The organism is Ruegeria sp. CE12, assembly GCF_056537525.1.
Map to the genome: position 1 here is coordinate 113,927 of NZ_JBQFRS010000010.1, position 40,492 is coordinate 154,418.

Here is a 40,492-nt window from a genome sequence, read left to right on the forward strand (position 1 = left end):
GGCTAGCGCGCCATCCTGGCGACGGGCCCAGAGACGGAAGTTCTTCCCACCCTCATCAGCCGTGCCGTGGACCGAGAAGGTTTCATTATCGAAGATTGTCGACACCGCGCGGAACTCGAAGCTCTTTACAGTCGCTTCCGGCTTTTCGCGGCGCAGCAGATCAAGCAGTAGAGTTGCCAACAGCGGTCCGTGAACGACAAGCCCAGCGTAGCCTTCTGAGTTCACACAGAATGGCTGATCGTAGTGAATCCGGTGGCCATTGAAAGTCAGCGCGGAGTAACGGAACAAGAGAACCGGATCAGGATTGATGTCGCGGGAGAGTTCGGAAGCGCTCGGAGCTTGCGGCGGTGTCAGGACCTGGGCACCCGCCTTCGGTTCCTCGCGATAGACAATGTCATGCTCTTCATCGATACCAAGCGTGCCGCCGTCAAAAACCTGGTGGCCAACGGTTACGAAGACCAATTGACCGGACCGCCCGGTTTTTGCCTTCACCGATTTGATTGTCGAAACTTTCTTTAGTTCTTGTCCAATTTGCATTGGAGCGTGGAAATTCAGCCTACTACCTGCCCACATCCGACGTGGCAAAGGCACCGGGGGAAGGAAACCACCAAGGGCAGCATGACCATCATACCCAGCATCACACAGTTTGAAGACCGGCAGGAAATGCAACCAGTGCCAAAGTGGTGGCAGTGCGGTCTCGTTGCTGTAGACCGGGTCGTCACGATCGAGTGTCGCGGCCAACGCGTTCGCCGGGAATGGCGCGATACGCTCAATCCTTTGTTCCGTTTTCCCCACCCATTCCTGGAGTTGTTCCTGTTCCATGGCACCCTCGACAGTCAGTTTCAAAGACAGGGTTACACAGTTCTTGCCTTCAGAAAATTCGCATATAAATAAGCCCGCGTTCGTGGTAGATGAACGCCATGAACCTTGAACTCATCGATCTGAAGCTCTTTGTATGCATTGCCGAATGTGGAAATCTTACACATGGAGCCGAAAAAGCATTTCTGTCGCCACCGGCAGCCAGTGCCCGTATAAAATCGCTCGAACAGGAAACCGGGCAGCAATTGTTCTTACGAAGCAACAAAGGCGTCACGCTGACCGATGCAGGCAAAGTGTTCTTACGTCAGGCGCGTTTGGTTCTCCGTCAAGTCGACTTTCTGATCGAGGAAATGATCAACCCGGATTCCGGCCACATTCGAATCTCGGCAAACACCACTGCATTGACTGAGTTCTTGCCAGAAACGCTGGCGCATTTTTTGTCAAAATGGCCGGGAGTTACGGTAGACTTACAGGAACGTCTGACACGTGACATTGTTCGCTCAGTTGCAGATGGCACATCCGATCTCGGAATAATTTCCGGTGACCCCAAGACAGATGACCTCGACATCATTCCATTCTCAACTGATAGATTGATGCTCGCAACGTCAGCTCATCATCCATTGACCAAATCCGACGGCGTAATGTTCAAAGATACCTTGAATTTTGAGCATATTTCGCTGCACGAGGGCAGTACACTCCTTGACTTTTTAAGGCGGCAATTTCGGCGTAGTGGATATGAAAAGCACCTTCGCTTACAAGTCCGGAGCTTTGAAGCGATGTGTCGGCTTATCGAAGCCGGAGTTGGGATAGGTATCGTTCCGGAATCCGCAGCCAATCGCCACAGAAAAACGATGAACATCGCCTTGTTGAATCTGCAAGATGACTGGTCAATCCGTACCCGATCTGTCCTCGTTAGAGATCGGACCAACTTACCGCCCGCAGCACGCGCGCTCGTTGATATGTTAGTTGAGTCGAGTCCAGGTGGTGAGAGATTGATGATGGAAAATTCTGCTTCAAGCGCGATCCCTTAGTATTTCTGAGAACATTGAAGAGCTAACTCTTGATCAGGTGGAAGCCCCTCACCGGGAAGATCAGGAAACCTGTGTGCCCCAAATTGGAACCTCTACATTCCAGTATGGTGGCTCGGGTCCATTATGGGGAGCATCAAGAACTGGTAGTGAATCCCCCAACAAGCTTCCGCAAACAATCCGGTCGCGGCTCTCTCCCGTAAAAGCCAGACTAGATATGTTCTTAAGCCTTTCGGCAGGCGAACTATCAAAGTGCGTTCGATCCATTGTGTGATCATCGAGTGCTGCTTCAACACTTTCTACCCAAGCGTTGTCGCGTTCCCCGACAACCAGGGTAGGTGCTGCTTCGGGATCAATGTGATAAAGCTCGCTCGATACAATACAGGCTGCGTAAAGACCGCCAGCGCCGTCCAGTTCGATACCATCCACGAACGTGCCAGGCCCGAACTGGAGGAAGAGTTCCGGCTCACCATGCACGCCGTGTTCATCAAGGCGCACGCGCGTGATCTTCTGCCCAAAGGTTTCCGCGATGTAGAGCCACCCGTTTCCATAGTCGGGACGCAGTTCATTGGTGTAGTGCAGCCCTTGCAAGACAATCGAAAAGGAATTGTCGGAATTGATCAGCCCGACATAGCCGTTCTTCACATTACGCCGATAGGCCCTTGAGCGCGGCCGCAGCTTCGATGAGACCGTCACCCAGGTTTTGCCAAGTTCATCGACATAGACAAAGTTCGCCGGTGGAAGCGCGTCTTCCTTGGCAGCGATGGCATGTGGTCTCACACCATCCGCATCCAGCTCCAAGATCCCCCCTGCATCAGAGATGTTGGCAATGAGGAACGAGCCGTCTTGCCGCAGCGCAATCCCGTTTGGCACTACCGGCATTCCGCCAAACTCAGTGTCGTCTTGCAACAGGAACTGGCGACCATCCGGAAGAATCCGCATGACGCCAGCGCCTTTATGCGAGCAAAAAATATCGCCAGAACGGGTCGCAAGCACACATTCCGGACGGCTTAAACCTTTTCCGACATAGGATATGCTTGGTTCGTTGGTCATGCCTCGAGGTTCTTCGAAATTCTCGCTTCGACTTCACGCCGCAAACGATAGGCGTCCGTGTTCGTATCTGCTTGCACGTCACTCCATTTGACCGGCTGACCTTCAGGAACATCTCTGATCAACGTGACATTGTGGGCAAGGCCGAGTGGGACGTAGCCCTCAGCAACAGAAATCGATGCTGGCCTCAAACCGCCCGCCACCGTGTATCCACCCTCGCCATCAAGGATTTCGCCCTTCTTCAGCTCTCGCTTTGAGACGGCGGCAACATCGGCGCGGAATTCATGCGCCGCCCCTGTTGGCTCCTTGCGAATACCCACTGATGCGACCGAGATCCCGAGCTCGAGCCCGATCAGGTGCCAGCGCTTGTAGTTGCACATGTAGCGTCCGCTGTCGTCGGTCACGACTTTGTACTCTTCAAAGCAGTTGCGCAGGTACTCGGTGTCCCCCTCAAAGCAGACCCAAACGCCTTTTCGAATGTCATGCGGGATCTGCTCGCCTTCTGGTGTGAGGCAAGAGATAACATCCACCATGCCCTTGTGATCCAGCACCCCGCCCTCTGAGCGCGGCCGCGCCAGATTTGGAACGTCATCGATCCCACCCGAAGGGAAGACCAGGCCATTTTCAGGGGCGTCCAACCCGCACACATTGGCGATGGCCGCACTTTCAATGGCTGGCTTCGAGCCATCCAAAAACGCGTTGAACATTTTGGGGTTCAGCCGCCCGCGTTTCGCTTGTTCTTTCGTTAGACCCCAATGATCCCACACGGTGTCAGGCGTCGACCTCCGATAATGCGGCATCCATTTGTGGCCGCGACCAGCCGCAACGACGCTGAAACCACAGCCCCGTGCCCAATCAACCAAGTCACTGGCAAGCGCAGGTTGATCTCCATATGCCATGCTGTAGATCACGTCCGCTTCCCGAGCCTTGTTAGCCAGACCGGGCCCGACAAATGCGTCTGCTTCAACTGTTACATTGATGATGTGCTTGCCGTTCTCGAACGCCTTTAGGCAGTGTGTGACGGCTGCGATCGGGCTCCCTGTGCATTCAATGATGATTTCAATTTCAGGATGCGCTGTCAGCGCTTCCCAATCATCGCCGACGAAGGTTGCGCCTGATGTTGCCGCATCATCCAAGCTGGATGCTGAGTAAGCCGCAGCATCCCAGCCAACAAGCTTCATATTGGATTTGGCAGCATCAGGACGCAGATCAACGACACCAACGATATGAATCCCCTTCAATCGAAGTGCCTGTGCAAGAAACATCGTGCCAAACTTGCCCGCCCCGATCATACCAACACGAACCGGTTGCCCGCCCGCTGCGCGCTCTTGAAGTTTTTTAAAGAGGTTCATTCGGCGTTCTCCTTGGACCAGCCTTCTTGAGTGAGGAAATCGAAATCGCAGCCTTCGTCGGCTTGCAGAACCGTCCGGCTGTAGAGCCCGCGATACCCGCGACTTTGCAGCTCCGGGAGTTTGTGCTGTTCGAGACGGCGGGCGATCTCGGCGTCATCGACCAGCAGATCGATACGCTTGTCAGCGACCGAGAGACGTACACGATCTCCATTCTCGACAGCAGCCAATGGCCCGCCAACCGCAGACTCGGGTGACATATGGAGAACGATGGTTCCGAAAGCCGTGCCAGACATCCGCGCGTCTGAAATTCGCACGATATCCTTGATACCTTTCCGCGCCAGTTTCTTTGGGATCGGCAGATACCCGGCCTCCGGCATTCCCGCAGCCACTGGTCCCGCGTTCTTCAGAACCATGATATCATCGGCCTCAATGTCGAGGTCCGGGTCATCAACGCGCCTGGCGAGATCTTCGAGACTGTCGAAGACCACGGCACGGCCTTCGACCTCAAAAAGCTCTGGTGTCGCCGCAGCGCGTTTGAAAATGGCTCCCTGCGGGGCGATGTTCCCATAAAGGCTGATCAACCCGCCCTCATTTGAAACAGGATCGTCAAACGACCGGATCACGCGGCGATCAACCCAATCAGGTTCGCCGTCCAGACGCTCCGCCAGAGTTTGACCTGTTACATCCACCGTATCGAGGTGCAGTAGGTGGCGGATCTCGCGCAAGACTGCTCCGACACCGCCAGCGGCATAGAAGTCTTCCATGTACCCTTCACCGACTGGCTTCAGATCAACCAGAACCGGCGTTTCGTCCGAGATTTCATTGAGGCGTTCGGGTGATATCTGGATGCCGAGACGACCCGCAACGGCTGTAAGGTGAACGATGGCATTGGTGGATCCGCTGACGGCCATCAGCACCCGGAAAGCGTTCTCTACCGACTTCTCGGTGATGACCTCGCTTGGTTTGCGAGGGTTCTGTATCAGATCAACCGCCAGTTTGCCGCATTCCTCAGCTGCGACCAGCCTGTCAGCGTGAACAGATGGAATGGCCGCCGTGCCAGGCAAGGACATCCCTAGCGTTTCGGCGATGCACGCCATGGTGCTCGCTGTTCCCATAACAGCGCAGGTGCCGGCAGTTGTCGCCAATCGGCCCTCGATCTCCGCTATCTCTTCCCCTTCGACCTCACCAGCGCGGAACTTGCCCCAAAAGCGGCGGCAATCAGTGCAGGCGCCCAGGCGTTCACCCTTGTGGCGACCGGTCATCATCGGGCCAGTCACAAGTTGCACGGCGGGAATGTCAGCGGACGCTGCGCCCATCAGTTGGGCTGGAACTGTCTTGTCGCAACCACCGATCAAAACCACTGCGTCCATTGGCTGCGCACGAACCATCTCCTCAGTGTCCATGGACATGAGGTTGCGGTAGACCATGCTGGTCGGGTTCAGAAAGACCTCGCCAAGTGATACCGTTGGAAACGGTCGCGGTAGAGCTCCTGCAGCCAGCACACCGCGCGAAACAGCTTCGACGAGCTCAGGCATCGCTCTGTGGCAGTTGTTGAAACCCGAAGGGGTCATGGCGATCCCGACAATCGGTTTATCGAGCATTTCCCGCGACAAACCCATCGAGCGAACAAAAGACCGACGCAGATACGCCGCAAAATCTTTATCTCCGTAGTTTGTCAGCCCACCCTGAATACCTTTTCCGTCAGCCATCGTTACCCCTCCTTCCGGCAATTGATGCCAAGCAACCGTTCATAGACGAGCACCATCGCGCCCTTGTCTTTGTCCCCATGGCCCTCAAGCAGCGCCTGCTGATAGGTGGTTGTAGCAGCGGCCAACACAGGTGCCGGGATCTGATAACGGGCTGAGACTTCAGCACCGCTGATCAGATCCTTGTAGGCCGCTTGTAGCGGGTAGCCGGTGTCAAACTTGCCTTCGAGGATCTGGGGAATGAAGTATTCCGACGCATAGCTGCGGCCGGTCCCTGAGTTCACCACCTCGGCGGTGTTTTCCGGATCAAGGCCCAGCTTCTTTGCCATCGGCAGGATTTCGGCCAGAGCCGCCACGTTGATATCGAAGAGAAGCTGATTGATCAGCTTGGTGAGCTGGCCTGAACCAACAGCGCCAGTGTGCAGGATGCGGTTCGACATTGTTGCCAGGGCTGGCCGCAGCGCCTCGACAATCTCACCATCGCCCCCGATCATCATCGTCAACGTGCCCTCCTGGGCTCGCTTCCACATGCCAGAGACGGGCGCATCGAGAAAACGCAGCCCGAGGGCTGAAAGCCGCTCGCCAATCCTGAGTGTCAGTCCGTATTCTATGGTTGAGGTATCGATGACAACCGTGTCGGCTGATAGATGCTTTGCAATCCCATGTTTAGGGTTGAACAGCGACTTTTCCACGATCCCACCACTTGGCAAGCAGGTGATCAGCACGTCCACGTTTGAGAAATCTGCAGCACTACCGGCCTTCTTAGCGCCGGCTTCAGCGGCGGCATTCATTGCGTCTTCGCTGAGATCAAAGACCATTACATTGTTTGAGCTGGCAAGGTTCGCCACCATTGGCGCGCCCATCTGACCCAATCCGACAAATCCAAATCGCATGTCGATCTCCTTCCCTTTGATTAAAGAAGAAGTATCACTGCACAGGTTTCATTCTGGCATTCTCAATCGAGAACACCCCGGTCGGGATTCGCGTGGTTGTCATAGGTTGAGAGGGCCATGTGCCCCACGGACCTTTACTGCTGTCTATCCAACGCACCAGAGCAGCGCTGCAGCTTTCTCAAGCTGGACATCATATTTTGCTCAATAAAAGGACCAAAAGCAGCTGATCCAAGCAGGCTGCCGCCACCCACCTTTGACATTGCGTTTGCCACAAACCAAACAGCGCATCGCGCCCTGTCAGGTCGTATTGGCTTCGCAACACGTGCACCTTCCATCCTGCAAAATCAACCGAAAGTAGATTATAATGCTTGCTGATTTCTTTTATCCGTATGAGCTGCTAGTCATTGGTGTAGCCTTCAACATTCAACAAATCCTTGAAGGTGCTGTCGTATCTTCTGAGACGTGCCAACCGAGCAGTATACCGGATGCCATTCTTGCCACTTGCTTTTCTCCGGCCGTATCGTCGGATCTGATTGCGGACGCACTTCGCTTGTGCGCAGTTGTCCTGATTGCAATGGTTCTGATCGCGACCTACGTGTTGAATAAGAAAAAGACGGTCGGTGCTGCGATCTTTCTGATTTCACTACCTGGTTTGCTGAGTGTTGCAGGGCTATTGCCCGCGATAAGCTTCGCACCCGAGACGATTTATTTGGGGGGTGCAGGAAACCTTGGCCGTGCCAGCGGATTTGCAGTGTTGATGCTAATCGCACTGCTTGCTGGTTGGTCGCTTGTGATTATCAGCTACGACTTGTTCAGCTTGAAGGGGAACTTCAGAAACTACTACGACCACATCTGGTATTGTACGATCGTGCTTACCGGCACTTTCTTTGTATTTGATGCCGGTCTCAACAAGACCCAAGAACAACTGAAACAGGAAAACGCAACAAGTCAAAAAGCAAGCATGTATCTAAGGCGACAGGTTGAGGATTATTTTCAGCATTGCCAACGGGCAGGAGTACAAGAGACTGCCTCATGCCAATGGGCTTCAGAGGTTCAGCAAACGCTCAGTGAATATGCCAATTACAATCCGGCGTTGTTTGTGTCTGTCGGTCCTGAAGATGATCTTGATATCTACTTTCCGTACAGCAGTACTAGTAGCCAAGAGCAGTCTCTGAACATACGGGAGCAAATCAAAGACTACAATCATGTAGCATGCCCCGTGACGAATATCGCGAACGGTGTGACTCAACTGGCTCCGGTTTCTTCAATATGTCAAACGCCGCCAGCTGCATTTTGTCCGACTTTTCCATCCCCACCAGAGGGTTTTGTAGATAAGTACATGGCTGGAAATACAGTTGCTCTTGCCAGTGAGTGTATTGTGCCTATGCTCGTTCGATCGCGATTAATACAAGAGAAGTTAAGCCAAAAAGTGAAGGATTCAGCGGATGATCTGCGATTGCGCTGGCTGACATTTCTGGCTTTGTCATTTGTGGCAGGTGGCAAAATAGCGAATGCAACAAGCAAGATTGCTTCACTTGATGATAGAGACCGCGAGCAACGTCACGTGCTTTTTAAACTGATGCTCAATGCACTGAGACTAATAAGAAGAATCTTGCGGTGGCTGATCGCAGTGTTTCTTCGCATGGTGAAGAGTTTAGTCTCAATGGTACGGGCAAACTAAATAGTCAGTTGGTGCCAAGTACAAGTGGACCCGTCGCGGGATAGAGCTGCGCCGGGTTTTCATTTGTGTTGTGCGAGCTTCGAAAGCCAATGGGTTTTTCTGGCCGAAGGCTGAATGACTGCAGAGTGAATTGCGGAAGACATTGCCGTATTCGAAGATAGTTGGTTGAGAGCGCACGGTCGCTGAACTGTCGAGCCAATGTGGTGTTCACCCGACCGGGCAGTATTGATACCTAGCTGCGGAAAGAGCAACGTCTGGGGCCCGAAATGTTACCACCGCAGGCAGAACGGTTTGTGAAATTCTTGCAACGGTCGTTTGACTGGACAGAGTATTTTGCGCCACCTCAAAACAGTTGTACAGCAGAAGCAGCTGTAAAGAATAGCCGATAAACTGGCGGATTTTCGCCAGTGTGAACTCCATAAAAAACGGCGATCTTTGGTTCGGAGCAGGTGTCAATAACGAATGCTGTCACTTCGAAGTTCTGTCATGCGAAATCCGAAAACCGTAGAGGTTCGCAGGCATGAGATTTTGGCTAAAAATAGCACCTTTCTGGCTAGCGCTTGATTTGCATTGGTTTTTCAGAATATCGCTCAACTTATTGAAAGTTAATAATTAAAATGACTTTTGACGCTACTCGATAGGCGGTTTTATGCCTGGAGAAAGTGAAGTGAGACAACGCCATCCAGTAGTTCGGTGGCGATCTGGATAACGGTGCCTTCTGACACAAAAACTTAAGCTGTTGACCTGTGAGAATCGCGTCTGTTAGGCCGATTCTAGCAATCAATTAAATGTTGCTGTTCGAGAGGAAAGAAATCCGATGCGTTCCGATCATGTCCTCATGTTCAAGGCGATTTTGACCCTTTCGGGGTCGTCTATATGCGGCTTTGCCGATCAGATTGGAAGGCATCAGAGTTCGGTACAAAACGTGCTGTCGGGGGCTCGGCGGAGCCGTTTCATCGAGGAGAAGATATGCGAACGCCTTGGCAAGCCTTTTGCAGAGGTGTTCGGCAGTGAAGAAGTGAGCGCAAAGAGTGAAGGAGATCGGAAATGACATGATCTAGAAACGAAAACCCCCCACGAAAGCTCTCGCTTGCGAAGGGGGATAACAACACTGGGTGCCGTTGATTAGACACCTCTTCATCCCGTGTTTCATAGCAAAAGTCAAGAATGGCGCGCCGCAATATGATATTGCGTCCGCTGCCGTTCGCTTTTGCAAAATCTAATTGCCCTTGATGGCAAACGGGGACGGAGCAGCACATGCTACATCTCGTGCGAAAGGCGCGACCACACACTGCGATGCCCTCAAAGGAACGAGGAGCACGCGAGTGTATGATCCTATTTTTCTACCATCTCAAAGTCGCGCGAAGCGACAGTATTCGAATAAGTCAAAAGGCAGATTGAGCGGTGTAGGTCCGGTCAGCACTTCACGGCATCCGCATCCATTCTCATTGGGTTTCGAAAGCGGTGTAGAACGTAAAGTGCGTGCATTGCTATTGGCGCGCCCCGACGTCGTCGACATCGTCGACCAACCATTTGAGATCCATGCAATCGATGAAAATGGTAAACCCTGCAAAAGCGTGCCGGACTATTTCGTCGAGTTTGACGATGGTTCTTCGGCAGCAATCGAAGTCAAACCGACAGAGCGAGTGGTGTCGCTCGACTTCGAACAGCGGTTGGAGTTTTTCAGCCAGTTCTTACGACCAGATCAAGCTGACGAAATCATCCTGATCTCAGATGACTCCTATGAGGAATGGGAGGCAATCAACGCTGAACGTCTTCTGGAGATGCGCAGGGATCTGGACGAGGAAGCGGACGCAGCGATCCGAGAGTTGGGCTTGCGTCTGACATCGCCAACGACGGTGGGCGATCTTGTCGAAAAGGCAGAGATGGGCGGCCGCGCATTTCCGGCCATCTTTCGCGCAATCTATTCCGGCGTTCTTCGTCAGGTCGAGGCAGGAACAATCAATCTTTCAACAATCGTGGAAAATGGAGCAGAAAAATGAGCAGTAAGGTAGTTTTCGCTGAGCAAACACAGCCCAAAGTGGACGGGATTTCGAAGCATATCGTGCGCTATGAAAGCAACGCGATGGTGACGTGCTGTTCCGAGACTGGCGGGTTTGAAGAACATACCTACAACGACATCATAGAAGGCCTCAATTCGGGGCGCGTGGAAGCTGATCACGCCCATTTTGGGCTGCCTTGCGCGGAATTGCGGGCGAATTTTGAAGTGGAAATGGTTTCAAACCTACCGATCCATGCGCAAAAGAAATTGTTGTTCAAGCAGGCCTATTGCGACGCACTTCTTGAACTGCTCTCGAGGGGAGAAATCAAGCGCACTGAACAAGGTCTCAAAGACAACAGGGTTCTGATCGAAGAACTGGTCAACAAGTTGTTCACAACTTCCAGTACCCGGGAACGAAAGAAATACGCTTGTAAGACCAGCTTCTGCGAACGATTTGATTTCCCGAGTGCGAGCCGGGGCCTGAAATGGCTGCGGAGATACGAAAAGATGGGGCGGTCGCCGCTTGCCTTGATCGATAAACGTTATCTCTCTGGGCGATCGGGGCTTCGGATGTGCCATGAGGCGCAAGTTTTGATGAATGACTGCGTGCTTGGATATGCATCTTACAGACGGCCGTCCAAAGTCATGGTTGCAAAGGACACACAGCGTGCTTTCCGCAAAGCAAATGTTCAGCGTATTGCAGATGGTCGCGAGCCTTTGGACATACCATCGCAGTCGACAATTATTCGGGCAATCAATGCGTTGGAGCCATATCACGTGAAGTGCGAACGAGAGGGAGTTGATGCCGCGAACCGGCACTTTGCAATTGTAGAGGAGGGTGTAGACGTCCTGCGACCGATGGAGCGCCTGGAAATTGATGAATGGAAGGTCGATCTCATAACCTTGCTAGCCAAAGCAGGTATCTTCGGGCGGCTGAGCGATGAACAGATAAATGCGCTGCCGCAAGGCCGTCGCTGGGTCTATATAGTCATCGACGTCCGGACCCGCTGTGTTTTGGGATTGAAGGTCGCATCAGATTACAGCCCGGTAGATGCGATTGCTGCCTTGGAAATGGCTACACGTGACAAAACCGAACTTGCAAAAGCCTTTGGTTGTCAAAAGCCTTGGGATCAGTTCGGCGGAATTTACAGCGTTTCGGCCGATCAAGGCTCGGCCTTCATCAGTTTCGAATTCAAGCGTGCAGTCGTAGATTTAATGGGAACGGTGTCTTTCCCGCCTGCTGGTGTTCCGAAGCTCCGTGGACATGTCGAACGGTTTTTCAACACTTTCGCGATCGAACTAATGCCACTGCTGTCCGCAAGAACATTTTCAAACGTGGTGCAGAAGGGAGATTTCGAGCCAGAAGCGATTGCCGCGTTGACCGATGACCAACTTGCTGAGGTGCTCATACGGTTCGTGGTCGATGTGTATCACCAAAAACCACATGCTGGTCTGGATGGTCAAACACCGGCAAATTGCTGGGCGGAACAGGTGGAAAAGGTGGGGCGACTTGCCCCACCGGATCGCCGCCACCGCCTTGCTGCCCTGGGACAAAACTACACCCGCACGGTGTCAGGCAGAGGTGTCAGGTTTTGCGGTATTCACTATTCCAGCCCGGAGTTGCGCGATCACTTTCTGACTTCGACCAAACGTAAGGTTCAGATCCGAGTTGACCGCAGTGACCTGGGTTGCATCGAGGTTAATCTGGATGGTGGTTGGGTTCCTGCAAAGCCTTTGGCGCAGGGATTTGACGGATTGTCACTGGAAGCCTGGACACATGCCTGCCAGATATTACGCCGCAAATACAAGGCTGAGGCAGACATTAATCAGTCATGCGTCGATCAGGCGATCGAAGATATCTCCGAATTGGATCGCCAAGCGTGTTTGCGCGTAGGTGTCACGCCTCAGGCGATGACGCCGGAACAAGTCAACCAGAACCGAAAAAAGCTGTTTTTGGGTTTGAATGTGATAGCTGGCCAGAAAACAGCCTCCAACGCGAAGAAGCGTGAGTTGTTGGGGTTTCGCTTTCCGAGAGGCGGGCGACCGGTCAAAACTGCGGAAATCGAAGTTTCATTGGCTGAAGAGGACGAAATGCCTGATTTCAATCGGGAACTTACCTGCAAGTTGGAGGATGAGTGATGGAATTGGATCGTCCAGAAGAGATCAGCCAGATAGTGGCTGATCTATCCGCCCGTTTCGTCAGTCACGCTGGCTACAGAGAGTTAGAGCGAGAATTCAATCGCCTCCTTTGGAAGCGTCGCGCAAACATCGCCTCCGGGCGTAGTCCTGAAGCACGAGGACTGATTGTCATTGGGAATTCGGGCAGCGGTAAGACTACGGCCGTGGATCGCTTGATCGCGCGCCATCCTCAGTTGGACCTTGGTAGGGATGGATCAGAGACCCTTGAAGCATTGTCGGTTCGTGTGCCCAGCCCAGCCAGTCTGAAGTTTGTCGGTGAGAAAACTCTACACGGCTTTGGGATCACGACCGAACGAAGCAGGACCAGCAATTGGTTTTGGGACAAGGTGCAATTTCATGCGAAAAGTCGGGGCACGCTCTTTGTGCACTATGACGAAGCACAGGATTTCATCTCGAACTCCAAAGGCACCGAAATCAAACCAGTCATGCAGACGCTCAAATCGTTCATGCAAAACAAACAATGGCCGGTTGGGTTGGTGCTCTCAGGATTGCCTTGGTTGAAGGAATTGATGAACCTGGATGCCCAACTGTGGAGGCGCTTCAAACCCATTCATTTCCCGCAAATCAGCTATACAACCCATGGCCCGGATATCTTGGCGATATTGGAATCATATGTGGGTGTCGTGGGCCTGAAGCTGGGTGAAGGCATCAACAACAAATCGTTCTTGCGCCGCCTGATACATGCCGGATCCAATGAATTCGGCATTACGGTCGAAATGATCGTGAATGCGATTGAGGAGGCCTTGCTGGATGACAGCAGAACCATCAGCATTCACCACTTCGCAGAGATGTATCAGTCGAGGGTTGGGTGTGTCCAAGCGCTTAACCCCTTTGTGGCTGATGATTTCAAAGTGATCGATGCTGGGAAGCTACTGGGCGGGATCGATGACCTCCAATCTGAGAGGATGAGTCAGGCGATCGAAAGCTATCGGAGGGCAAGCTGATGTCAGGAAAGCTTCCTCTTAGCGTTAACCTTGTCGACGGAGAAACGCCCGCGTCACTCGCAGTTCGGCTGGGCCGTAAGAATGGCAGTGAGTATGCTGCAGATTTTTGTCTGGATCGGGGTTTTCGATTGCAGGATGTAGCGGATGGCAGAGCTCAGGCTTTGTCGTCACTCGCTGTGCTCGGCGGAGTGAGCTTGGCCGACTTGAAGCGATTTTTGGTCGAGAGAATAGGCGACACGCAGTATTCGGTTGCTGGTCAAAGACTGGAAAAAAGATGGATACAACGTTCCAGGCTTCGTTTCTGCCCCCGTTGTGTCGCCGAGGATTTTAGTAACCCAACGCTTCATGGCTCGGCCCTCCGCGCTTACTGGCATGTTCCATTCATACGGACCTGTCAAAAGCATCAGGTGCCAATTATGGAAATCGACCACGTCTGCCATACAAGAGGTCCCCACGATTTCACGGGTCGATTGAAGGATCTTGGGTTCAGGCAGGAAAAGCTCGTCCGAAATTACGGACAGCGCACCCCATCGACCCTTGAAGCCTATCTGACCGGGCGGATCGATGGGTTTTCGCAAGATCCGTGGTTGGACAGGTTACCTTTCAATGCTGTCGCAATGGCCAGCGAAGCTCTTGGATTGATGTTGGCCTTCGGTCGTGACAGGAAAATAGGCGCCTTGTCACCCGGAGAGCGGATTGAAGCTGGGGCTGCAGGGTTCGGAGTGGTTCGTGATGGAGAAGAAGCCATTCGAGCTTGTCTGGTAAACCTCCACCAACGCGGCGGCGCTCCAACCTGGTTTCAACGGCAATTCTATGGCTACTTCTTCCTATGGTTAGAGGCTTCGCATTCTGAACTTTACGAATCCATCAGAAAGATCATGCGAGATCACATTGTGCAGACTTATCCGATTGAAGACGGTGAAGTCATATTGGGGGAAGCATGCAAGCGCCGGCGGGTCTATAGCATCAGGACTTTGAAAGAAGCGACTGGAATTGAGCCTAAGAAGCTCAAACACATTTTACATCAACACGGTTTTCTGGGCAGAGATGAAAAGACTGGCAAGTTCGAAAGGGGTATTGTCTTCAGCGCGGAAGATGTTGACCCAATAGTCGCACGTTTCAAAGGGTCAGTTTGCCAATTGGCTGCACGCAGACGTGTCAACGCCCCGCGCGCGCAGTTCGATGTACTCTTGAAGGCTGGATTCATAGAGCCAATTGGCGGGGTGGGTGATGCCCGACCAAGTTATGATCCTAAAGGACTTGATGATTTCCTTACATCTCTGCAGGAAAATTCGACGCCAGTGGAGGCGGACAACGAGCATTGCGTTGATATCCAGACTGCGTGCCGTAAGACGGTGACGGGGGCGGCGGAGATTGTTGATCTCATATTGTCCAGGCGATTGAAGTTCGTCGGCCGGCGATTAGGGCAGAAAGGATACTTGTCGTTGCGAGTTGATCCTCGCGAGATAGCTGAGCAGATGAGGTTGGCTGCTCCCAAGGGGTATATGAAACCAGAACTCAGAACTCTTCTGGGTGTGAATGATCCGGCGATCAGATACCTGGCTGATACTGGTTTGCTTCCGACCAGCAAATCTCGCCACCCAGTATCACGAAAAGCTATATCTATCGTCACTTACGATGCGATGGACGCGTTCCTGTCGAAGTATGTGCCGGTAAAGCTTATGTCCGAGGTCTGGGGAATCCACATCCGCACTGTGGGGTACGGGCTGTTGAAGCGTGGTGCGACGTTGCTACCGATGCCCAAAGAATGCAGCGGTAGGATATTTTTGCGTCATGATTTGCAACGTGTCACCGATCGCCAAATACCTGATGCAAAATCTGCGATGGAGATGTTCAGCAACTGGGCGAAGATCGAAGGGGTCGGAGATTTCAGACCCCAATGAAACGTTGCTTCCGTAGGTGCGTGCAAAACTGAAAACTTGTGTCTCCGGGCCGCGCCGCAGAAATCAGTGGCCCGGCTAATCAATATCTCTGATCATATCCAAGATACCTTTGCGCAAACTGTCTCTCGCGTATTGAACAGTGAGAAGTGCCTGTTCGATCTCGTGATCATCGCCGCTGTCATAAGCCTCCTTAATCAGTTCGAACTGTGCGGTTTGGCTCTTAGCGAGTGCGTATTCCTCTTGTATATTATTGACTGGTTCTTTCCTTTTTTTGCTCGTTGTTGGTTGTGGAGTTTACTGCCTTGTTTGCATGCTATGCTGTCAAAAGGACACCTTTTCTGAAAATAGTGGCTACTTTAGCATGCGGCTATGTTTGATGCTCGCAACAAAACAAGGGCCTTCTGCCATGAAAAAGGTCATTCCGGATGGTTCGCATCATGTTGTGTGGCGTTTCATGCGACATGACCTAAACGTTTCAATAGGTCATTTTGGCTGTTGATATGAGTAAACGGCCTCGGGTTTCTTCCGGGGCCGTTTGCAAATCTAACAAGGAAAGACGAATGAGATGGCGCGGCGCTGAAAAAATTATCAGGCTTTGAGACGAGGGGTGGGAACCGGTCATTCGCGGCAAAGGGATCAAGGTCCGCTTTTTTTGTGCTAAATTACACGATTGGTTTACCTACAATCCTAGTCTACCTGCCGTCGAATAGGCTTCTATTCTTTGCATGCGCGGTGCGTTGTAGACCGCACAAACCGGACATTGGATGTACTGATAACTAAAGGCGAGCGCGCGCAACAAAACTGCCATTTGGAAAATCAGGTCGCTTCCCTATCTACTGATATCCGTCTGGGTCGTTAGGGGTGTGTAGCAATGTGCCTTCAAACGCATCGAGATCATCAGTCATTTGCAGCCAAGGCAACTGGCTTTGCTTGTTAACGTGAAAAGTCGGTTTGAAGTCTTCCGGGTTTTCGAGTGACGCAGCGTAGAGGTGCATACCGCCCGGATAGTGATCGGCTTCAAATCCAATGGGTGATCCGCACGTTCCGCAAAAGTGCCTGAAAACGCCTTTGGAACTTTCATAAGTACGAGGTTTATCGCCGGTCCATTCAAAGGCCTCTATTGGAACACCGAACCACGCAACCACTGGCGCGGCACAATTCCGGCGGCAGTCATCGCAGTGGCAATAGCATGCCCATGTTTGATCACCCCGGTAGATCCAGCTTGTTTTTTTACACAGACAATACCCACGCGTCGCCATTCGATTTTCCTCCAAACCTCCGGAAATATAGGACGCAGGCGGTTTTTGAGATGGATATTTTGGGACGTTTCATCAGCGGAAAACGTCGGAATTTAAGGTCGATTTGGGCTCGACGCCGCTGCTATCTGCAATGCGCCCTGACTGGCCGAAAGAGCCCAAAGTCGCCTTTGATCAAGCTTCGGTCTTTCGCGCGTGCAGCAAGTCGCGAACCGCAGATTCCGGACTTTCAGATCCGCCAGGTAAAGGTCGACTTTGCGGGATGTCGTCGTCGTTGAAGCTTTGTTCACAATGTTAGCTTTGCACGCTTCGCCGCACCAGCTAACAACAGAAAGGATGAAAATCCGAATTTTTGCTTGAACAGGTGCGCGTATGATTGCCAAATTCCCAACGGTCGTGATTGACGGAGTGTTTTTAGGCAAGGTTCAAGAACGTTGGCAGGGTCGGCCGCCTTCCGCCATTGGCAAATCTACTGTCCATGGGCGGCAGAAGATTGATGAATTAGGTTTCACGGGCGATGCGCAAGCAGATCTAAAACACCATGGCGGCCGCGATAAAGCTATTCATCACTATGCAACAGATCATTATCCACTCTGGATTGCGGAAGGAGAGATTCCCGATGGCACAATTCCAGCAGCGTTCGGCGAGAACATTGCGACCCATGGCCTGACGGAAGACATCCTCTGCATAGGCGATATATTGAAGCTGGGAAGCGCAACCGTTCAGATCAGCCAGGGCCGTCAACCTTGTTGGAAAGTGTCCGAATATACCAATAACAAGCGCATGGCCTATCGGTTTCAAAAGACTGGCCGCACGGGTTGGTACTACCGGGTTTTGGATCACGGTGCGGCGGGTGCTGGCGACGAGGTGACAGTTTTGGAGCGCCCTCAACCTGATTGGACCGTAAAGCGAGTTACTTTGGCACGATTATCCAGACAGACCTCACAAGGCGAAGCGGAAACCCTGGCTTTGATGCCAGAACTGGCGGATGGATGGCGCCAAGCATTTGCGAAAATGGCATCGGGAAACCTGCTGGAAGATCAGAGCAAACGGCTGGAAGGATGAAAGACGGAGTAGAAGGAGTTGAACTATACACGCCAGCTGGCGGTCGCTCTCTCTCGTTGCGACGTGAAGCGAGGATGATCAGGATATTTGAGCGATAAGCCTCACATTCAATATCCGATTTCTATGCTTCCCCGCTATTTGCTCCACTTGCTGCATTGGGTGCGTTGGGACACAGAGCGGACGTTTTGTGCAGCAGGTATAGACGGGTAATCTAAGCCTTTTGCTAACCTCCTTTAACCTTTGAGAATTCGCGAATGCAGCAAGTTGTGAACTGCGTATTCCGGGCGTTAGGACCGCGGCCCGCCAATTCTATTCAAGCGCCATATGGATTAAGCCGCTACCAAACACTAGCAGCGGCTCAGTCCAACCATTCTTGGGGTGACCCCGGAAAGGCCGTTTGAGCCCTTACATGACTTTCGTCTATCAAGCCGCTTGGCTAGTGCGGCAATTGACGACCAGCCCAAAGTAGACCTTCGACTGGCGCTCCTGATGCCGCGGCCGCAACCCACATCGCTGCCGTTCGTGGACACTAGTATGAGGCTGGAAATCGCCCCACAAACAGAAGAAGGCATTTTGTGGAGTTCAGATTTCAATCTGGCTAATGATCTGAGCAAATGATGCCCCGTGCATATCCCGGTCATATACGGTCCCCTGAATTGCGGGGCGGGGTATGCTGATCTTCACTACATTCAGATCAGCTATGTCGAAACGCTTCAGGGTATCGGCGTCAGATTGTAGACGGGATGCCAGTACATCGGTGTCGAGACCGTTGCTGACACGCTGGAACACCTCAGGCGAACCACAGAAAACATCTATGGTCAGCCAGAACGGACCCGCGTTTTTGGACCTTACCTTGTAAACGATGTCTCCAAGCTTGCTCATCCGCCGATCTCCTCGACTTGAAGGCTGAATGCCTGCATCGGGTCGTCCAGATTCAGAACGTGATTGATGCAGAATTCGTAGATTTTGCCTCGTGACATTTCGGCTGGTGAAAAGGGAAATGCGAAGGTTGGCATTTCTTCCTGTTCAGTCAGCGGGTGATGCAAAAGATATGGGTTTAGCATCTTGGCAACTTCGCTGCTCAGGGTCTCTGACTCTGCGGTTACAATGCCCAGAACACCCACTTCAGTTCCTGTTACACCATCGGGCTCCAACGCGCCCAGTGTTGCGTTTTCCCCGATACGCCGAAGTTCGATAGTGAAATCTCCATCCAGACGCTCTTTGGCCTTTGAAGTGCAGCGCGATTGAATATCGTTACACCACTCTTGGACATGGGCAACGTATCGCGGGTCACGCACTAGCGCGAGAGAAACGGTCTGATAACCGGCCAGTTTCGCTCCCTCCAGCTTGACCGTGTAGTTGGGATTTTCGACCCAGATGCTGCCTTCGACCCTTACCTGACGGTCATCGAGTGCGTCGTATTTTGCTTTCGTCACATCGAGATAGCCGCCGGGTTCATGAAGGATGTAGGGGTCAGAGTTTTCATAGAGCATATGGGCGGAAACCGTGTGCGGCGTAGCACGTGCCTCGGCACCCATTGGTGTTACCGTAAATCCGGTCGCGTCGAACTCGATCAGGATGGTGCCTGAATTCGGGCTGGTTGTGGCCAGCGCACCGCATTCGCCGATCTTGGCGCCGTGCCATGCGCCTCCGGCATGGCAACCACGTGCCAATGGTAGCGCCGAGATTATCGCGGTGTCTGTCGTGCGACCGGCGATAACAATATCGGCCCCTGTGTCCAGAGCGGCCTGAACCTGCTCGGCCCCTGCAAGTGCCACAATGTTACTGCACGCGGCAAAGGTTTCCTCGTCAATTTCCGGCGCGGCGGGAAGGGCGCTGATCCGACTTTCGCGGAAGGCCTGTGCCATCTCTTGCGGGTTTTGCCCACTCTTGAGGATGGCCAGTTTCAGATGTTCGCCGGTCTCCGCTGCGATCTCGCGCGTGATATCGACCAGCCAATCTACTGCGTCATCTGCACCGCATGTCCCGGCAGTGCCAATGACCAGCGGTACGCCGGCCGTGGCCCGAGCCGCCATGAGCTCTCGCCATTCAGCCTTGGTGGACCCGCGCGAGTATTTCGACGTCCCCGTTCCAAGGTAGTGGGGTCCACTGTCAGTGGACCCCCCATCGATTGCAATGATATCAGGTTTCTGAGTGATGCCCCGAGCAAGTGCAGCCGGATCATAACCAAGCCCAAGCGCACCGCAGGGGATGAGAACCTTAACCATCAGTCGGTGATCCTTTGTGGTTTCTTCAGAACATTGCGCAGGAACATCGGAGCAACGAAACCAAGCACGGCAACAACCCATAGCGTGATCGCGATGCCTGAACTGAACAGATAGGTCCAGTCACCATCCGACAGCACCATTGCGCGGCGCAGGCTATCCTCCATATGACCACCCAGCAGGATGCCCAGAATGATCGGCACCGTAGGCACATCCAGCTTTCGCAGGATCCAGCCCAGCACACCAAAACCCACCATCAGCAACAGATCGAAATAGCTGCCGGACAGCGAGTAGATGCCTACAAAGCTGACCATGGTGACACCCGGCAGCAGAATCCAGGGCGGAACGCTCAGGATCTTTACGAAGATCTTCACCATAGGAACGTTCATCAACAACAGCACAAAGTTGGCAATCAACAGTGAGGCGATCAGCCCCCAGACCACTTCGGGCCGTTCTGTGAACAAGGTCGGACCTGGAGTGATGTTGAGTGTCATCAAAAGCGCCAGCAGAACAGCGGTGGTTCCGGACCCGGGAACGCCCAGGGTCAGCATCGGAACCAGAGCGCCACCCGCAGCGGCGTTGTTGCCCGCCTCAGGTGCCGCAACACCTCTGGCAACGCCTGTTCCGAACTTGCCCTCTTCCCCGGCAACCGACTTTTCGGTCATGTAGGCAAGGAATGAGCCAAGCGAGGCACCTGCACCGGGCAAGATGCCAGCAATAAACCCGATCACTGATCCGCGAAGCTGGGTCATCTTGGTGGACCAGATTTCCTTCCACGGAACCGTAACCTTGTCGAGCTTCACGCCGATCGAGGTGTTCTTGCCATGGCTTTCGATAAAAAAGAACACCTCGGCAATGGCGAACAGACCAACGATGGCGACCAGAAAGTCGATGCCATCAAACAGGTGCATATTGCCAAAAGACAGGCGCGGCAGGCCCGAGTTGTTGTCCACTCCGATCATGGCGATGCCCAAACCAATGCACGACGCAATCGCCGCCTTGGCCTGATTGTTCGAGGCGATGCCGCCAAGGGTTGCGAAGGCCAGAAGGTATAGCGCAAAGTACTCTGCCGGTCCGAATTTGAAGGCGACCTGCGCCAGCATTGGGGCCAACAGCATCAGGCCGATGGTCGACAGAAAAGCGCCGGTGAACGAAGCCACACCGGATATGACCAGCGCGTCGCCCGCCCGTCCGGCCTTGGCCATCGGATAACCATCCAGCGTCGTCATGAGCGCCGGTTCGTCGCCAGGAATGTTCAGCAAGATCGAACTGATCCGGCCACCATACATGGCGCCATAATAAACTGCGGTCATCAGCACCAACGCACTGGTGGCATCCAGCCCCATCGAGAACGTAAGCGGGATCAGGATCGCGACGCCATTTGACGGACCAAGGCCCGGAAGCGCTCCGATAATGGTTCCGATGAAACAGCCGAAAACGGCCAGCATCAGGGTGAATGGGCTTAGGGCTATGCCAAAGCCCGTTGCGAGATTTGCAAAGAGATCCATGGGGTAACCTCAGCCGTGCATCACGGCAGGCAGGGCGACAAGGCCAAGGCCAAGCGCGAACTTGAATATTGCGAACAGTCCGACTGACAGACCGACACCGGCTATCGCTGCAGGGCCAATACGCGGGCTGATCTGATAGCTTAGGATCGCAGCCGTGATTGCTGTTGGCAGCAGAAAGCCCAGCGGTTTCAGTGCGTAGGCATAGCCGACCAGAACCGCGACGGCGATGGCCAGAGCCCCAAGGGTTTGCAACGCGGGCCACTCGGGGTCTTCATCCGGGCGTAGCGCCACCAGAATTCCACAAAAGGCGGCGATCGAGCCGACGAGGATCGGGAAAGTGCGGGGGCCGACAGGATCGGCCAGGAAGCTGGTCTGGATCTGAGTGGCGCTGGCAACATATGCCAGCGACACCAGGGTCACGACCGCTCCGAAGATGCGGTCAGATACCATTATTGAATTACCCCGATTTCCTTGGACAGGGTGTTGATCTCCGCAACCACGTCATTCACGTAGTTCTGGAAGTCGGCGCCGACCAGAGTAAACGGTGCAAGGCCATTTGCAGCCATTGCTTCGCTCCATTCGGGGCTGTCAGCAACCTGCTGCAGGCGTTCGGCCCACATGTTAAAGGTCTCGTCGCTGACACCTTTGGGTACATACATGCCGCGCCAGTTTACGGCGACCACATCGATCCCCTGTTCCTTGGCTGTCGGAATGTCGTCAAAGCCGGGCACGCGTTCTTCGGTCAGAACCGCTAAGGCGCGCACGTCGCCGGATTTCAGGAAGCCAACAATCTCGGACATATCGCCGGACATTGCCGCGGTAAATCCACCAACCGTCTGGGTGATCGCGTCTGCGCCCCCGTCCACACCGATGTATTTGATAGCCTGAACATCATCGACCCCAGAACGCTGCAGGATCATCAACGGCTTCAGATGGTCAAAGCCGCCGACGGCCGAACCACCTGCAAAGGCCAGCTCGCCTGGGTTGGCCTTGATCGCGTCAACCAGATCGTTCAGCGACTGATAGGGGCTGTCGTTGGCAACAACGATCACGCCCGGATCGGCGCCGATAGCTCCGACAAACCGAACCTGATCCGCTGTCATCCCGGCATAGGCATTCTGAGCCAGACGGGTGGTTGTGGCCGAAGAGGCCGCGACGATGAGGTCATCGTCATCGTTCCGCTCAGATACGACATGGTTATAGGCCAGTCCACCACCAGCACCGGCCATGTTGGTCACCTGGATTGGTTTATCGACTGCACCGATATCGTGCATGATCTTACCAATCTGACGGCAGGTGAAGTCCCAGCCACCACCAGGGTTGGCCGGTGCGATGCATTCAGCGGCGTGTCCAGCCGTGGCGCTCACACCCAAAAAGACGCTGGCAGCCAGCGCCTTGAACATACGATTTGTCATGTTTTCCTCCCGTTTGACACATCGATTTGTCTCGTTCATGCTCAATCGAAACGCTCAAACCTGACACCAACCTGTCATGCTTTAAAAAAGGTCGCCGATGCGGCTCCTTCTGATCGAGGACAATCTGAAACTGGCTCATGCCATCGCAGAGCGGCTGCATCTGGATGGTCATGCCGTCGATCATGCCGAGTCGCTGGATGATGCTTCAACATGTATTGCGGTTGCAGATTACGATTTGATTTTATTGGATATTATGCTGCCAGATGGTGACGGTCGCGATTTTCTTGCCCAGCATCGCAAGGCCGCAAATCGAACCCCGGTCATCGTGATTACCGCGCGTTCGGCTGTGTCCGACCGGGTCGGATTGCTGGACCTCGGTGCCGACGACTACATCACAAAACCCTTCGATTTTTCCGAGCTTCAGGCCCGCTGCCGCGCCGTACTTCGACGGCAGGGTGGCGTAGCGGTCAACCAACGAAGCTTTGAAAGCACCGTGCTTGATTCTACCGCCGGCGAGTTGCGGTTCGCGGGTAAATCTGTGGCTTTACGAAATCGAGAGCTTCGCCTGTTGGAGGTGTTCTTCAATGCCCCGGGTCAGGTGTTTTCCAAGTCCTATCTGCTGGACCGGCTGTTTTCATTGTCTGACGAAGCCAGCGAGAATGCGATCGAAGTCTATGTGGGCCGATTGCGCAAGCGGTTGGAAGGTTCGGGTGCAACAATTGAAACGGTGCGGGGTCTTGGCTACCGGATTGTAGCTGCGTGAAGTTTCATGCCTCGATACGCCGCCGCCTGTTCTTTCAACTTGCAGGTGTTGCTGCGCTGCTGTCTCTGACGTTCTTTTTTGTTGTCCGTGGCGTTGCCGAACGCGCGGCGGAGGGAACTCAGGATCAGGTTCTCGCAGCTTCGGCGATCGCGATGGCCGACAGCCTGAGGAATGAGGGTGGGGGCGTCACGCTGGATTTGCCCTACTCGTCACTCTCGATGCTGGGAACCGTGGGGCAGGATCGCGTGTTTTATCGCGTTGCCGTCTCGGGGCAAACGCTGACAGGATATGATGATCTTCCGGTTCCGGCAGCCCAGCCACAACCGGGTGAGCCGGTGTTCGAAACTCTTATGTTTCGAGGAGATGAAATTCGTTCTGTGACCTTGTTGCGCCCCATGGGCAGTGAGGCGAACCGGGCGCAAGCGTTTGTAACCGTTGCGCAAACCCGGGAAGGTCTGGAGACGATTTCCCGGCGGATCACCACACTCGCGACTGGTATTGGTGCCGGTTTCTTTGTGTTGGCGACTGCACTCAGTTTATGGGCGGCGGGATCGGCTCTCGCACCGATCAATCGTTTGACCGGGGCCGTTACCCGCAGGGGTCCCAAGGATTTGCGCCCGGTGACAGCCGAGACTCCGCGTGAACTGTTGCCGCTGGTTGAGGCGCTCAACAGCTTTATGGGGCGCCTGCGGGCGTCTCTTTTGCGTACCGAGGATTTTATCGCCGAGGCGGCACACCGGGTTCGTACGCCTCTTGCTACGGTGCGGGCGCAGGCAGAAGTCACTCATTTGAAGTTACGCAAACCGGAACACAAGCAAGCGATCCGCGAGATGATCCGGGCCATCGACGAAAGCGCGCGATCTGCCGGGCAGATGCTGGATCACGCCATGGTCACTTTTCGCGCTGACAGCCTTTTGCGAGAGGAACTGGACCTGAATGCAGTGGTCGAGGAGACCTGTGACAGGCTGGATCCGACCGCTGACCTGAAAGACATCGTCATCCATCGCAATTTGCCCGATCATGCGGTTTCGTTTCAGGGCGACCGTATTCTTTTGCAGGCGGCGGTGATGAATATTCTGGACAACGCTATCAAGTATTCTCCGGCAGACAGCGACATTACAGTTTCGGTGGTTGAGGGTGCAGAAACAAGTATTGCTGTGACCGACGAAGGGCGCGGGTTTGCAGATACCGATCTGTCGCGTCTGGTCAGTCGATATAAAAGAGGTGCCAATGTCGGGGATGTCGTCGGTTCGGGACTTGGTCTGACCATTGCCGCCGATGTCGCACAGGTACATGGTGGCAGACTTTCCATCAGTTCAAACAAGGAGGGTCCAGGCGCATGCGTATCGCTGCTGTTACCGCGCTGATCCTGTTGTGGGTGTCACGTGCAGTCCTTGCGTTTGAAGTTGAGGATCACATCACCTATCCCGCAGCCAATGAAGGGTCTGTTCTGCGGATCATCTCTACTGCGGATCGCGAAGCCTTCGAGCCCATCATAGCGGCCTTTCAGGCACAGCACCCGGGGGTGAAGGTCGAATATACGATCACCGGCACGACCAGCTTGATGCAGGCAATCGCCGAGGAAGAGGCAGTGTTTGACCTCGCTATCTCTTCGGCGATGGACCTTCAGACCAAACTCGCCAATGACGGTTTCGCTCAGAATTACGACGATGCCGAAACCGACCACCTGCCTGAATGGGCAAGCTGGAGAAACCAGATCTTTGCATTTACGCAAGAACCCGCCGTTTTGGTCGTGTCAGACGCCTTTTTCCCGGATGGAGATGCCCCACGCAGTCGCGACCAGCTGATCGCGCTGTTGCGAGAGAACCCCGAGCTTTTTCAGGGGCGCATTGGTACATACGACGTGCGGCAATCGGGTTTCGGTTATCTGATGGCCACGCAAGACAGTCGTAACAGCGAGTCGTTCTGGCGGCTTATGGAGGTGATGGGCAGGCTGGATGCCAAGCTCTATTGCTGTTCCGGTGACATGATCCGGGATGTGGCAAACGGAGAGCTGGCATTGGCGTATAACGTGCTAGGCAGTTATGCGAGTTCGCAGCAAAGCGGCATCGATGGCTTTCAGATCATCGAATTCGAAGACTACGTGAATGTCATGCTGCGGACCGCGCTGATCCCCGAGACTTCTCCGAACCCTGACGATGCCAGTAAGTTCATCGATTTTCTGCTGGTGTTTGGCCAGAACCCGGACCTCGTGCTTGCATCCGGTCTGCCCGCGATCAATCCATCAGTGCTTCGCGAAAACACCGCACTACGCCCTATCCGATTTGGACCCGGACTGCTGGTGTTTCTGGACAAGATCAGACGGGATAACTTTCTGAAAAACTGGGAAAGTTCCCTGTTTCAGGAATAACGGATTCTGCGAGAAGATGAATGTTCAGCCTAGGTGGACACAGGATTCTGAACTGTGGCGGGCCGGGATAACAGGGCGCGTTATCTACTGTTCGTTTGCCGCTTAGTCGGCAGGTTCTGTTGCAGTTCAGGTGACAGCACGCAAACAAAATCGCGCCAGAAAACTTGTTGAGACCCGGATCAGGTATGAATGTGAGGTGGCGCTGAACGGTGATACTAAAATAACTTTGTTTTCGTAGATAAAGTTAGGCCCACAACGCCTTTTCAATCACTTTCGTTGGTAGTAAGCATTCCACAAATCACTGTCAGAATTGCCGTATCAGGCATTTGGTGATGTGCGGGCGTGATGGAATGGTAGACATATCGGACTTAAAATCCGAAGGCCTTAGTGCCGTGTGGGTTCGAGTCCCACCGCCCGCACCAAGCTTGAGCTAAACCGGATAGCCAAGCTGAGAAATCAGTTTCCAGATATCTCGATTGGCCTTTGACAGCTGTGCAACCACGTCTTCGATTTCTTGCAGAGCGTTGTCATCTACGGTGTCTTCGCGCCCTAGCTTGATGTCGGTCTTACGGTCGGCGATGCGCATCAGAATTGTCTTTGGGTTTCCGCTTTCCTGATCGAACGAATATATGCAGTGGTTATACTTGTTTCGTATCCCCGAAAGCTTTGTCAGGCGTTGAGTGTGTTCCAGGATGGGGTCGCGAACCTCTTCGGGTCGTCCTTCCATTTTTGCCAGACGCTCGACCAAGTCTATACGCGCACGCGTAGTGTTCAGAGTCAGGAAAATGATCACCGCGACGTCTTTGTTGGTCCCGCTCAAGCCAGCGATCAGATGAATCAGCAGGCTTTCGGTATTGGTCCACATGTAGTTTAGCCGCCCGACGAGCAGGATCAGACGGTCAAATTTGGTTTCGAAGTCGTCAGTCACAAGATATCTGCTGCGCCTCTTCTGGCGCGACCTCAAAGTAGAAATGTGCAGCGGCCGTGCGATTGTTGACACCGATTTTCCCTGACACATTGTGCATATGGAGTTTTACGGTGTGCTCGGTAATTCCCAGCTTGGCGGCAATCGTCTTGTTGCTTTTGCCCTGAGACACCAGGCGCAGCACTTGTTTCTCTCGCCGAGTGAGCTTTGAATAAAGAGGGTTCTTTCTGCTTGATGGGGACGCATCAGGTTGTTGCGGAGATGCTCGATCACGGTTTCGCGACTCAGAGGGTGAGCGAAGAACGCAATCGGCCAGGAAACTTGGCAAATACAGTTCCTCATGCATTAGCAGACGCAATATCGCACGCCACACATCCGGAGCTACATTCATCGGCAGGTATCCGATGTCGCCATATCGTCCACGATCCCAGTGTTCGAAAAGAAAACGGGCCGAATCGTCTTTGCGATATGCAAAGGCAAGACACCCAGAAGGTACGGCTTGCTTGTACTCGGATGGCCTGTTCAACAGGTCTTCGAGGTTCATCTGATCAACGACCAGAACCTTCCCGGATTTTGAGGCAAAGCTGGCCGGAGCTTTCACCGCATCAAGGCTGTCGCTGCGATAGGCTAAAACTCCGAATTCATTTTGAACGCTTCTTAGGGTTTGATTTGAATAGAATAATTCTTTCCCAATGAAGCTTATTGACAGATCATCAGCACTTTCAATTTCGCAAGGAATACTGTTTTGCATAGAAATGCTCATTTTCCTTTCCCCCACTAACAAACTGCACCATTTCTTGCGTCCAAAATTGGCGGCATTTTTTTGTGGTGCGAAACTATTACAGACTCAATAAAATTACCCCGGACCATACCCGAAAGTTCCAATTTCAGCAACAGATTGTTGCTAAAAGCGATCCAAAATTAGAACTTTTGTATAGGCTGAATTTCAGTTTCTTAGGTTTAACCCCCGGAAAAATCATATTTTCCTGCTGTAGTCATAATGAGACTTCATGCGAATGACATTCTCCGAAGTGCGGCAGGTATTTTTCAATATTATATAATAAAAACAATTTAATAGAGGAAGTAGTACTTTCGGTTATCTATTCATCCCACAAATCTGCTGCAACCATGACAGGGCTTCAATTCGTGAAGTTTACTTGTACCTGACGTGTCTGCGGCCCGCGTATTTCCGCGTGAATTTGAGTGGTCACGTAATCGGCTTAGCCGAGAAAGGGGGGTGACAACAAATCTAGCTGAAAGACAAGGCCGCAGACATGCGCAAGTTTCGCGGGTGGATGCCAAATTCTGTTTCAACCGTGCCAAATATCGCTTTGTAGATGAATGGCGGTCTGGCGCATCAAAAATGGATAATTGTTATGCGACGCAATGTTAATAATACAAATGTAACGACCGTTGACGAAATTAATGTCGAAAACCTTGACGCGGACGTTGATGCCGAATTTCAGGTTGACGAAGCTTCAATCGAGGCCAATCTGAACGCTCAGCAACAGGGTCAGACTGTAGAAAACACCAACGACAACCAGGATGAGCAAAATCAGGCTCAGGCTCAGGCGACCGAAGTCGCGAATGAGCAGGGTCAGGACCAAGGTCAGGATCAGGACCAGGGTCAGGCTCAGCAGCAGGGCCAGCAACAAGGCCAGCAGCAGTCGAACGTCAATGGTGGTGATGACAGCAACACTATCTCGAACAGCATCAACATCGATTTCGGTGAAGGTGAATGGATTCCGCGCGATGATGACCAGGTTGATCTGGACATTGGTGATTCAGCGTCAATTGGTGACGTGATTACCGCAGGTCGCGACCTGAGCTACGATCCAGGTGATGACATGAACCTGGATATCTCGTTGGATGGTGACGGAAACGATATGTCATCAGTCAACAATCAACTGGCAAATCTGAGTGACGATGACACTCTGGATTCACCGACCGTATCCAACAATGCCGATTTCAATCAGAACGGTAACGCCAATGGCGGCACCGCTCATGCGGAAGAGGGCATTGGCTCATCGGCAGATGGCGGCAACTCCGGCGCCGGCGGCACCAGCTATGGTGGAGCAGCAGCTTCGGAAACCAATGGTAGCAATGCGTTTGCCCTTGGTGGTCACACCGGTAACGCAGGTGCAGGCGCACAGGGTGGCAACGGTGCCAGCTCGGGTAATGCCAACAACACCAGCTTGGGCCTGGGGCTGTCCGGCGCAGAAGCCAGTGGCGATAGCACTGCAGGTAACGGCGGAAACGCCAACAGCACATCAAGTGCCAACAATACCGGCACCTCGAGCGCTAGCGGTCAGGGTACTGGCGGTAATGGCGGCAGTGCGGATTCGTTCGGTCTTGGTCTAGGACTGGGTCTGTCTGGTTCAAATGCCGAAGGTAATGCGAATGGCGGTGAAAACGCCTCGGGTTCGCTGGCAGCTGGCCTTGGTTTGGCTGGAAATGACACTGACGCAGCTGGCTCAAACGGAGGAAACTCTGGCTCGTCGAACTCTGGCTCCGCGACGAACAACAGTACGGGTACGAACGAAGCCAATGATGCGACGGCTGGCAGCAATGGTGCCTCAGGCGCAGCAGGAAGCTCGGCTGGTAGTGGCGCAAGTGGTTCCGGTGGATCAGGTTCCGGTGGTTCGGGTTCCGGTGGTTCGGGTTCCGGCGGCGGCGGTACTGGCGGTGGCGGCACCGGTGGTGATGGTTCCGGCGGATTCTCGGGTATGGTTGAAGCGGCAGTCGCCGCGTTGAACCAGGAAATCGCAGATAGCCTTGGCGCGAATGCGGGATCCTCTGATGCCACAACCGGTGGCGGCGGAACTTCTGGCAATAACCCAGGTACCGGCGGCTCAGGAACTGGTGGCGCAGGTACTGGTGGTGCTGGAACCGGCGGTGCCGGAAGCGGTGGCGCGGGATCCGGCGGTCCAGGTACTGGCGGTAATTCAGCTGCGAACTCTGGTGCGCAGGGTGTTGGCGATCAGTCGGCAAGTGGCCCGAATATTGGTCAGAATCCAGGCGCTATCAGTGGCGCGGCGAACAACCCGCAAACGGCTGATTCAGCTGGCGGCGCTGGTGGTTCGAACGCTGCAAACGGTGCAGCGAACGGGTCGGGTAGCGGCACGTCTATGGCCGAAGGCGCAGGTGGCGCAGGTGGTACGACAACGCCGACAGCAACTTCGACCGGTAGCGGTGGTGGTTCTGCGGATGCAGCCAATACTGCCGGTGCGGGTGGCGCAGCTGACGTGTTTGCCGAATCTGCAACCGATGGTTCTGCCGATAGTCTCGCCGAAGCGATCGCCGGATACGGTGGCGCTGCAAACAGCGACAACGACGCCAATTCGACCGGTTCCGGTAGCGCGACAGGCGCGGCCAATACTGGTGCAGGTGGTGCCGGTGGCGCAGCAACGGCAACTGGCGGAACCAGCGGCTCGGCCATGGGAACAGCCACATCCGGCGATACCATGGGTGGCACGATTACCGGTGGCAGCGCGGCAGGCGCCTATTCGGGTGACGGCGGCGCTGGCGGTAACGGTGGTACGTGGGGTTCCAACAACGGTGGCGACGGTATCGTGACCGGAGAATCCTACGCCTCGGCAGCTGCGGTAGTTGATACGTCAGCATTCAACCAGTCGATCGTCATGGGTGCCAACGTGCTTGGTAACTCGGTTGACACGACCATGGTTGGTGGCTCGATGACTTCGACTTACTCGAGCGACGACACCGAAGCATAATCAAATATCGGGGACCGTATTGCGGTCCCCGTTTCTGTTCTACGAAAACGCCGGGGCCGTTATGCGGCCTCGGCCCAACCAAGCCTAAACCGGAAATTTTCTGCCGGGCAGGGTGATAGGGATAATCGATATGGCACTCGACAGTGTTACAGAAACGATTGCACATTTTGTTGGAACTTTTGAGCTAACAATTGAACAAGCCCGCCTAAGGGATCAGTACGAAGAGTTCACCGCACTCAGGCGTAAGGCCGAAGTCGAAGAGCTGGAAGATCCGATTACGATACGGGTCAAGGCAGATTTGAAGCTTGATCCGGGCGAGTACGATCCTCTTCCCTACCGTTTCAAGACCCCACCTACAGAGCCGGTATTACCGCCCCCGGTCGAAGGACCGGTCCAGGAGACTATCATAGTGCTAGGCGAGCCGGCGGCGGAAGGGCAGCTGGTCCCTGACAATCAATTAGGCCAGTCCGGTAATCTGGATTTCGTGATCATTCAGCAGCAACCGGAAATCGGAACACACGGATCTGCTGTAACCTACACAATGCAGACGCTGACCCTGAGCGACAACGATACCGTGGGGCAGGGAGATTTCAGAGATATAGAGACAATGATTGCCGAGGCAGAGGAAGCTCTGGACATGGCCCTGTCTCTGCACGCCATGTCGGCACCTTCGCTGGCGATTTCCGACTACATGTCATCTGACTATGTCGAGGGATTGGCCGAGCAGATGCAGACTCCGATGAATTCAGATGTCGAGGGTGTCACCATACATCAGTTCCATGGCGGTGACGCAATGGGCATCATCGTAAATGGAGAGCATGTCGAAGAGGCACCGGTCTGGTCGGAACTTCTGCCAGAGCATCATCAACCGGAAGAAGATGTAGAAGCGGAAGCAACCGCACATCTGCCTGATGAATGGGATCAGTCCGAGGATCCGGAGTTTGACGATGGTCATACTGTGATCGTCGGAGGCAATCTGGCAATTAACGAGGTCGCGGCAAATGTTGCATGGGTCGATGCTCCGTTTATCGCGGTTGGCGGGCAGGCCATTAGTCTCACGATGGTCAGTCAAGTAGCCGTTGTTTCAGATATGGATCAGGGCAATGCGGGGAGTGGCTCGGGGACCAATGTGGTCCAGTCCGCTCAGATCGAAGTCGAAGCCAAGGCCGCGCCCTGGCTGGCCCAGAGTACTGACGACGCAGAGCAACCCTCATTCCTGTCAGTGGATTGGATACATGGCGATCTGGTCGTGGCCAATTTTGTCAAACAGATGATCGATGCCACGGATATTGATCATATTCAGACCGAAATCTCAGCGGCTTCAACGTTATATGCGATGGGTGACAACGAGATGGTCAACGTCTCGGACCTGATCCAGCTGGGAAGTTTCTATGATCTGATCATGATCGGTGGCGACATGATCTCGGTCGATATGTTGTTCCAGACATTGGTCTTGATGGATGACGACGTCGTAACCGGCGGCATGGCAGCTGGCACTGGTGGCGGTGACGACAATCTGGTCATGAACCAGGCCTCTTTGACCACAATTGGAGAGGACAGCGAAGGAGAGCTGAACGATAACCTCACTGAGGCCATGGCCCTGAGTGACATGGATCTCGCCGCTCTTGAGGAAGCACTCCTGAACGATCCCATGTTTGCGGGAATGGAACAGATGCGCGTTCTCAAGATCGATGGTAATCTGCTGCAAGTTAATATCGTAGAACAGGTGACAATGCTTGCAGATCAGGATGATGTGCATCTGTCTGGTCCAAACGGCGCAGAAACCGAGGTTCTTTCCGGAAGCAACGCAATGCTGAATGCAGCGAATATCACCAAGATCGGCGTCGACTCGACTGTTATGGCGGCCGGGGGCACGTATTCGGATCTGCTGCTGCATCAGGCCAGTTTGATCGAAATGCCCGAAAATGAGGAAAGCGAGGAACTTGCAAACGAGGCAATCGCTCTCCTGATGGAGGAAAGCGCCGGTGTTGCTGGTCAGGCAGGAATGGGCACTCAGGGTCCACAACTGACACCTTCAGAAATGCTAAGTCCCGATGATGGCCTGCAAAGCATGCTGGTCTGACTTCCCTGTTCGTTACGAGTGACCGGAAGGTTTATTTATGTCGATCGTTTTTTCGTCGCGCCGTACCCGATATGCCAGCCCGCTGGATCGGCACGGTGGGGGCGGACCATTAACTCTCAGAGCCTGCGATCTGGTTAATCAGACAGATCAATCGAAAATCAAGTTCAGAAAGTCCAGGCTGAGGCTGACGCGGGAGATGCGCTTGCCAGAAACGGAGCAGACCCTGTCAGCATCGACCTGCGATGAAAGGCAACCTGAGCCCGATAAGGTTCAGGAAACTATCGAGGCTCATGAGCCCGAGTCGCCGAATGCGGCTACTGAATTAGAAGAGAAAGTAATTGCGACGAACTCACGATCAAGCGCCGAACCTCCCCTTCGGCGTGGACCGTCGCAGCCCGCGCCCAATACTGAAATGGCGGGCGGCGACAATGGGGTGGCCGATGCCGACAGCCCTGATCCGAAGACCGTGGAACAACCGACTGCGCGTATGACCCCCTCGTCCCAGTCGGCTGGAACGGATCGCATAGGCACCACTATCGAGGCCAAAGCAAATCAGCCTTTGCCCCGCACCGAAACGGGCGGTGGTGATGGCAAAGGGCCACCCCAAACCTTTCACAAGCGCACTCCGCCCGAAGATTTTCAACGGACGCTGCGCACCTCAATGCGGGCAATCTGGCGGAACCTGGCGTTTGTTCTGGTTCTGACTTGCGCAACCAATGTCCTGATCCTTGCGATCCCGATCTACCTGTTCCAGATCAGTGACCGTGTCCTGACCAGCCGATCGCTGGATACTCTGATCATGCTGACCGCGATTGTGGCAGGGGCTGTGATATTCCAATCGGCCTTTGATGCCGTACGCCGCTTCATGCTGATGCGCACCGCTGTTGAGGTCGCGGCCCGACTTGGCGCTCCGATCCTGAGCGCTGCGGCGCACGCGTCTTTGCACGGAACGGGCCGTGAATATCAGACTCTGGGTGATTTGCAGCAAGTGCGCGGATTTCTTGTGTCGGGCACTCTGATTTCATTTCTGGATGTCCCCTTTGCGCCGCTGTTCATCCTGATGATCTTTCTTGTTCACCCTCAACTTGGAATGATCGTCATTTTTACAGCATTGCTGTTGATGATCATTGCGCTGATCAACCAGAAAATGACAGCCAAGCCCTTTGCCAAGGCCAACATGGCGCAATCGCTGGCGAACCAGCATCTGGATTCAATGTCACGCAACAGTCAGATCATCAATGCGCTAGCAATGATACCCGAAGCTGTTCGTATCTGGGGACGGGACACAGCCCAGTCGCTGACGTGGCAGGTGAAAGCGCAGGATCGCAACGTTATCTTTGCGGCGATTTCGCGTGCGGTACGTCTGCTGACCCAGATCGGAATTCTGGGCTGGGGTGCATTCCTTGCGCTTCAGGGCGAGATAACGGGCGGTATGGTTATCGCTGCCTCAATCATCGCAGGGCGAGCGTTTGCCCCGATCGAAGGATCGATCGAGGGATGGAACAATTTCCTGCTCACGCGGGGTGCTTTCGATCGGATCAATGCACTGCTGAAAAATTCGGCGCTGCAATTCGAAAAACTACGTCTGCCGCGCCCTGAAGGTCGGCTGGATGTCGAACGCCTGCTCTACGTGCCAGGTGGTACCAAGCGCGTCGTTCTGAATGGAATTTCGTTTTCACTGAATCCGGGTGAAACGCTCGCGATTATTGGCAATTCCGGTGCAGGAAAGACAACATTGGGTAAAACTCTGGTTGGGTCGATCCTGCCCACGTCTGGCAGTGTCCGGTTGGATTTGATGGATATCCGCAACTGGGATCCGCGGCAGTTTGGTGAAAGCATCGGATATCTTCCGCAGGATGTGCAGCTGTTCCCGGGGACGATCAAGGATAACATCGGTCGAATGCGCAATGATGCGACGGATGAGCAGATCCACGACGCAGCTGTACTTGCCGATGTTCACAACATGATCGCCACCTTGCCGCAGGGATATGAGACCGTTGTAGCTGCCGACGGGACGCCGTTGTCGGGCGGCCAAAAACAACGCATCGCATTGGCCCGAGCGTTTTTCGGGAACCCGCGTATGGTCGTGCTGGACGAGCCGAACTCGAATCTCGACGTCGCCGGTGACAAGGCGCTGGCCAAGGCCATCGAACAGGCCAAAGAAAGCCAGATCACCGTCGTGGTAATCACGCAAAAACCGACACTGCTTAACGTGGTGGACAAGATCATGCTGCTGACAGACGGGCGAGTGGCTTTGTTTGGCCATCGTGAACAGGTTCTGCAGCAATTGAACGGTCCGCGTAAGCAGCCGGAAATTCAGGGATAGACAGGGGGAGAAGATGAACGAACTGGTTCGAGTTGAAGACTCTGCTGTCTGGTATTCTGAGGTGCCGAGATCAATAAACAGATTGGTCTTCATCGGGATCATAATGTTGATCGTTTGTTTTGGCGGCTTTGGTGTCTGGTCATTTCGTGCACCGCTCGCGGCGGCCGTAATTGCCCAGGGAAGCTTTGTCGCCACGGGCCGCAACAAGATCGTTCAGCATCTGGAAGGTGGGATTATCGAGGATATTCTGGTTACCGAAGGAGAGGCTGTACAAGCTGGTCAGGTATTGATGACGCTTGATCAAACTTCGGCTGAGGCCAACGAACGTGAACTGTTCATTCGTAAAATACGCCTGCAAGCGATGGTGGAACGCCTGTTGGCTGAGTATGGCGAGCAAGAGAAATTAACCTTCTCAAATGATCTTGTTGAAGCCTCTGATGATGTGGAGGTCATGACCATTCTGGACAGCCAGCGCCTGAGCTTTGAAGTCTCACGTAAGACGCTTTTGAACGACATCGCTTTGTTAGAACGCAACATGGAAGCCCTTAAAATTCGCGCAAGCGGATTCGAGGCACAGCTTAGCAGTATGCAGCGACGCCAGGATATCCTTCAGGAGGAATACGACACAAAGAACTCGCTGTTCGAAAAGGGTTTGGTCCGCAAAGGTGATCTGAACACGATCCGTCGCGTTCAGGCCGAGGCAGATGGACAACTCGCGCGGCTAAAGGCCGAAACAGCCGAGGTGAATCAGATGCTGCTGAAGTACGAAGAACAGATTTCGCGTACCCGATCAGCTTACAGAGAGGCGGCACTGGATGAACTGGGCGTGATCGAAGCCGACCTTGAGAGTGTGCGGGAAAAGGCGCGACAGGCGCGTAGTGTTCTGGATCGTGCGGTGGTTCGGGCACCGGTTACCGGAACTGTTGTGCGGCTTCACTACCACACGCCCGGTGGTGTCATCGAAACGGGTGAGCAGATTGCAGAAATCCTGCCAGCCGATGCGCCACTGATCATCGAAGCACAAATTCCGCGTACAGAAATCGACAGTGTTGTCACAGGGCAAAATGCCACCGTCCGTCTTGTTGCGTTGAACCAGCGCACAACCCCTGTGCTGAGTGGCGAGGTCTTCTATGTTTCAGCAGACGCATTACTGGAGGAGGCCGCAGGGGTTCCGCAGGAAGTGTATCTGGCACGCATTTCGCTAACTCCGGATGAGATGGAGCGGGTTCGTGGCTTTGTCCCGACGCCAGGGATGCCGGCCGAGATCATGATCCAGACCGAAGAACGGACCTTTGCCGCCTATATCGCCAAACCGGTGGTCGACAGTATGTCACGTGCATTCCGCGAGCATTAGTACGATCTAAAGGCTTACAACAGCTACACCTTCAAAAAACGGCATGTTAGCATTTCGCGAATCCAATTGGGAGAGCAGGACATGCCACTGACAGTCAAAGACATGATGGAGGCCGCCAATGCGGTCGTCGAACGCATCGATATTTCCAAGGCACGGGATTTGTTGGCGCAAGGTGGGCTGTTGCTGGATATTCGCGATGCGCCCGAACTCGAACGGACGGGCAGGGCTGTCGGTTCTCATCATATTCCACGTGGGATGTTGGAGTTTCGGGCCGATCCAAATGTGCAGTCCCATGATCCGGAATTGCGTAAAGATCGTCCGATCATTCTGCATTGTGCTTCGGGTGGACGGGCTGCGCTGGCCGGCAAGCTCTTAAAAGACATGGGGTATGAAAAGGTCTACAACCTTGGTGGCTTCTCGGACTGGGCCAATGCTGGCGGCGAGATCATCGGGCCTGTCGATGCAGGGATGTAGCGTTTCGATCTGATACAAATCAAAGCCAGATGTATTCGCAGGTTCTAATGTGATGGTCAGAAGTCAAGCAATGGGACAACTGACCATGATACGCCTCGCAGCCATACTATACTCACTGATTTCAACCGCACTTGCCGGGTCTGCCGTTATCGCAGTTCTGTCAGCCGGATTGGTTTCGACCATGGCTATCGTTTCAGCGGCGGCCGCTGGATTTGTGGTGGCTGCACCGGTCTCATGGCTTGTTGCGCGACGCCTGTATCAGGGTAATGCATCCTGATCAGGCGTTCAGGAATGTCCTGACAGCTGCTTCGAATTCTCTTGGTTTCTCGGCGTGAAGCCAATGGCCTGCGCCGGGAATTTTGGCAAACCGCGCATTTGGGAATAGTGCCCGGATAATCTCGCGATGTTCGGGCATCACATAGTCTGAATCGGCACCTGACAGAAACAGCACAGGTCCGCTCCATGAGGTGTCGATTTCCGGGAATCCCATGATGTTCGGCATCTGGTCCGCCAGAACATCCAGATTCAATCTCCATCGCTTACCAGAGACATCCAGAGACTGTGTGAAGAAGCTCTGCAGTGCCTTTTCAACACCAAGCTCTGCCAGTTGCGTTTCGACGTCCGATCGACGCTCTACGCGAGACATATCCACGGCACGCATCGCTTCGATATATTGTATTTGGCTATGACCGTAGCTGACCGGGGCAATGTCGGCGACCACCAGTTTATTCACCAATGCCCCATGCTGCAGAGCCAGCGTCATTGCCGCTTTTCCGCCCATCGAATGGCCGATTACGTCCGCTTTGCCGCCAATGCTCTCAATCACTTCGGCCAAATCCTGTGCCAGATGAGGGTAGTCATGGTGGCTGTTCCACATGCTGTAGGCATGGTTGCGCATATCAACCGCTACGACCTGACGTTCATCAGAAAGACGGCGGGCGATGACGCCCCAGTTGCGGGCTGATCCATAAAGACCATGAGCGATAATCAGGGGCGGGCGATCTGTTGGTTCGCCATGAATGATCGTGTTCAGCATGGTTTCGTGATACCTGCCGCCGAGCGGAACAACCAGCCCCATTGTCGGCACTTGTGGGCGAGGTTAAAAGACCTGACAGGAGGCACCTCATGTCGCAGGAAACCGATATTCAGACCCAGATCGCTGAGACGATCGTTTTGCTGCGCAAAAAGCTTGGGGTGCGTGACAAGACATTGGCGGCTTCGGTGAGGCGTGCCAAACGGCGTCTCCCGCGCAAAATCTACAAGCAGGCCATGCTACTGGCCGGGGCCGAGCAGATGTCGGAACACCCCAAACTGCGCCTGACACTGGATACCCCAAGGTTGGAACAAGCTTCTCATGACGTTCAGACGCATTTGCGAGCCATCAATCTGGCTGATCGCAGATGGGGTTGGTTCCTTGGATTGCTCGGTAGTCTGGCTTTCAACATGCTGGCGCTGACGACACTGCTGCTTGTTTTTCTGTGGTGGCGCGGGTTGATTTGAGCATATCTTTCGGCCTATCCGCATCCTTGTGAACAAGGTTCAAGGTTGAGGGCGGCATGTCATCCAAATCCCAGATCAGACGCGAGCAGTTGCGCGAAAAGCTGACCGAAGCGGCTGAGATTCGTATCGCACGTGATGGAATCTCGGATCTGAGGGCACGGGATCTCGCCAAAGATGCCGGGTGTGCCTTGGGTGCGATCTATAACGTCTTCGATGATCTGAATGCCATCGTGATGGCCGTAAACGGCCGTACGTTCAAACGCCTGGGTGAGGCTGTACGCGGTTCCTTTGATGGCAGTGAAGAACCCGTTCAGCGGCTGATTGTCATGAGTACGGCCTATCTTCATTTTGCGGATCAAAACACATTGCTCTGGCGCGCGCTTTTTGACCTGCAGATGTCAGAGGATGGTCCAGTACCTGATTGGTATCGCAACGCGCTCAAAGGCCTGTTTGCGTTTATTGCAGAACCGGTGGGGCAGTTGTTTCCCGAATATGACAATGTTGAGCGCGAGCTGATGACACGCGCGTTGTTTTCGTCGGTGCATGGGATCGTGACCCTTGGTTTGGAAAACCGGATATCCGGAGTGCCTCCGGAGCAAATCGAACGGATGATCACGCAGGTTCTTTCCCGAATTGGAAACAAATAGTTTCCTGAACGCCGTTCAAGAAAATACTTGAACGGCGTTCATGTGTTTGCTACATCCAATTTGTGAACGATGTTCATGAATTGGAGGAACGCATGTTCGGTACATTGAAGACCTTGATAAACGGTGCAAATGCCCGGGCCGAAGACCGCCTGCGCGACACTTACTCGATTGAATTGATCGACCAGAAGATCCGCGAAGCGGACCAAAATCTGAAGGCGGCGAAACTGACACTCGCCAGTTTGATCCAAAGAAAGCGTAACGAGGCGCGGCAAGTGGATGTGCTGCAAAGCCGCATCGACGATTTAATGGCGCGTGCTGAGCAGGCTTTGGCCGATGGTCGCCAGGACATGGTGCAAAGTGCGGCTCAGGCTGTGGCAGATCTGGAAAATGAAAAAACCATCCGCACACAAACCGTCGATCGGCTGGAAACCCGGGTTCTGCAGTTGCGCCAGACAGTCGAGGCTGCGAACCGCCGCATTCTGGATCTCAAGCAGGGGGCAATTTCGGCGCGTGCAGTCAAGCGAGAGCAGGGTTTGCAGAAGCGATTGAACCGTCATCTGGGTGGTGAAAGCCCAATCGATGAAGCGGAAGGCCTGATCAATCGCGTAATGCAACAGGACGATCCGTTCGAACAGTCGGAAATCCTGCGGGAAATCGACACCGGGCTGGATCACACCAACGTTGCCGAGCGCATGGAGGAGGCAGGGTACGGGCCAAAGACCCGTTCCACCGCCGCCGATGTTCTGGCCCGCCTCAAATCAAAATCGAACGACTAAGCCTTTCAACCAACTCATACTAAAAACGGAGAATTCAAATGACTCATCAAAATGAAAACGGCCTGATCCTGATGCTGAACGGTGCTGGCGTTGTTGTCGCCTACGCGTTGCTGGGAATTTCGCTGTATCTGTCCACGGAAGTTCCTTTGGCAACCAAAGGCTATTGGGGCATGGGCATCGTTCTGCTTACGCTGAGCCTGATCAACGTGGTTAAGTATCGCTTTGACGCGCGTTCGGCAGAGGACCGCATCAATCGGATTGAAGAAGCGCGCAACGAGAAGCTGTTGGAAGACGTTCTGAAGGACCCGACCTCCGACGTTTGACCCGAAGCTCTCATCAATACCCCAAGAACAAAAAAAACGGCGCCGAAGTGGCGCCGTTTTCTTTGATTGATCGTAACCCTTACAGGTTTGGATATATAGGGAAACGTTTGCAGAGTTCTGCGACCTCGGCTTTGACCTTGGCCTCGACCGCGCCGTTGCCGTCTTCGCC

Annotated in this window: 36 protein-coding genes and 1 tRNA gene (1 of these 37 only partly in view); 22 read left to right on the forward strand and 15 right to left on the reverse strand. The window is 53.9% G+C overall.

Annotation, left to right across the window (positions count from 1 at the left end):
• On the reverse strand, positions 1 to 846 hold the 5' portion of the coding sequence (locus ACR0IO_RS19125; RefSeq protein WP_480743740.1) for an HTD2 family dehydratase. 27 nt of this gene lie to the left of the window's left edge; the window shows 846 of its 873 coding nt (coding positions 1-846); it begins with the start codon at positions 844 to 846; its stop codon lies beyond the left edge, outside the window.
• Between the two features lie 65 nt (positions 847 to 911).
• Between ACR0IO_RS19125 and ACR0IO_RS19130 the strand changes: the two genes are divergently transcribed.
• The gene (locus tag ACR0IO_RS19130; RefSeq protein WP_480743743.1) at positions 912 to 1,850 is read left to right on the forward strand and encodes a LysR family transcriptional regulator; all 939 of its coding nucleotides are present in this window, start codon (positions 912 to 914) and stop codon (positions 1,848 to 1,850) included.
• Positions 1,851 to 1,910: 60 nt separating this feature from the next.
• On the opposite strand, the gene ACR0IO_RS19135 is transcribed toward ACR0IO_RS19130, so the two are convergent.
• From ACR0IO_RS19135 to ACR0IO_RS19150, 4 genes are all read right to left on the reverse strand, one after another.
• The gene (locus tag ACR0IO_RS19135; RefSeq protein WP_480743747.1) at positions 1,911 to 2,789 is read right to left on the reverse strand and encodes an SMP-30/gluconolactonase/LRE family protein; all 879 of its coding nucleotides are present in this window, start codon (positions 2,787 to 2,789) and stop codon (positions 1,911 to 1,913) included.
• Positions 2,790 to 2,896: 107 nt separating this feature from the next.
• Complete coding sequence (locus tag ACR0IO_RS19140) at positions 2,897 to 4,249, reverse strand: NAD(P)H-dependent oxidoreductase (protein ID WP_480743749.1); 1,353 nt, start codon at positions 4,247 to 4,249, stop codon at positions 2,897 to 2,899.
• Complete coding sequence (locus ACR0IO_RS19145; RefSeq protein WP_480743751.1) at positions 4,246 to 5,958, reverse strand: dihydroxy-acid dehydratase; 1,713 nt, start codon at positions 5,956 to 5,958, stop codon at positions 4,246 to 4,248. Before ACR0IO_RS19145 ends, ACR0IO_RS19140 begins: the two co-directional genes overlap by 4 nt.
• A gap of 2 nt (positions 5,959 to 5,960) precedes the next feature.
• A complete protein-coding gene (locus ACR0IO_RS19150) occupies positions 5,961 to 6,848 on the reverse strand; it encodes an NAD(P)-dependent oxidoreductase (protein ID WP_480743753.1) in 888 nt (295 codons plus the stop codon).
• A 364-nt stretch (positions 6,849 to 7,212) separates the two neighbouring features.
• On the opposite strand from ACR0IO_RS19150, the gene ACR0IO_RS19155 reads away from it, so the two are divergent.
• Positions 7,213 to 8,529 (forward strand): hypothetical protein, encoded by a 1,317-nt coding sequence (locus ACR0IO_RS19155; protein ID WP_480743756.1) that lies wholly within the window; start codon positions 7,213 to 7,215, stop codon positions 8,527 to 8,529.
• A 207-nt stretch (positions 8,530 to 8,736) separates the two neighbouring features.
• On the opposite strand, the gene ACR0IO_RS19160 is transcribed toward ACR0IO_RS19155, so the two are convergent.
• Positions 8,737 to 8,949, reverse strand: a complete 213-nt coding sequence (locus tag ACR0IO_RS19160; RefSeq protein ID WP_480743758.1) for a hypothetical protein — start codon at positions 8,947 to 8,949, stop codon at positions 8,737 to 8,739.
• A gap of 397 nt (positions 8,950 to 9,346) precedes the next feature.
• Here ACR0IO_RS19160 and ACR0IO_RS19165 point away from each other — a divergent pair, with 397 nt between their 5' ends.
• The 5 genes from ACR0IO_RS19165 to ACR0IO_RS19185 all read left to right on the forward strand — a co-directional run bounded on the left by ACR0IO_RS19165 (position 9,347) and on the right by ACR0IO_RS19185 (position 15,578).
• On the forward strand, positions 9,347 to 9,580 hold the full coding sequence (locus tag ACR0IO_RS19165) for a hypothetical protein (RefSeq protein ID WP_480588085.1): 234 nt from the start codon (positions 9,347 to 9,349) through the stop codon (positions 9,578 to 9,580).
• Positions 9,581 to 9,854: 274 nt separating this feature from the next.
• Positions 9,855 to 10,532 carry a TnsA endonuclease N-terminal domain-containing protein gene (locus tag ACR0IO_RS19170; RefSeq protein WP_480743761.1) on the forward strand — a complete coding sequence of 226 codons (678 nt, stop codon included), beginning with the start codon at positions 9,855 to 9,857 and terminating at the stop codon, positions 10,530 to 10,532.
• Positions 10,529 to 12,670, forward strand: coding sequence for a transposase (locus ACR0IO_RS19175; RefSeq protein WP_480743763.1), 2,142 nt, complete (start codon positions 10,529 to 10,531; stop codon positions 12,668 to 12,670). The genes ACR0IO_RS19170 and ACR0IO_RS19175 overlap by 4 nt, the downstream gene beginning before the upstream one ends.
• The gene (locus tag ACR0IO_RS19180; RefSeq protein ID WP_480743765.1) at positions 12,670 to 13,674 is read left to right on the forward strand and encodes an ATP-binding protein; all 1,005 of its coding nucleotides are present in this window, start codon (positions 12,670 to 12,672) and stop codon (positions 13,672 to 13,674) included. The genes ACR0IO_RS19175 and ACR0IO_RS19180 overlap by 1 nt, the downstream gene beginning before the upstream one ends.
• Positions 13,674 to 15,578 carry a TniQ family protein gene (locus ACR0IO_RS19185; protein ID WP_480743768.1) on the forward strand — a complete coding sequence of 635 codons (1,905 nt, stop codon included), beginning with the start codon at positions 13,674 to 13,676 and terminating at the stop codon, positions 15,576 to 15,578. Before ACR0IO_RS19180 ends, ACR0IO_RS19185 begins: the two co-directional genes overlap by 1 nt.
• A gap of 833 nt (positions 15,579 to 16,411) precedes the next feature.
• Here the strand turns inward: ACR0IO_RS19185 and ACR0IO_RS19190 are convergent.
• Positions 16,412 to 16,837, reverse strand: coding sequence for a GFA family protein (locus ACR0IO_RS19190; RefSeq protein WP_196223522.1), 426 nt, complete (start codon positions 16,835 to 16,837; stop codon positions 16,412 to 16,414).
• 369 nt (positions 16,838 to 17,206) lie between these two features.
• Here ACR0IO_RS19190 and ACR0IO_RS19195 point away from each other — a divergent pair, with 369 nt between their 5' ends.
• Complete coding sequence (locus ACR0IO_RS19195) at positions 17,207 to 17,899, forward strand: MOSC domain-containing protein (protein WP_480743771.1); 693 nt, start codon at positions 17,207 to 17,209, stop codon at positions 17,897 to 17,899.
• Between the two features lie 582 nt (positions 17,900 to 18,481).
• Here the strand turns inward: ACR0IO_RS19195 and ACR0IO_RS19200 are convergent.
• From ACR0IO_RS19200 to ACR0IO_RS19220, 5 genes are read right to left on the reverse strand one after another with little or no spacing between them, the layout of a single operon-like run.
• Entirely contained in the window at positions 18,482 to 18,781 is a 300-nt protein-coding gene (locus ACR0IO_RS19200) for a DUF4387 family protein (protein ID WP_480743774.1), read from the reverse strand.
• Complete coding sequence (locus ACR0IO_RS19205) at positions 18,778 to 20,127, reverse strand: acyclic terpene utilization AtuA family protein (RefSeq protein WP_480743776.1); 1,350 nt, start codon at positions 20,125 to 20,127, stop codon at positions 18,778 to 18,780. The genes ACR0IO_RS19200 and ACR0IO_RS19205 overlap by 4 nt, the downstream gene beginning before the upstream one ends.
• Complete coding sequence (locus ACR0IO_RS19210) at positions 20,127 to 21,632, reverse strand: tripartite tricarboxylate transporter permease (RefSeq protein WP_155148172.1); 1,506 nt, start codon at positions 21,630 to 21,632, stop codon at positions 20,127 to 20,129. Before ACR0IO_RS19210 ends, ACR0IO_RS19205 begins: the two co-directional genes overlap by 1 nt.
• A gap of 9 nt (positions 21,633 to 21,641) precedes the next feature.
• Positions 21,642 to 22,082, reverse strand: coding sequence for a tripartite tricarboxylate transporter TctB family protein (locus ACR0IO_RS19215; protein ID WP_155148174.1), 441 nt, complete (start codon positions 22,080 to 22,082; stop codon positions 21,642 to 21,644).
• Positions 22,082 to 23,047, reverse strand: a complete 966-nt coding sequence (locus ACR0IO_RS19220) for a Bug family tripartite tricarboxylate transporter substrate binding protein (RefSeq protein ID WP_155148176.1) — start codon at positions 23,045 to 23,047, stop codon at positions 22,082 to 22,084. Before ACR0IO_RS19220 ends, ACR0IO_RS19215 begins: the two co-directional genes overlap by 1 nt.
• 97 nt (positions 23,048 to 23,144) lie before the next feature.
• On the opposite strand from ACR0IO_RS19220, the gene ACR0IO_RS19225 reads away from it, so the two are divergent.
• From ACR0IO_RS19225 to ACR0IO_RS19240, 4 genes are all read left to right on the forward strand, one after another.
• Complete coding sequence (locus tag ACR0IO_RS19225; RefSeq protein WP_155148178.1) at positions 23,145 to 23,810, forward strand: response regulator transcription factor; 666 nt, start codon at positions 23,145 to 23,147, stop codon at positions 23,808 to 23,810.
• Entirely contained in the window at positions 23,807 to 25,177 is a 1,371-nt protein-coding gene (locus tag ACR0IO_RS19230; RefSeq protein WP_209016280.1) for a sensor histidine kinase, read from the forward strand. The genes ACR0IO_RS19225 and ACR0IO_RS19230 overlap by 4 nt, the downstream gene beginning before the upstream one ends.
• Positions 25,150 to 26,181 (forward strand): ABC transporter substrate-binding protein, encoded by a 1,032-nt coding sequence (locus ACR0IO_RS19235; RefSeq protein ID WP_480743780.1) that lies wholly within the window; start codon positions 25,150 to 25,152, stop codon positions 26,179 to 26,181. The genes ACR0IO_RS19230 and ACR0IO_RS19235 overlap by 28 nt, the downstream gene beginning before the upstream one ends.
• A 336-nt stretch (positions 26,182 to 26,517) precedes the next feature.
• Positions 26,518 to 26,603 (forward strand) — tRNA-Leu (locus ACR0IO_RS19240).
• Between the two features lie 8 nt (positions 26,604 to 26,611).
• Here the strand turns inward: ACR0IO_RS19240 and ACR0IO_RS19245 are convergent.
• Complete coding sequence (locus ACR0IO_RS19245; protein WP_170335371.1) at positions 26,612 to 27,109, reverse strand: hypothetical protein; 498 nt, start codon at positions 27,107 to 27,109, stop codon at positions 26,612 to 26,614.
• The gene (locus ACR0IO_RS19250) at positions 27,102 to 27,884 is read right to left on the reverse strand and encodes a helix-turn-helix transcriptional regulator (protein ID WP_480743783.1); all 783 of its coding nucleotides are present in this window, start codon (positions 27,882 to 27,884) and stop codon (positions 27,102 to 27,104) included. The genes ACR0IO_RS19245 and ACR0IO_RS19250 overlap by 8 nt, the downstream gene beginning before the upstream one ends.
• A gap of 598 nt (positions 27,885 to 28,482) precedes the next feature.
• On the opposite strand from ACR0IO_RS19250, the gene ACR0IO_RS19255 reads away from it, so the two are divergent.
• The 6 genes from ACR0IO_RS19255 to ACR0IO_RS19280 all read left to right on the forward strand — a co-directional run bounded on the left by ACR0IO_RS19255 (position 28,483) and on the right by ACR0IO_RS19280 (position 37,354).
• On the forward strand, positions 28,483 to 30,840 hold the full coding sequence (locus tag ACR0IO_RS19255; RefSeq protein WP_480743786.1) for a hypothetical protein: 2,358 nt from the start codon (positions 28,483 to 28,485) through the stop codon (positions 30,838 to 30,840).
• A 130-nt stretch (positions 30,841 to 30,970) separates the two neighbouring features.
• Entirely contained in the window at positions 30,971 to 32,923 is a 1,953-nt protein-coding gene (locus ACR0IO_RS19260) for a type I secretion protein (RefSeq protein WP_480743788.1), read from the forward strand.
• 196 nt (positions 32,924 to 33,119) lie between these two features.
• Positions 33,120 to 35,249 carry a type I secretion system permease/ATPase gene (locus tag ACR0IO_RS19265; RefSeq protein WP_480743798.1) on the forward strand — a complete coding sequence of 710 codons (2,130 nt, stop codon included), beginning with the start codon at positions 33,120 to 33,122 and terminating at the stop codon, positions 35,247 to 35,249.
• Between the two features lie 13 nt (positions 35,250 to 35,262).
• Complete coding sequence (locus tag ACR0IO_RS19270; RefSeq protein WP_170335360.1) at positions 35,263 to 36,603, forward strand: HlyD family type I secretion periplasmic adaptor subunit; 1,341 nt, start codon at positions 35,263 to 35,265, stop codon at positions 36,601 to 36,603.
• Positions 36,604 to 36,684: 81 nt separating this feature from the next.
• The gene (locus tag ACR0IO_RS19275) at positions 36,685 to 37,077 is read left to right on the forward strand and encodes a rhodanese-like domain-containing protein (protein WP_155148191.1); all 393 of its coding nucleotides are present in this window, start codon (positions 36,685 to 36,687) and stop codon (positions 37,075 to 37,077) included.
• A gap of 85 nt (positions 37,078 to 37,162) precedes the next feature.
• The gene (locus ACR0IO_RS19280) at positions 37,163 to 37,354 is read left to right on the forward strand and encodes a hypothetical protein (RefSeq protein WP_170335637.1); all 192 of its coding nucleotides are present in this window, start codon (positions 37,163 to 37,165) and stop codon (positions 37,352 to 37,354) included.
• On the opposite strand, the gene ACR0IO_RS19285 is transcribed toward ACR0IO_RS19280, so the two are convergent.
• Positions 37,355 to 38,155 carry an alpha/beta fold hydrolase gene (locus ACR0IO_RS19285; protein WP_480743790.1) on the reverse strand — a complete coding sequence of 267 codons (801 nt, stop codon included), beginning with the start codon at positions 38,153 to 38,155 and terminating at the stop codon, positions 37,355 to 37,357.
• A gap of 47 nt (positions 38,156 to 38,202) precedes the next feature.
• Here ACR0IO_RS19285 and ACR0IO_RS19290 point away from each other — a divergent pair, with 47 nt between their 5' ends.
• From ACR0IO_RS19290 to ACR0IO_RS19305, 4 genes are all read left to right on the forward strand, one after another.
• The gene (locus ACR0IO_RS19290; RefSeq protein WP_155148194.1) at positions 38,203 to 38,577 is read left to right on the forward strand and encodes a hypothetical protein; all 375 of its coding nucleotides are present in this window, start codon (positions 38,203 to 38,205) and stop codon (positions 38,575 to 38,577) included.
• A 56-nt stretch (positions 38,578 to 38,633) separates the two neighbouring features.
• A complete protein-coding gene (locus tag ACR0IO_RS19295) occupies positions 38,634 to 39,224 on the forward strand; it encodes a TetR/AcrR family transcriptional regulator (RefSeq protein WP_480743792.1) in 591 nt (196 codons plus the stop codon).
• A 92-nt stretch (positions 39,225 to 39,316) separates the two neighbouring features.
• Positions 39,317 to 40,000, forward strand: coding sequence for a PspA/IM30 family protein (locus tag ACR0IO_RS19300; protein WP_170335633.1), 684 nt, complete (start codon positions 39,317 to 39,319; stop codon positions 39,998 to 40,000).
• A 38-nt stretch (positions 40,001 to 40,038) separates the two neighbouring features.
• Positions 40,039 to 40,323 carry a YiaA/YiaB family inner membrane protein gene (locus tag ACR0IO_RS19305; RefSeq protein WP_155148199.1) on the forward strand — a complete coding sequence of 95 codons (285 nt, stop codon included), beginning with the start codon at positions 40,039 to 40,041 and terminating at the stop codon, positions 40,321 to 40,323.
• Positions 40,324 to 40,492 lie beyond the last annotated feature (169 nt).

What these genes read in the sequence shown, in the direction of transcription:
- ACR0IO_RS19130 (WP_480743743.1), top strand. Translation starts at nt 912, where the DNA reads ATGAACGCCATGAACCTTGAACTCATCGATCTGAAGCTCTTTGTATGC.
- ACR0IO_RS19160 (WP_480743758.1), bottom strand. Translation starts at nt 8,949, where the DNA reads ATGGAGTTCACACTGGCGAAAATCCGCCAGTTTATCGGCTATTCTTTA.
- ACR0IO_RS19220 (WP_155148176.1), bottom strand. Translation starts at nt 23,047, where the DNA reads ATGACAAATCGTATGTTCAAGGCGCTGGCTGCCAGCGTCTTTTTGGGT.
- ACR0IO_RS19290 (WP_155148194.1), top strand. Translation starts at nt 38,203, where the DNA reads ATGTCGCAGGAAACCGATATTCAGACCCAGATCGCTGAGACGATCGTT.
- ACR0IO_RS19275 (WP_155148191.1), top strand. Translation starts at nt 36,685, where the DNA reads ATGCCACTGACAGTCAAAGACATGATGGAGGCCGCCAATGCGGTCGTC.
- ACR0IO_RS19225 (WP_155148178.1), top strand. Translation starts at nt 23,145, where the DNA reads ATGCGGCTCCTTCTGATCGAGGACAATCTGAAACTGGCTCATGCCATC.
- ACR0IO_RS19270 (WP_170335360.1), top strand. Translation starts at nt 35,263, where the DNA reads ATGAACGAACTGGTTCGAGTTGAAGACTCTGCTGTCTGGTATTCTGAG.
- ACR0IO_RS19180 (WP_480743765.1), top strand. Translation starts at nt 12,670, where the DNA reads ATGGAATTGGATCGTCCAGAAGAGATCAGCCAGATAGTGGCTGATCTA.
- ACR0IO_RS19175 (WP_480743763.1), top strand. Translation starts at nt 10,529, where the DNA reads ATGAGCAGTAAGGTAGTTTTCGCTGAGCAAACACAGCCCAAAGTGGAC.
- ACR0IO_RS19215 (WP_155148174.1), bottom strand. Translation starts at nt 22,082, where the DNA reads ATGGTATCTGACCGCATCTTCGGAGCGGTCGTGACCCTGGTGTCGCTG.
- ACR0IO_RS19135 (WP_480743747.1), bottom strand. Translation starts at nt 2,789, where the DNA reads ATGCGGATTCTTCCGGATGGTCGCCAGTTCCTGTTGCAAGACGACACT.
- ACR0IO_RS19255 (WP_480743786.1), top strand. Translation starts at nt 28,483, where the DNA reads ATGCGACGCAATGTTAATAATACAAATGTAACGACCGTTGACGAAATT.
- ACR0IO_RS19305 (WP_155148199.1), top strand. Translation starts at nt 40,039, where the DNA reads ATGACTCATCAAAATGAAAACGGCCTGATCCTGATGCTGAACGGTGCT.
- ACR0IO_RS19300 (WP_170335633.1), top strand. Translation starts at nt 39,317, where the DNA reads ATGTTCGGTACATTGAAGACCTTGATAAACGGTGCAAATGCCCGGGCC.
- ACR0IO_RS19195 (WP_480743771.1), top strand. Translation starts at nt 17,207, where the DNA reads ATGATTGCCAAATTCCCAACGGTCGTGATTGACGGAGTGTTTTTAGGC.
- ACR0IO_RS19145 (WP_480743751.1), bottom strand. Translation starts at nt 5,958, where the DNA reads ATGGCTGACGGAAAAGGTATTCAGGGTGGGCTGACAAACTACGGAGAT.
- ACR0IO_RS19200 (WP_480743774.1), bottom strand. Translation starts at nt 18,781, where the DNA reads ATGAGCAAGCTTGGAGACATCGTTTACAAGGTAAGGTCCAAAAACGCG.
- ACR0IO_RS19285 (WP_480743790.1), bottom strand. Translation starts at nt 38,155, where the DNA reads ATGGGGCTGGTTGTTCCGCTCGGCGGCAGGTATCACGAAACCATGCTG.
- ACR0IO_RS19190 (WP_196223522.1), bottom strand. Translation starts at nt 16,837, where the DNA reads ATGGCGACGCGTGGGTATTGTCTGTGTAAAAAAACAAGCTGGATCTAC.
- ACR0IO_RS19155 (WP_480743756.1), top strand. Translation starts at nt 7,213, where the DNA reads ATGCTTGCTGATTTCTTTTATCCGTATGAGCTGCTAGTCATTGGTGTA.
- ACR0IO_RS19140 (WP_480743749.1), bottom strand. Translation starts at nt 4,249, where the DNA reads ATGAACCTCTTTAAAAAACTTCAAGAGCGCGCAGCGGGCGGGCAACCG.
- ACR0IO_RS19280 (WP_170335637.1), top strand. Translation starts at nt 37,163, where the DNA reads ATGATACGCCTCGCAGCCATACTATACTCACTGATTTCAACCGCACTT.
- ACR0IO_RS19210 (WP_155148172.1), bottom strand. Translation starts at nt 21,632, where the DNA reads ATGGATCTCTTTGCAAATCTCGCAACGGGCTTTGGCATAGCCCTAAGC.
- ACR0IO_RS19205 (WP_480743776.1), bottom strand. Translation starts at nt 20,127, where the DNA reads ATGGTTAAGGTTCTCATCCCCTGCGGTGCGCTTGGGCTTGGTTATGAT.
- ACR0IO_RS19235 (WP_480743780.1), top strand. Translation starts at nt 25,150, where the DNA reads ATGCGTATCGCTGCTGTTACCGCGCTGATCCTGTTGTGGGTGTCACGT.
- ACR0IO_RS19150 (WP_480743753.1), bottom strand. Translation starts at nt 6,848, where the DNA reads ATGCGATTTGGATTTGTCGGATTGGGTCAGATGGGCGCGCCAATGGTG.
- ACR0IO_RS19295 (WP_480743792.1), top strand. Translation starts at nt 38,634, where the DNA reads ATGTCATCCAAATCCCAGATCAGACGCGAGCAGTTGCGCGAAAAGCTG.
- ACR0IO_RS19265 (WP_480743798.1), top strand. Translation starts at nt 33,120, where the DNA reads ATGCGCTTGCCAGAAACGGAGCAGACCCTGTCAGCATCGACCTGCGAT.
- ACR0IO_RS19260 (WP_480743788.1), top strand. Translation starts at nt 30,971, where the DNA reads ATGGCACTCGACAGTGTTACAGAAACGATTGCACATTTTGTTGGAACT.
- ACR0IO_RS19165 (WP_480588085.1), top strand. Translation starts at nt 9,347, where the DNA reads ATGCGTTCCGATCATGTCCTCATGTTCAAGGCGATTTTGACCCTTTCG.
- ACR0IO_RS19185 (WP_480743768.1), top strand. Translation starts at nt 13,674, where the DNA reads ATGTCAGGAAAGCTTCCTCTTAGCGTTAACCTTGTCGACGGAGAAACG.